Annotated in this window: 53 protein-coding genes (2 of these 53 only partly in view); 28 read left to right on the top strand and 25 right to left on the bottom strand. The window is 64.3% G+C overall.

The features are described 5' to 3' along the window. The 5 genes from clpS to D2V07_RS12260 all read left to right on the top strand — a co-directional run. On the top strand, window positions 1-45 hold the end of the coding sequence (gene clpS / locus D2V07_RS12280) for an ATP-dependent Clp protease adapter ClpS (protein ID WP_233548403.1). Its footprint begins 342 nt before the window's first position; 45 of the gene's 387 nt are visible here — the last part of the coding sequence; its start codon lies off the left edge, out of view; the stop codon is at window positions 43-45. Window positions 46-154: 109 nt separating this feature from the next. Beyond that, the gene (locus tag D2V07_RS12275) at window positions 155-1,432 is read left to right on the top strand and encodes an LptF/LptG family permease (RefSeq protein WP_267899758.1); all 1,278 of its coding nucleotides are present in this window, start codon (window positions 155-157) and stop codon (window positions 1,430-1,432) included. Then, window positions 1,422-2,519, top strand: a complete 1,098-nt coding sequence (gene lptG, locus D2V07_RS12270; RefSeq protein ID WP_119587294.1) for an LPS export ABC transporter permease LptG — start codon at window positions 1,422-1,424, stop codon at window positions 2,517-2,519. Before D2V07_RS12275 ends, lptG begins: the two co-directional genes overlap by 11 nt. After that, window positions 2,516-3,043, top strand: coding sequence for a GNAT family N-acetyltransferase (locus tag D2V07_RS12265; RefSeq protein WP_119587293.1), 528 nt, complete (start codon window positions 2,516-2,518; stop codon window positions 3,041-3,043). The genes lptG and D2V07_RS12265 overlap by 4 nt, the downstream gene beginning before the upstream one ends. Window positions 3,044-3,116: 73 nt before the next feature. Further along, window positions 3,117-3,368, top strand: a complete 252-nt coding sequence (locus D2V07_RS12260; RefSeq protein WP_119587292.1) for a hypothetical protein — start codon at window positions 3,117-3,119, stop codon at window positions 3,366-3,368. A gap of 39 nt (window positions 3,369-3,407) precedes the next feature. Here D2V07_RS12260 and D2V07_RS12255 read toward each other — a convergent pair whose 3' ends face one another. Then, window positions 3,408-4,499 (bottom strand): fatty acid desaturase family protein, encoded by a 1,092-nt coding sequence (locus D2V07_RS12255; protein WP_119587291.1) that lies wholly within the window; start codon window positions 4,497-4,499, stop codon window positions 3,408-3,410. Window positions 4,500-4,619: 120 nt separating this feature from the next. Here D2V07_RS12255 and D2V07_RS12250 point away from each other — a divergent pair, with 120 nt between their 5' ends. The 3 genes from D2V07_RS12250 (at window position 4,620) to D2V07_RS12240 (ending at window position 7,472) form a co-directional block, all read left to right on the top strand. Then, on the top strand, window positions 4,620-5,774 hold the full coding sequence (locus D2V07_RS12250) for an N-acetyltransferase (protein ID WP_119587290.1): 1,155 nt from the start codon (window positions 4,620-4,622) through the stop codon (window positions 5,772-5,774). Between the two features lie 99 nt (window positions 5,775-5,873). Next, the gene (locus tag D2V07_RS12245; protein ID WP_119587289.1) at window positions 5,874-6,317 is read left to right on the top strand and encodes a response regulator; all 444 of its coding nucleotides are present in this window, start codon (window positions 5,874-5,876) and stop codon (window positions 6,315-6,317) included. A gap of 360 nt (window positions 6,318-6,677) precedes the next feature. After that, window positions 6,678-7,472, top strand: coding sequence for a response regulator (locus D2V07_RS12240; protein WP_119587288.1), 795 nt, complete (start codon window positions 6,678-6,680; stop codon window positions 7,470-7,472). A gap of 9 nt (window positions 7,473-7,481) precedes the next feature. Here D2V07_RS12240 and D2V07_RS12235 read toward each other — a convergent pair whose 3' ends face one another. Then, window positions 7,482-8,867: an MATE family efflux transporter gene (locus tag D2V07_RS12235; RefSeq protein ID WP_119587287.1), complete on the bottom strand. Its 1,386-nt coding sequence runs from the start codon at window positions 8,865-8,867 to the stop codon at window positions 7,482-7,484. Between the two features lie 182 nt (window positions 8,868-9,049). Here D2V07_RS12235 and D2V07_RS12230 point away from each other — a divergent pair, with 182 nt between their 5' ends. Further along, the gene (locus tag D2V07_RS12230) at window positions 9,050-9,616 is read left to right on the top strand and encodes a (2Fe-2S)-binding protein (RefSeq protein ID WP_119587286.1); all 567 of its coding nucleotides are present in this window, start codon (window positions 9,050-9,052) and stop codon (window positions 9,614-9,616) included. 7 nt (window positions 9,617-9,623) lie between these two features. On the opposite strand, the gene D2V07_RS12225 is transcribed toward D2V07_RS12230, so the two are convergent. Then, window positions 9,624-11,753 carry a TonB-dependent receptor gene (locus D2V07_RS12225; protein ID WP_233548386.1) on the bottom strand — a complete coding sequence of 710 codons (2,130 nt, stop codon included), beginning with the start codon at window positions 11,751-11,753 and terminating at the stop codon, window positions 9,624-9,626. A 132-nt stretch (window positions 11,754-11,885) separates the two neighbouring features. Here D2V07_RS12225 and arsC point away from each other — a divergent pair, with 132 nt between their 5' ends. Further along, entirely contained in the window at window positions 11,886-12,230 is a 345-nt protein-coding gene (arsC, locus tag D2V07_RS12220) for an arsenate reductase (glutaredoxin) (protein ID WP_119587285.1), read from the top strand. A gap of 33 nt (window positions 12,231-12,263) precedes the next feature. Here the strand turns inward: arsC and D2V07_RS12215 are convergent, their stop codons facing one another. Beyond that, the gene (locus D2V07_RS12215; RefSeq protein WP_119587284.1) at window positions 12,264-13,100 is read right to left on the bottom strand and encodes a hypothetical protein; all 837 of its coding nucleotides are present in this window, start codon (window positions 13,098-13,100) and stop codon (window positions 12,264-12,266) included. 75 nt (window positions 13,101-13,175) lie between these two features. Here D2V07_RS12215 and lipB point away from each other — a divergent pair, with 75 nt between their 5' ends. Genes lipB through D2V07_RS12200 form a run of 3 tightly spaced genes read left to right on the top strand, consistent with a single transcriptional unit; the run spans window position 13,176 to window position 15,004 of the window. After that, window positions 13,176-13,841, top strand: coding sequence for a lipoyl(octanoyl) transferase LipB (gene lipB, locus D2V07_RS12210; protein WP_119587442.1), 666 nt, complete (start codon window positions 13,176-13,178; stop codon window positions 13,839-13,841). Between the two features lie 3 nt (window positions 13,842-13,844). Beyond that, a complete protein-coding gene (locus D2V07_RS12205) occupies window positions 13,845-14,087 on the top strand; it encodes a hypothetical protein (protein WP_119587283.1) in 243 nt (80 codons plus the stop codon). An 8-nt stretch (window positions 14,088-14,095) separates the two neighbouring features. Next, window positions 14,096-15,004: a DMT family transporter gene (locus tag D2V07_RS12200; protein ID WP_119587282.1), complete on the top strand. Its 909-nt coding sequence runs from the start codon at window positions 14,096-14,098 to the stop codon at window positions 15,002-15,004. Here D2V07_RS12200 and D2V07_RS12195 read toward each other — a convergent pair. The 3 genes from D2V07_RS12195 to D2V07_RS12185 all read right to left on the bottom strand — a co-directional run bounded on the left by D2V07_RS12195 (window position 14,991) and on the right by D2V07_RS12185 (window position 18,191). Continuing rightward, on the bottom strand, window positions 14,991-16,316 hold the full coding sequence (locus tag D2V07_RS12195; protein ID WP_119587281.1) for a DUF2254 domain-containing protein: 1,326 nt from the start codon (window positions 16,314-16,316) through the stop codon (window positions 14,991-14,993). The genes D2V07_RS12200 and D2V07_RS12195 overlap by 14 nt on opposite strands. Before the next feature lie 42 nt (window positions 16,317-16,358). Then, complete coding sequence (gene nadA, locus D2V07_RS12190; protein ID WP_119587280.1) at window positions 16,359-17,345, bottom strand: quinolinate synthase NadA; 987 nt, start codon at window positions 17,343-17,345, stop codon at window positions 16,359-16,361. A 72-nt stretch (window positions 17,346-17,417) separates the two neighbouring features. Continuing rightward, window positions 17,418-18,191, bottom strand: coding sequence for a hypothetical protein (locus D2V07_RS12185; protein WP_119587279.1), 774 nt, complete (start codon window positions 18,189-18,191; stop codon window positions 17,418-17,420). 199 nt (window positions 18,192-18,390) lie between these two features. Between D2V07_RS12185 and D2V07_RS12180 the strand changes: the two genes are divergently transcribed. The 3 genes from D2V07_RS12180 (at window position 18,391) to D2V07_RS12170 (ending at window position 25,166) form a co-directional block, all read left to right on the top strand. Beyond that, window positions 18,391-20,100, top strand: a complete 1,710-nt coding sequence (locus D2V07_RS12180) for a BCCT family transporter (protein ID WP_233548385.1) — start codon at window positions 18,391-18,393, stop codon at window positions 20,098-20,100. 369 nt (window positions 20,101-20,469) lie between these two features. Further along, window positions 20,470-23,130 (top strand): TonB-dependent receptor, encoded by a 2,661-nt coding sequence (locus tag D2V07_RS12175; RefSeq protein ID WP_119587441.1) that lies wholly within the window; start codon window positions 20,470-20,472, stop codon window positions 23,128-23,130. An 83-nt stretch (window positions 23,131-23,213) separates the two neighbouring features. After that, window positions 23,214-25,166 carry a tetratricopeptide repeat-containing sulfotransferase family protein gene (locus tag D2V07_RS12170; RefSeq protein ID WP_119587277.1) on the top strand — a complete coding sequence of 651 codons (1,953 nt, stop codon included), beginning with the start codon at window positions 23,214-23,216 and terminating at the stop codon, window positions 25,164-25,166. A gap of 12 nt (window positions 25,167-25,178) precedes the next feature. On the opposite strand, the gene D2V07_RS12165 is transcribed toward D2V07_RS12170, so the two are convergent. Then, window positions 25,179-25,523: a tRNA-binding protein gene (locus tag D2V07_RS12165; RefSeq protein WP_119587276.1), complete on the bottom strand. Its 345-nt coding sequence runs from the start codon at window positions 25,521-25,523 to the stop codon at window positions 25,179-25,181. A gap of 99 nt (window positions 25,524-25,622) precedes the next feature. Between D2V07_RS12165 and D2V07_RS12160 the strand changes: the two genes are divergently transcribed. Then, complete coding sequence (locus tag D2V07_RS12160) at window positions 25,623-26,843, top strand: MFS transporter (protein WP_119587275.1); 1,221 nt, start codon at window positions 25,623-25,625, stop codon at window positions 26,841-26,843. Here the strand turns inward: D2V07_RS12160 and D2V07_RS12155 are convergent. After that, window positions 26,840-27,535, bottom strand: coding sequence for a DUF4230 domain-containing protein (locus D2V07_RS12155; protein ID WP_158586827.1), 696 nt, complete (start codon window positions 27,533-27,535; stop codon window positions 26,840-26,842). The genes D2V07_RS12160 and D2V07_RS12155 overlap by 4 nt on opposite strands. Beyond that, window positions 27,520-28,407 carry an MBL fold metallo-hydrolase gene (locus tag D2V07_RS12150; RefSeq protein WP_199698790.1) on the bottom strand — a complete coding sequence of 296 codons (888 nt, stop codon included), beginning with the start codon at window positions 28,405-28,407 and terminating at the stop codon, window positions 27,520-27,522. Before D2V07_RS12150 ends, D2V07_RS12155 begins: the two co-directional genes overlap by 16 nt. Before the next feature lie 34 nt (window positions 28,408-28,441). On the opposite strand from D2V07_RS12150, the gene glpK reads away from it, so the two are divergent. Then, on the top strand, window positions 28,442-29,917 hold the full coding sequence (gene glpK, locus D2V07_RS12145) for a glycerol kinase GlpK (protein WP_119587272.1): 1,476 nt from the start codon (window positions 28,442-28,444) through the stop codon (window positions 29,915-29,917). On the opposite strand, the gene D2V07_RS12140 is transcribed toward glpK, so the two are convergent. Both D2V07_RS12140 and D2V07_RS12135 read right to left on the bottom strand, forming a co-directional pair. Next, window positions 29,914-30,375, bottom strand: coding sequence for a DUF1465 family protein (locus D2V07_RS12140; protein ID WP_233548384.1), 462 nt, complete (start codon window positions 30,373-30,375; stop codon window positions 29,914-29,916). The genes glpK and D2V07_RS12140 overlap by 4 nt on opposite strands. 244 nt (window positions 30,376-30,619) lie before the next feature. Further along, window positions 30,620-30,817, bottom strand: a complete 198-nt coding sequence (locus D2V07_RS12135) for a YdcH family protein (RefSeq protein ID WP_119587270.1) — start codon at window positions 30,815-30,817, stop codon at window positions 30,620-30,622. 214 nt (window positions 30,818-31,031) lie between these two features. Between D2V07_RS12135 and D2V07_RS12130 the strand changes: the two genes are divergently transcribed. The 5 genes from D2V07_RS12130 to tilS all read left to right on the top strand — a co-directional run bounded on the left by D2V07_RS12130 (window position 31,032) and on the right by tilS (window position 36,879). Continuing rightward, window positions 31,032-31,187 (top strand): YdcH family protein, encoded by a 156-nt coding sequence (locus tag D2V07_RS12130; RefSeq protein WP_119587269.1) that lies wholly within the window; start codon window positions 31,032-31,034, stop codon window positions 31,185-31,187. 109 nt (window positions 31,188-31,296) lie between these two features. After that, complete coding sequence (ptsP, locus tag D2V07_RS12125) at window positions 31,297-33,567, top strand: phosphoenolpyruvate--protein phosphotransferase (RefSeq protein ID WP_119587268.1); 2,271 nt, start codon at window positions 31,297-31,299, stop codon at window positions 33,565-33,567. Window positions 33,568-33,668: 101 nt separating this feature from the next. Then, window positions 33,669-34,814, top strand: a complete 1,146-nt coding sequence (locus D2V07_RS12120; protein ID WP_119587267.1) for a helix-turn-helix domain-containing protein — start codon at window positions 33,669-33,671, stop codon at window positions 34,812-34,814. 156 nt (window positions 34,815-34,970) lie between these two features. Continuing rightward, a complete protein-coding gene (locus tag D2V07_RS12115; RefSeq protein ID WP_119587266.1) occupies window positions 34,971-35,921 on the top strand; it encodes a tetratricopeptide repeat protein in 951 nt (316 codons plus the stop codon). Next, on the top strand, window positions 35,899-36,879 hold the full coding sequence (gene tilS, locus D2V07_RS12110; RefSeq protein ID WP_158586826.1) for a tRNA lysidine(34) synthetase TilS: 981 nt from the start codon (window positions 35,899-35,901) through the stop codon (window positions 36,877-36,879). Before D2V07_RS12115 ends, tilS begins: the two co-directional genes overlap by 23 nt. A 129-nt stretch (window positions 36,880-37,008) precedes the next feature. On the opposite strand, the gene D2V07_RS12105 is transcribed toward tilS, so the two are convergent. The 8 genes from D2V07_RS12105 to D2V07_RS12070 form a co-directional block, all read right to left on the bottom strand. Continuing rightward, on the bottom strand, window positions 37,009-37,677 hold the full coding sequence (locus D2V07_RS12105) for a L,D-transpeptidase family protein (protein WP_119587264.1): 669 nt from the start codon (window positions 37,675-37,677) through the stop codon (window positions 37,009-37,011). A 93-nt stretch (window positions 37,678-37,770) separates the two neighbouring features. Continuing rightward, the gene (locus D2V07_RS12100) at window positions 37,771-40,545 is read right to left on the bottom strand and encodes a phosphoenolpyruvate carboxylase (RefSeq protein WP_119587263.1); all 2,775 of its coding nucleotides are present in this window, start codon (window positions 40,543-40,545) and stop codon (window positions 37,771-37,773) included. Next, window positions 40,542-41,162 (bottom strand): bifunctional 4-hydroxy-2-oxoglutarate aldolase/2-dehydro-3-deoxy-phosphogluconate aldolase, encoded by a 621-nt coding sequence (eda, locus tag D2V07_RS12095; RefSeq protein WP_119587262.1) that lies wholly within the window; start codon window positions 41,160-41,162, stop codon window positions 40,542-40,544. Before eda ends, D2V07_RS12100 begins: the two co-directional genes overlap by 4 nt. Window positions 41,163-41,168: 6 nt before the next feature. After that, a complete protein-coding gene (gene glk / locus D2V07_RS12090) occupies window positions 41,169-42,143 on the bottom strand; it encodes a glucokinase (protein ID WP_119587261.1) in 975 nt (324 codons plus the stop codon). A 36-nt stretch (window positions 42,144-42,179) separates the two neighbouring features. Then, window positions 42,180-43,994 carry a phosphogluconate dehydratase gene (gene edd, locus D2V07_RS12085; RefSeq protein WP_119587260.1) on the bottom strand — a complete coding sequence of 605 codons (1,815 nt, stop codon included), beginning with the start codon at window positions 43,992-43,994 and terminating at the stop codon, window positions 42,180-42,182. Beyond that, window positions 43,987-45,432: a glucose-6-phosphate dehydrogenase gene (gene zwf / locus D2V07_RS12080; protein WP_119587259.1), complete on the bottom strand. Its 1,446-nt coding sequence runs from the start codon at window positions 45,430-45,432 to the stop codon at window positions 43,987-43,989. The genes edd and zwf overlap by 8 nt, the downstream gene beginning before the upstream one ends. A gap of 160 nt (window positions 45,433-45,592) precedes the next feature. Next, window positions 45,593-46,396: a transglutaminase-like domain-containing protein gene (locus D2V07_RS12075; protein ID WP_119587258.1), complete on the bottom strand. Its 804-nt coding sequence runs from the start codon at window positions 46,394-46,396 to the stop codon at window positions 45,593-45,595. A gap of 36 nt (window positions 46,397-46,432) precedes the next feature. Further along, complete coding sequence (locus D2V07_RS12070; RefSeq protein ID WP_119587257.1) at window positions 46,433-46,849, bottom strand: secondary thiamine-phosphate synthase enzyme YjbQ; 417 nt, start codon at window positions 46,847-46,849, stop codon at window positions 46,433-46,435. Window positions 46,850-46,869: 20 nt separating this feature from the next. On the opposite strand from D2V07_RS12070, the gene D2V07_RS12065 reads away from it, so the two are divergent. The 3 genes from D2V07_RS12065 to D2V07_RS12055 all read left to right on the top strand — a co-directional run bounded on the left by D2V07_RS12065 (window position 46,870) and on the right by D2V07_RS12055 (window position 50,076). Next, on the top strand, window positions 46,870-47,463 hold the full coding sequence (locus tag D2V07_RS12065; protein ID WP_119587256.1) for an alpha-ketoglutarate-dependent dioxygenase AlkB: 594 nt from the start codon (window positions 46,870-46,872) through the stop codon (window positions 47,461-47,463). Between the two features lie 61 nt (window positions 47,464-47,524). After that, complete coding sequence (locus tag D2V07_RS12060) at window positions 47,525-48,841, top strand: amidohydrolase family protein (RefSeq protein ID WP_119587255.1); 1,317 nt, start codon at window positions 47,525-47,527, stop codon at window positions 48,839-48,841. Next, entirely contained in the window at window positions 48,838-50,076 is a 1,239-nt protein-coding gene (locus D2V07_RS12055) for an amidohydrolase family protein (RefSeq protein WP_119587254.1), read from the top strand. Before D2V07_RS12060 ends, D2V07_RS12055 begins: the two co-directional genes overlap by 4 nt. A 54-nt stretch (window positions 50,077-50,130) precedes the next feature. On the opposite strand, the gene rimO is transcribed toward D2V07_RS12055, so the two are convergent. Beyond that, a complete protein-coding gene (gene rimO, locus D2V07_RS12050) occupies window positions 50,131-51,495 on the bottom strand; it encodes a 30S ribosomal protein S12 methylthiotransferase RimO (RefSeq protein ID WP_119587253.1) in 1,365 nt (454 codons plus the stop codon). A 59-nt stretch (window positions 51,496-51,554) separates the two neighbouring features. Between rimO and D2V07_RS12045 the strand changes: the two genes are divergently transcribed. After that, on the top strand, window positions 51,555-51,986 hold the full coding sequence (locus D2V07_RS12045; protein ID WP_233548383.1) for a DUF1761 domain-containing protein: 432 nt from the start codon (window positions 51,555-51,557) through the stop codon (window positions 51,984-51,986). A 9-nt stretch (window positions 51,987-51,995) separates the two neighbouring features. Here D2V07_RS12045 and D2V07_RS12040 read toward each other — a convergent pair whose 3' ends face one another. The 3 genes from D2V07_RS12040 to serS are packed head-to-tail and all read right to left on the bottom strand — an operon-like array spanning window position 51,996 to window position 55,121. Next, entirely contained in the window at window positions 51,996-53,081 is a 1,086-nt protein-coding gene (locus D2V07_RS12040; RefSeq protein WP_119587252.1) for a potassium channel family protein, read from the bottom strand. 3 nt (window positions 53,082-53,084) lie between these two features. Continuing rightward, window positions 53,085-53,837 (bottom strand): 5'/3'-nucleotidase SurE, encoded by a 753-nt coding sequence (gene surE, locus D2V07_RS12035; protein ID WP_119587251.1) that lies wholly within the window; start codon window positions 53,835-53,837, stop codon window positions 53,085-53,087. Window positions 53,838-53,840: 3 nt separating this feature from the next. After that, window positions 53,841-55,121 (bottom strand): serine--tRNA ligase, encoded by a 1,281-nt coding sequence (gene serS, locus D2V07_RS12030; protein ID WP_119587250.1) that lies wholly within the window; start codon window positions 55,119-55,121, stop codon window positions 53,841-53,843. 142 nt (window positions 55,122-55,263) lie between these two features. Here serS and D2V07_RS12025 point away from each other — a divergent pair, with 142 nt between their 5' ends. Continuing rightward, window positions 55,264-56,538, top strand: a complete 1,275-nt coding sequence (locus D2V07_RS12025) for a sulfotransferase family protein (protein WP_233548382.1) — start codon at window positions 55,264-55,266, stop codon at window positions 56,536-56,538. A 2-nt stretch (window positions 56,539-56,540) separates the two neighbouring features. On the opposite strand, the gene D2V07_RS12020 is transcribed toward D2V07_RS12025, so the two are convergent. After that, on the bottom strand, window positions 56,541-56,674 hold the 3' portion of the coding sequence (locus D2V07_RS12020; RefSeq protein WP_233548381.1) for an acyl-CoA thioesterase. 772 nt of this gene lie beyond the right edge of the window; only the last 134 of its 906 coding nucleotides appear in the window; the start codon falls outside the window, past its right edge — the gene reads right to left on this strand; it ends in the stop codon at window positions 56,541-56,543.

Below are 56,674 nucleotides of genomic sequence, written 5' to 3'. Positions count from 1 at the left end.
CGCGAGAACCAGCACCCGCTCCAGTGCACGCTGGAAAAGGCCTGAGGCGGGCTTTTGGCCGTAACATCAGGGCATGACCCGGCCCGGTTTTGTCGCTAAGGCCCGGAAACCCTAACCCTTCCGCCCGATCCATCCACAGCGTCAGACTGGCTCCGTGTCCCGCTTCATCACTGCAACAGACCGCTACATCTTCCGGCTCGTGATCGTGCCGATGATCGGCGTGTTCGTGCTGGCGGCCAGCCTTTTGCTGCTGGAAAAGATGCTGCGCCTGTTCGATTTCGTCAGCGTGGAAGGCGGGCCGATCAGCATCGTTTTCGAGATGCTGCTGAACCTCGTTCCCGAATATGCCGGTCTCGCCATTCCGCTGGGGCTGATGCTGGGCATCCTGTTCGCCTTTCGAAAGCTGGCCATCTCCAGCGAGCTGGACGTGATGCGCGCCGTGGGATGGTCCTACACCCGGCTGCTGCGGGTGCCGTTCCTCATCACGCTTGCGCTGGTGGCGCTGAATTTCGCCATCGTCGGGTTCATCCAGCCGCAGGCGCGCTTCGCCTATGAAGAGATGGAATTCGAACTGCGCTCCGGCGCGCTGGGCGCCTCGATCAAGGTCGGCGAATTCAACACGATCGAGGATCGCATGGCGCTGAGGATCGAGGCCAGCGAGGACGAGGGGCGCCAGCTGATGGGCATTTTCGCCCGCGTCGCGGACGATTCCGGACAGGTCCTCTCGATCTCCGCGCGCGAGGGGCGCTTCCTCGCCAACCGCGAGGATCGCAACACCATCATCCTGCGGCTGGTGGATGGCGTGATCGTCCACAATGTCGCCGACGGCAGTCCCCGCGTCCTCAGCTTCAGCCAGCACGACCTTCCGATAGACCTGCCCGCAATCGAGCAGTTCCGCGACCGCGGCGAGGATGAACGCGAATATGTCCTGCCCGAACTGCTGGAGATCGGCTGGAACCCCGAGAGCACGACCGAAGAACGCGTCGGCAGCCAGGCCAATTTCAATTACCGCATGGTCGAGGTGGTGATGATGCTGATGCTGCCGTTCCTGGCGGTGGCGCTGGCCGTGCCGCCCAAACGCAGCACGTCGGCGCTGGGCGTGTTTCTCTCCATTGTCATCGTGGTCGCCTATCACAAGATCAACCAATACGGCTCCGAAGTGGCGGAGATCGGACGGATCGATCCGTTCCTGGCGTTATGGGGGCCGTTTGCGGTGCTGTTCGCCGTGATCGCGTGGATGTATTATCAGGTCGCCTTCGTGCCGGGTGGACAGGCCATCGGCTTCCTCGAAAGCTTCTGGTCGAAGATTGCGCGCCGCCTGAGGAAACTGATCGGGCGTGACAAGCTGCGCGGCCTGGTGCCCGACGAAGACCTGCACACGCACGAGCAAGAGGAATTGCAGCGGCGGGAGGGCCTGCCCGGTGCTGCTTGATTTCTTCCCCTCGCGAACGCTGACGATCTACCTGGCGAAGATGTTCGCCGTGCGCATCGTGGCCGTATTGGCCATGCTTGTTCTGGTGCTGCTGGCGCTGGACATGCTGGGCAAGACAGGAGACATCCTGGCCGTTCCCGGCAACGGCGATGCCGAGGTCTGGCTTTATGCCTCCCTGCGCGCGCCGCAGCTGGTGGCGCGATTCCTGCCCTATTCGGTGTTGTTGGCCACGATCATCACGCTGGCCGGGCTGAACCAGAATTCCGAAGTCATATCGATGAAGGCGGCAGGGCTTTCCGCCCACCAGATTTTGGCTCCTCTGCTGCTGATCGGCCTGGTGGTGGCGGCCATCTCGTTCGCCTTCAACGAACGTATCGTCACGCGTGCCACGGCCACGCTGAAGGTGTGGGAGGACGTGGAATACGCCGCCATCCCGCAGGACCGGGAAGCGCGCAGCAACGTCTATTTCAACGATGGCAACGACGTGCTGATGGGGGCGACCCTGTCCGGCCGCGGCGCGGAAACGACGCTGACCGACGTGATGTTCTACGAACGCGACGACGGCGGTATGATAACCCGCCAGATCAGCGCGGAGCGGGCAACCTTCGCCTCTCCCGGCTGGCGGATGGAGGACGCATCGGCTTTCAACGTCGCCAGCGCGCAGACCCAGCAACTTGGCAGCGTGGTTGTCGCGCCCGGTGTCGAGATCGCCCAGATTGAACTGCGCCGCGTCGATCCCGACGCGCAGGGGCTGGCCGAACTTTCCGAAAGTATCGAGGCGCTGCAGGGCGCTGGTCGCCGCACCGGCGAGCTGGAAGCCAAGTGGTGGCACAAGATTTCCGGCCCCCTGTCCGCCGTGCTGATGCCGCTGCTGGGCGCGGTGGCAGGTTTCGGGCTTGCCAGATCCGGCCAGCTGTTCGCCCGCGCGGTGATTGGCATGGCGCTGGGCTTCGCCTATTTCGTGGTCGATAACGCTGCGCTCGCCATGGGCAGTTTTGGCGGATACCCGCCGCTGCTGGCGGCCTGGGCACCGTTTTTCCTGTTCATGCTGGTGGGCGAAACGGTGCTGGTGCGTACGGAAGAGTGACCGCGCCCGAATGGTCCCTTCGCCTGGCACGCCCCGGAGATGCCGAGCAGTTCTCCGAGGTGGAAGAAGACGCTGCCCGGCTGCTTGCCGAAGAGCCCTCGCTGGCGGGCATCGCCATGCCGCCGTCACGCTCTGCGGCGGAATATCGCGCTATCATCGCCCAACGCCAGAGCCTGTCGGCCACTTTTGACGAGAATGTGATCGGCTTTGCCGCCGCCCGTCCGGCTGGGCGTGAACTGCATCTTCACGAACTCAGCGTTGCCCGCGCGTTTCAGCGGCGCCGCATCGGCTCCACGCTATTGCGAGCGTTGAAGATCGACGCTGCCAATGCCGGCTTTGCCGCGATTACGCTGCACACCTTTCGCGACATCGCCTGGAATGCGCCGTTTTACGCGGGCCATGGCTTCACCGTGGTAGAGGATGTGGCAGATCACGCGCGCCTTTCCGCCGGACTGGAAGCAGCAATTGAGGCCGGGCTTCCGGGGGAGCGCCGCTGTGCCATGATCTGCCCGCTGAACAGATAGCGAGGGAAAGGCGTGTGGAACCGCTGCGATTTACGCTGCGTTGATGGCAGGAACGCACCAAGGAGCATCCCTCATGAAAGCTATCAAGTTTGCCGCCCTTCCGCTCGCCGCTGCCATGGCTTTGGCAGCCTGCGCCGATGCCGAGCCCGAAGTGTCCGAAGATCCCACCGCCGAGACCGTGCTCGACGTGACATCCGATACGCCGGAATCGGTTCAGGAATACAATGCCGAGGCGGCCGACAGTGAAGCGGGCATGACGGACGATACGATGGACGAGACCGGCACCATGGAAGATACCGAAGAGACGCCTGACACGATGGAATAGGCAAAGTTCGCCGGTTTCGACCGGCGCACCTGCCGCCGGTCAGGCCCCGCGCCGTCCCATGGTGCTGCGGGCGATCCGGTTCACCAGCGGGATCATGCCGGGATGGCTGGCCTCGGCAAAGGTCGAGGTGTCGCCAAGCTTGGCCGAGATGCGCTTATGCGCCTCGTGCAGCGAGTGATAGGGCATGGACGGGATGAGGTGGTGCAGCGCGTGATAGCGCAGCCCCACTGGCGCCCACACGCCCGCCACGAAGCTGGGCACGTTCACGCTGTCGAGATACTGCGCGGTCACGGTCATGGCCTCTCCGTCGTTCTCCCACAGATGGGCGACCAGTGTGCGCAGCTGGTTGAACACGGCCACGGCGGCGGTGACGGCAGCGGCAATCAGCAGCGGACGCCAGCCCAGCCAGAACGGCGTGGTGATGAGGAACATGGCCCACGCGCTTGCGCCTACCTGCTGGAACAGGAACCAGCCGCGCTCCTTCGCTTCCGGCGGACGGCGGCGGAATGCGGGGTTGATCGAAAGCGAGGACAGCCGTTCCCACGCGAAGCGGCGCAGCGGCGGCACGATCAGTCCGAGCGGCGCGAGAATGCCCCAGCGTACGATGAGCGCAATGGGGGCAAGCGCCGCGATCAGGACGAACAGCGGCAGGCTCCACGGTTTCATCAGTGCAAGCGGCATGTATTCGGGATCTTCGACGGTGCCGTACTTCGTGCGCGCGTGATGCAGCGTGTGAACGCTTTCGTACATCAGGCTGGGCGTAAGCAGCGGAATGCCCACCAGCAGGTTCCAGCCTGTGCGAAAACCCGGCAGGGCATCGCGATGCAGGTGGCTGATCTCGTGAATGAACAGCAAGGCGCGGTAGAGCGCGAAAACCGAGACGATTCCCAGCGCCACGGCAAGCCAGGTGCTTTCCACCAGGATCGCCCCCGCCAGCGTCGCGTAGCCGAGCAGGGCGGACACAATCATGTCGGGCCAGTAGATTTCCGGGCGTGCGGTGTTGAGGTCGCGCGTCAGTTCTGCCGCGGCACGCAGCATCGTCTTGTCATCGGGAATCTGGGCGTGAACGCGTCTGCGCTGCGCGGGGCCAGCGGCGCTTTCGTGCTCGGGAATGTTACTCGTCGCGTCCATGGGGCGGCTCTATAATGCAATCTGTCGAAAAGTGCGATGCGCGGGCCAATATGTCGGCGCGCTTGACATGGCCTTGATGCATATCAAGAGCGAACACGATATGAACGAAAGGCCAAGTGTGTGAGCCAGCAGATAGATATTGCCCCGGTTTCCGGCAAGGGCGACCTCGACGCATTCATAGAAATTGCCTTCGAGCTGAACAAGGACGATCCTAACTGGGTTCCGCCGCTGCGCATGGAAGTGCGCGAACTGCTGAACGAAAAGAAGAACCCTTTTTTCGAGCACGCCAAGGTACAACTGTTCCTCGCACGCCGCGCGGGCAAGGTGGTGGGCCGGATTTCCTCCCACTACGATGAGCTCGCGCTGGCCCAGCCGCCCGAGCAGGGCAGCGGGCCGGGAACCGGCAACTGGGGCCTGATGGAGGCTGCGGACGAACAGGTGATGGCCGCGCTGATCGCGCGCGCGGAAGACTGGCTGCGCGAACAGGGCATGACCCGCGTTCTCGCGCCGTTTAGCCTCTCCGTGTGGGACGAGCCGGGTCTGCTGGTGGAAGGTCACGATCATCAGCCGATGATCATGATGGGCCATCACAATGCCGCCTATCAGGGCTGGGTGGAGGCGCAGGGCTATACCGTGGCGAAGCGCCTGCTGACTTACGATCTGCAAATCCACGCCGGTTTCCCGCCGCTGATCGATCGCATCGTGGCATCGGGAGAGAAATCCAGCCGCATCCACGTGCGCATGGTCGACACCAAGAACTTCGAGGCGGACGCGGCCATCTGCATGGATATCCTGAACGCCGCGTGGTCCAACAACTGGGGCTATGTTCCGTTTACGGAGAAAGAAAAGGTCTACGCCTCCAACAAGCTGAAGCCGCTGACCAAGCAGGGCGCGAACATGATCGCCTTCGTGGATGGAGAGCCGGCCGCCTTCATGCTCGCGTGGCCGGACATCAACCAGAAGCTTGTCGATTACGACGGCAAGCTGCTGCCGTTCAACTGGCTGAAGCTGCTGTGGTGGCTGCGCAATCCGGATTCGCTCAACTGGCGTGTGCCGCTTATGGGCGTGATCCCCAAGTATCAGAACAGCCGCATGGCCAGCCAGCTGGCTTTCATGATGATCGAATATATCCGCCGCTATTCCGTCGGCCGCTTCGATGCAGAACGTGGCGAGATCGGCTGGATCCTGGAGGACAACCAGGGGATGAAGGCAATTGCCGATGCCATCGGGGCGAAGGTGAACCGGGTTTACAATCTCTACAGCAAGACCCTCTGACCATTTAGGTTTGTTGGCGGGGAACTTGGTGGCGCGCACCGGCGTTGGCTTGGCAGGCTAACACCTTCCAATGCCCACACTGTCCCCCTTCGGAGTCCGATGAGCAAGACTGCTGTTTCCAAGGCCGGCTCCGGCAAGAATGGCAAGCTGCCAAAGCTTGGCCGTGTTTTGCTGGTGGAGGACGATGCCGTGCTGGCCATGTCGCTGGAAGACGCCCTGCTTTCCGGCGGCGCCGAAGAGGTGATCATCTGTCACACCATGCAATCCACCATGGAGCAGCTGGAGGACGGGGACAGGCTCGATGCGATTGTGCTCGACGTCCATCTTGCCGACCGTGACGACGGATGGGCGCTGGCGGAACTGGTCGACATGCTCGGCCCGAAGCGGCCCTGGATTGCATTCTCTACCGGTTCGCCCGGCGACATTCCGAAGGAAATCGCCCAGATGGGACCGATCTTCGAGAAGCCCTACGATCCCGAACAACTGGTTCAGGTCATGGCCGCCGGGCGCAAGCGTGGCCTCTTTTCACGCCTGCTCCGCTAGGCAATCCCACGTTTTGGCTACGTAACGCGCCGCGCAACCGCGCGCACTGGATACGTGAGTGTCGCATTCCCTTTCGCGAAATGCCCAAAAAAAAGGCCCCCGATCTGTGATCGGAGGCCTCTTGGGATCGTATCACCAGCCGCTTGGACGGGAGGGGGGTCTCGGCGGTGATACAGACTAAATGACCGTCTCGAAAACCGGTTCCCCGGCCCGTAAAAAAAATTGAAAAAATTTTCGCGGGCTTGGCTGGGCCGTTCCGGTGACGCGCAATCGGAGGTGGACATCGGCGCGGAAAAAGCCATCTGGAACCCAAGCGCACCGCGCGCGTTCACGTGACACCTACAATCGGGAAGGGTTTATATGAGTATTGGTGCCGAAGTTGCTGCACACCTGCCGTTTCTCCGCCGCTACGCGCGCGCTCTCACGGGCTCGCAGTCGACCGGCGATGCATTTGTCCAGGCCACGCTGGAAGCTGCTCTCGCCGACGAAGGCGTCGCGGACAGCCTGCGCGGTGGCCGGGTTCCGCTGTACAAGGCGTTCAACAAGGTCTGGTCGAGCGCGTACATGGAAGTTGAAAGCGCCGAGTCGATGGGCAGCACCCATGAGATCGCTGCGCAGGACCAGTTGAAGCGTATCACACCGGTCAACCGCCAGGCGCTGCTGCTGACGACGGTGGAGGATTTCTCCGCCGAGGAAGCTGCCGAGATCATGGACATGAGCGAATCCGACGTGGAAGAACTCGTCCGTGAAGCCGTCGCAGAGATCGAGCGCGAAAGCGCGACCAGCGTCCTCATCATCGAGGACGAGCCGCTTATCTCCATGCAGCTTGAAGACCTGGTGAAATCGCTGGGCCACGAAATCTGCGGGACTGCTGCCACGCGCACGCAGGCGCAGGATGTGGTGGCGGACAAGACGCCGGGTCTCGTGCTTGCCGACATCCAGCTGGCCGACGGTTCCTCGGGCCTCGACGCGGTGGACGATATCCTCGCCATCCAGTCGGTGCCGGTGATCTTCATCACTGCCTATCCCGAACGCCTGCTGACGGGTGATCGGCCCGAGCCGACCTACCTCATCACCAAGCCGTTCCAGGAAGACACGGTGCGCGCGGCGATCAGCCAGGCGCTGTTCTTCGGCTCCAGCCGCCCGCTGGACTGAGACTGTTTCTCAAGCGTCCCCGGCGGTTTTCTCGTCGGGGCGCTTCCACAACACCCACCAGGCGATGGCTGCGGCGGCAAGGCCGCCCAGCAGGTTCGCCGCCAGTTCGGCCAGATAGACAGCCTGCGTGCCAAGCGCACTGCGCAGCAGCCAGGCAAACGGCACCATCACCAGAAGCACGCGGCTGATGGACAGGGCAAGCGCATTGCTGGCCCTGTCGATGGCGTTGAGCGCGCCGTTCACCACGATCAGCACGCCGTACCCGGCATAACCCCAGACCGAGATCGCGAGATAGGCGCTGGTGGCTTCCAGCGTTTTCGCCTCGTCGCTGAACAGCCCGGCGAACCAGCCACGCAGCGAATAAAGCACCAGCGCCGCAGCCAGCCCGTAACCGAGGCAGAACAGACCCGCCTGGACAAGCGCGCGGCGCGCCCTGTCGTACTGCCGTGCGCCCCAATTCTGCCCGACGATAGCGCCGATGGAGCCCGACAGTGCCAGCAGGGGCACCACGGCGAAACTCTGCAGGCGTCCGCCCGCGCCAAAACCGGCAACGGCCGCCGATCCCTCCGCCGCCAGCAGCGAGGTCAGGATGGCAAGGCCCGCCGGGTTGATCGAATTGGTGAAAGCGGCAGGCCCGGCCACGCGGGTCAGCGCTTTCAACTGCACGCCCACGCGGCACTTGGTTACCGCCGATGGGCGGAAGGGAAGGTCGTGCCGCTCCAGCAGCCAGAATGCCGCGATGATGGCGACCAGCCAGCCGCCTATGGTAGCATATGCCGCGCCAGCTACCCCGAAGCCCTCGATCCCGAAAGCTCCGGTGATCAGCAAGGGATCGAGGACCCAGTTCACGATGGAATAGATCACCAGCACGGCGGTGTTGCTCTTCGCCGCGCCCTGACCGCGCAGAACGCCGTTGGCGCCCATCATGGTCATCATCAGCACGAAGCCCAGCGAATAGGGCAGCATGTACTGGTCGATCAGTGGCAGGATCGCCGCGTCGGCCTGCATCAAGGCGAACAGCGGCTGGCGCAGCGCGAACAGCGAGAGGCCCAGAACGATCCCGGCGGCAAGGCCCAGCATCAGGCCCAGGTTCGCGCGGGCGAGGGCACGTTCGTCGTCCCCTTCGCCCAGCGCCCGGCTGACAACGGAGTTGATCCCCACCATCACGCCCACGCCAAGGCTTTGCAGTGCGGTTATGACGGGAAAGATGAAACTGATCGCGGCCAGTTCGTTCGCGCCAAGCTGGCCGACGAAATAGGCATCGATCACACCGACGGACATGATCGCGGCCACGCCCACTACGGCGGGCGAGGTCTGGCGTACCAGGTGCCCGGCGATCGATCCGCGCACCAGCTTTGCGCGCGGATTGTCCGGTGTTTCTGCCTCTGTTGCCATGCGCCTCCAGATGGGTGTCAGCCGTCCAGCGGCAACATGGCCCTAAGCGGGAGTGCCGGTGCGATCAACCTTGGCGACAAACGGGTGACTTGGCAGCGTGGAAGGCTGGACATCGCGCTTCGAAGGCGCAAGATCAGCGCGGCCATCCATTCCATCGCGCAACTGACAGGCAAAGCTATCCCATGACAGCCATGACGGTGAACGAGCGTCCGGTCGATTTCGACATGGACCCCGACACCCCGCTGCTCCACGCCTTGCGCGATGCGGCGAACCTTACCGGTACGAAGTACGGCTGCGGCGTGGGGGACTGCGGTGCCTGCATGGTGCTGGTGGACGGAGAGGCGCTGCGCAGTTGCCTTGTTACCATCGGCGAGGCGGAAGGGCGTTTCATCACCACGATCGAGGGGCTGAGCCGCGACCGCTCGCACCCGGTGCAGCAGGCCCTCGTGGCGGAGCAGGCCATTCAGTGCGGGTTCTGCACCCCGGGCATTGCCATAGCCGCAGCCAGCCTGCTGCGCGGCAACCCCGACCCGATCGAAGCACAGATCCGCGAAGCCATTCCCAATCTGTGCCGTTGCGGAGTCTACCCCCGGTTGGTCCGCGCGGTGCAACGCGCCGCGCGTGTTGGCAGCAGGCGGGAAAGGATCAGCGCCGCGCCTGCACCGGGTATCGATCCGCAAGACGCCGCGCGGGCCGTTCCGGGAATGCGGGCCGAAGGTGCCGATCCCCAGGGCGGCACCTCCGACTAGTCAGGCTTCAGAACCGCAGGCGTGCGCCCAGCGAAGCATTGAGAGGGGCGCCCGGCTGGATGTTGTTGTCGCCATGCGCGCTGGGATAATAGTCCTCGTCGAACAGGTTCTCGACATTGAGCTGTAGCGAAAGACTGTCGGTCGCTTCGAAGAACACCGCTGCATCCACGCGGGTGTAACCGGGCAATTCCACGTTGTTGCTCATGCTGGCGAACTGGTCGGACTGGTGGATAACCCCCGCGCCAAGGCCGAGGCGATCCGTCAGGTCATAGCGCGCCCAGGCGGTAACCTGGTGGCTGGGCACCTGCTGCAGCACGGTGCCGATATCCGCCATGTCGGCGCTGTCGGTGATCTCGCCATCGAGGTAGGTATAGCCCAGACTCAGTGAAAGGCTGTCCAGCGGCTTGCCCACCATCGCCAGTTCGAAACCCTCGACCTGGCTCTCGCCCACTAGCGTCGTCAGGCTGGTGACAGGATCGACAGATGGCGTGTTGGAGCGGGTGAGGCGGAAAACGGCCGCGGTCAGCAGCAGTTCGGTATGCGGCGCCCACTTTACGCCCAGTTCGATGTTCTCGAACGTTTCCGGTTCGATCCCCTCGTCCTGCTGGCTGAGCACGGTGAACTGGTCGCCGGCGGACGGCAGGAAGCTTTCGGCATAGCTTGCGTAGACGGAAAGGTTATCCTGCGGCTTGATGATCGCGCCGAAGCGCGGGCTCCACCGTTCGTCCACGCGCGCTCCGTCAAAGCCGGTGCGAAGGTCCGTGCTTTCGAGGTCGAAGCGGTCGTAGCGCACCCCTGCCACCAGTTGCAGGATGCCGATGGCCAGCTGCTCCTGCGCGTAGAACGACAGGGTGGAAAGATCGCTGGTGCTGGCGCGCTGCGGCGTCAGCGTGAACGCGGGCACGGCGATGGTATCCTGCAAGGCGACGGTCACGCTGGTATCAGCGCCGTTGTTGAAACGGGCCTGGTTGCGCACGGAATCGGTATCCTGCGAGCCCGCTTCGGCACCGATCAGGATCGTGTGACCCAGCGATCCGGTGTCGAACTGCCCGACGAGGTTCACCTGGCCGATCAGGTTCTGCCGGTCGGTTCCGCTTTCGTAGCCTGCAAGGGTAACCGTGGTCGGCGTGGTGCCGCCGCCCGTTCCGACGCCGCTGGGCACGATGTTGGAATAGAACTTGTCATAGTCCGCGAACATCACGCTGGCATTCAGGCTCCACGCGCCACTGAAATCATGCTCCAGCCGGGTACGCGCCACGTGCACGGCGACATCGCTGAAGTTGTAGTCGGGATCGCCGAAGAACGTCTCGTCGAAGCCGCGCAGCGGGCCGCCGTCGACACTGGGCAGGCCGCGATCGACCACCCGCTCGTCATCGTCGTATGTGTAGTAGGCGTAAAGCCGGGTGTCGGGGCCGATGTTGGCGGTGACCGTGGGCGAGATGCCGAAGAAGCGACCTTCGTACACGTCACGGTGGTTGTCGAATTCCTCGTAAGTGCCGGTCAGGCGCAGAGCGATAGCCTCGCCCGCGGGTAGGTTGGCATCGCCGGTCAGGGCAAACGCGCCGAAGGTATCGACCTGGGCACCCATATTGTATTCGGCAGCGCCGAATTCGGCCACTTTCGACACCCGGTTGATCGCGCCGCCGCCCGCACCGCGGCCGAAGATCAGCGCATTGGCGCCTTTCAGCACTTCGACCCGTTCCACGTTGTAGAGCGGGCGATAGTACTGCGCATCGTCGCGCAGCCCGTCGATGTAGAAATCGGCGGTGGTCTCCTGGCCGCGGATAAACACCTCGTCACGGTGGCCCTCACCGGTTTCCATGCTGACCCCGGGGACGAAGCGCAGCGCGTCGTTCAGAGTGGTAACGCCCTGGTCTTCCAGCTGGTCTGCCGTGATGACGGTGACGGCCTGCGGCACGTCGATGATCGGGGTCGGCGTTTTGGTGCCGGTGCTGCCGTCCTCGTTCACATAGGTTTCGCGCTCCCCGGTCACGATGATGTTGCCGGGCAGGTAATCCCGCTGCGTATCGTCGCCCAAATTGGCATGGGCCGGTGCGGACACAGCCGTCAGGGTGGTTGCCACACTGGCAAGCAGGGCAAAGCGGGTAGCGGTGGTACGGATAATGAATTCCCTCACGAATCTTAATGCGATTGATTTGCAAGAGCAGCCTCTATTGAGAATGATTATCAGTGACAATACTAAATCTCTCGATTGCAGAATTATTTTGCCGGGTTAGGGCGTGGCTGCACCAGTTCCCGGAGAAACCCCATGAAAGCGACCATCTGGCACAACCCGAAATGCAGCAAATCGCGCAACACGCTGGCAATCCTGCACGAGCGCGATGACGTGGACGTGGAGGTGATCGAGTACCTCAAGAACCCGCCGACCAAGGCGAAGCTAGCGCAGCTCTACTTCGATGCGGGAATCTCGCCTGCAGAAGGGCTGCGTCTTTCCGGAACAGACGCCAAGGAGCGTGGCCTGCCCGATGCCGATGACGACACCGTGCTTGACGCGATGGCCGCCGACCCGAAGCTGATCGAGCGGCCCCTGGTGGAGACCGAAAAGGGCGTGCGGCTGTGTCGCCCGGTGGAACGGGTCGAGGAAATTCTCTGATCCTGGCGCCGCGAGGGCGGCAGCCGGGTCAGTCTATTCGAAAGTCTTCCCTACCGGTTCACCACCGGCTCCGGACAGCTGCCGGTGAACTGCGGCCAGCACCACCAGCATGACCGTGGTGAACGCCATGCTCATCAACCCGCTGCCGATGGCCATGGCGAACAGTCCGATCTCTTCACCAAACACGCCGAACAGCGTCAGCACCAGGCTGACCACCAGCCACAGGACCGCAGCACAGATTACCAGCAGCACGAAGAAGGCGAACAGGCGCAGGGAGTTGCCCTTGGTCAGCTTCCACGACCTGGCGAGCGCCGTTACCGGATTCATCACCTTCTCGATGGCGATGACCGGAGAAATCAGCGAGAACTTGACCCAGATATAGACCGCCACGATCAGACCGACGAAGGCCATCAGCGACGCCAGTGCAATGCTGATCAGGGCACCGATGCCTGTCAGCAGAATCGGTACGGCCACCATCAGAATCCCGAACAGGATCTGTGCCACGAGGTAGGGGATGAGGGCTTTCAGTCCGAACCCCAGCGCTTCGCCCACCGTGGGGCGGGAGCTGTCGGTTAGCAGCGCCAGCAGGCCCATGACGCCCGCCGCCTGCACCAGACCGAAGACGAGGTATATCCACCAGCTCTGGCCGAAAAAGTCGGCGAACACGCCCATCATTTCTTCGGGATCAGGCTGGTCTCCCAGTGCCTCCAGCTGCGCTGTCAGAACATCCTGCGCGGGCAGCAGCAGCGTGGCGATGACATTGGGCAGGAAGAAGAAAACCGCCGCGACGATCAGGATAACGTCGCGGTTCGCCGACAGCAGTGCCATCGCCTCGTTCCATGCACGCCCAAGGTCCAGTTTTGTCGCCATATTGTCCTCTGTTTCGCGAATGCCCTCTTGATAAGCGCCTTCGCACCCGCCACGCAATCGCCAACCATGAATGACATGCAGCTTTCCCCCGATCCGGCGATAGAATGGCGGCGCTCGCTGGGGCAGGTGCCCTATCGTGAGGCGCTGGCCGAGCAGGAGGCGCGCAACGTGGCGCTTGCCGCGGGCGAGGGGCAGGAACTGGTGTGGATGCTGGAGCACCCGCCGGTTTACACGGCAGGCACCAGCGCCGACGCGGCCGAATTGGTCGATCCCCGGTTCGACGTGGTCGATACCGGGCGGGGCGGGCGTTATACCTATCACGGCCCCGGCCAGCGGGTCACCTACGTACTGCTAGACCTCAAAAAGCGGACGAAGGACGTGCGCCAGTTCGTCCACGCGTTGGAGGGCTGGGCGATCGCCACGCTTGCCGATTTCGGGGTGGAGGCCTTTGCCGTTCCCGAACGCGTCGGCATATGGACACACGACGCCAGCGGCGCGGAAGCCAAGATCGGCGCCATCGGCGTGCGCGTGCGGCGCTGGGTGACGATGCACGGTTTCGCCGTGAACCTGTCACCCGACCTTTCCCATTTTACCGGCATCGTGCCCTGCGGTATTTCGGAATACGGTGTCACCAGCATGGCAGCGCTGGGAAAGACGGTTGCACCCGGGGACTGGGATGAGGCATTGCTGGCGCGCGCCGGGGATTTCCTCGCTGCCATCTCGCAAACGGAGCCTGCCTGACCCATGTCCATCATCCGCACCATGGCTGTTGCCGCGCCGCTGCTGCTCGCGCTTTCGGCCTGCAATGACGAACCGGAGGTCGACACCCAGGACGACGGGCGCGAGGCGTCGGGCGAAGTGCTGGAAGGCACGATCAGCGACGCAATGCTGCCGCTTGACCAGGTGCGCTCGCAGGCGCCGCTGATGGAAGAAGCCGAAGACGGGGAAAACGCGGAAAACGCCTCCGCCAGCGAAGAGACTGAATAGCGAAAATCATGAGCGGGGGCGAGCAGCCACTTGGCGCAAGGGTCTTTGCCCTTGCCGCGCTGCTGCTGGGCAACATGGCGCTTGCCTGCGGGCCGTGGCTGGTTCGGCTGGCCGATACCGGCCCTGTCAGCGCGGGCTTCTGGCGCGTTGCGCTGGCCTTGCCGTTCCTGTTCCTGATCGCTGCCGTCAGGGGAGAGCGCGTGGGCGGCATCCCGCGAAAGGCGGTATTGCTGGTGCTGGCAGGCGGCGTGTTCTTCGGCCTCGACATTGCCAGCTGGCACGTCGGCATCGGCGATACCCGGCTCGCCAACGCGGTGCTGTTTGGCAATTCGGGCAGCGTGATCCTGATGGTCTGGGGCTTCGTGATGCTGCACCGCCTGCCGAAGGGGCGCGAATGGCAGGCGATCACCGCCGCTTTCGCGGGGGCGGCCATACTGCTGGGCCGCTCGCTGGAGCTATCGGCAACCAACTTCGTGGGCGACCTGTTCTGCCTGCTGGCGGGACTGCTTTACGCCGGATACCTGCTGCTGTTGCAGGATGCCCGGCGCAGCTTCGGTAGCTGGAGCCTGCTCGCGGTATCCAGCAGCGCCAGCGTGGCGGTGCTGTTCGTCGTGGCGCAACTTTCCGGAGAACCCTTCTGGCCTACGGACTGGACGCCGGTGCTGGTGCTTGCCCTCTCCAGCCAGCTGGTGGGGCAGGGGCTGCTGGTCTATTCGCTGAAAGCCTTTCCGCCACTGGTGATCGGCATCGCCCTGCTCACCCAGCCTGCCGTTGCCGCCGTGATCGGGTGGCTGGCGTTCGACGAACTGCTGGTGCCGCTGGATCTGCTGGGCATCGTGCTGGTGGGCAGCGCGCTGGTGCTGGCGCGGGTGACGGGGCCAAAGGCTCCGCCAGAACCGCGCGCTAACGCCGCTTGAAATCCTTCATCACCGAATCGAACCTATCCTCCACTTCGCGCAGGTCCGGCCCTTGCAGCGCCAGGCGGGCCTGTTCACGCAACTGTGCGGCTTCCCCCAGCAGCAGTTCGCGGCGCTTCTCGCCCTCGATGGTGAGTGCTGCATTGCGCAGGGTGTCGAGCATGATTTTCGCCGCAATCGGGCTGGTCGCCACCGCGCTGCGGATCGCCCCGAAACCGCGCTGGACGAAGTGCTTGAAATCGTCCGTTATCGGATGCACCGGACAGTCTTCCGCATCGCCGTCGCAGATATCTTTCACGAGGCGTCGTCGCCCTAGATCAGCCGTGGCCGCTCCCAGCCAGTGCAGGGAAGTGACCGCGGTGAAGGGATCGTTGATGCCGGGCGACAGTGCGCGCAGGCCGATTTCCACCAGTTCGTCGATCAAAAACTCCGGGTCCTGCTCCGGCGTGCGGCTGGAGCCTTGCGTGAAACACTGGCGCAGTTCCGTCATGCACCCGTCGTCGCACGACCCCTTGGCGACCTCCAGGATCGAGATACCCTCGTGGACGAAGTCGCCGGTGCGCACCATCAGGGTGATCTCGCAGTCACACCGGCGGGCAAGCTTGTCGAGATCGCCGAAATCGATCAATTGGATGTAACCGGCCTTGGCCGCGCGCAGCGGGTGGCCGCGCGGGCGATGGACCGGCACGTCCTCATTGCCGTTGTCGGGATAGGTCTTCGCAACCGCGCCCAGCAGGCGCTCCCCGATATCCTTGATCACGTTGTTGATGCGGATGCTGGACGGCACGTGGTTCAGGAAGAACACCAGCACCGCTACCGATATGATCATCAGGATGAAGGCGATCAGCAGCGAGACCTGCGGCACGAACCCGGGAAGGGCGGTGGCCGCGGCATCGGCGGCTGTCGCGGCCTCCTCGTCCTCCGCCCGCACGGTGCGCAGGATCGTGAGCGCGAAGACGAATGTGCCGATGAAAGTGGCCAGCGAAAGCTGGTTGCCCTTGTCTTCCATGAAATTGGTGAGCAGGCGCGGACCGTAGGTGCCGCTGGCATAGCTGACCGCGACGATGGTGATGGAGAACACGGTGGAGGCGACCGCGATCATGCTGCCGGCGATCACCTGCAGCATTGTGGATGCACCCTCGGGCCGGGCGGGCGCGAGCCAGGTAACGTCGTTGATCCATTCGAACCAGCCGCTGCGGTCCACGGCGATGCAGATGAAGGCCAGCACCAGCGAGGTGAAGGCAAAAAGCGCGGGATAGAACCAGTAATTGGCGTTCAGCCGCCGCCACACCCAGAGGATTTCGGCTTTCATGAAAAGGGTAACGCGCGAAGCATGACGCGGTGCCCTGACGCGTCAGACCCGCCCAAGGTCACCCTTGCCGATGGTGCCGCTGGCCATCTCCAGCATCTTGTCGAGGCTGGCCTTGGCTTTCAGGCGCAGGCCTTCCTCGATCTCGATACGCGGTTCGAGGTCGCGCAGGCACAGGTACAGCTTTTCCATGGTGTTGAGCGCCATGTAGGGGCAGATGTTGCAGTTGCAGTTGCCGTCCGCTCCCGGTGCGCCGAGGAAAGTCTTCTCCGGCAGCGCCTTTTCCATCTGGTGAATGATATGCGGCTCCGTCGCCACGATTAGGGTGTCGCCGGGGAAGGTCTTGGCGAACTGCAGGATCGAACTGGTGGAGCCGACATGATCGGCATGGTCGATGATGTGCGGCGGGCATTCGGGGTGCGCGGCGATGGGCGCTTCGGGATGCTGCGCCTTCAGCTTCAGCAGTTCCCGCTCACTGAATGCCTCGTGCACGATGCAAACGCCGGGCCACAGCAGCATCTCGCGGTCGAACTTGCGGTTGAGATATCCGCCAAGGTGCCGGTCCGGGCCGAAGATGATCGGCTGATCTTCGGGGATCTGCTCCAGGATGGTCTCGGCGCTGGACGAGGTGACGATCACGTCCGACAGGGCTTTCACCTCGGTCGAGCAGTTGATGTAAGTGAGCGCGATGTGATCTGGGTGCTTGGCACGGAAGGCTGCAAACTTTTCCGGCGGGCAGGAATCCTCGAGGCTGCAACCCGCCTCCATGTCGGGCAGGACCACGATCTTCTCGGGCGAAAGGATCTTGGCGGTATCGGCCATGAACTTCACGCCGCAAAAAGCGATCACGTCGGCATCGGTCTCCGCCGCCTTCTTCGACAGCTCCAGCGAATCCCCCACGAAATCGGCCAGGTCCTGCAGTTCGGGCTTCTGGTAATAGTGCGCCAGGATCACCGCGTTGCGCTCCTTGCGCAGGCGGTCGATCTCTTCGCGCAGGTCGATACCGGCGGGGATGGAAGTCTGGTCGTTCATGCAAGTCGTCCCGTCAAATAGCGTTCGGTCGCTCTTATAATGCCAACGGGCCGGCTGGCGAGGGGGTTCCGCCTACATTGCGAAACCCGGCGGCAGGAATGCTTCCATCGGACGTTCCGCCCCCGGCGTGCCCGCGATCACCCACTCTGTTATGGCGTAGCCAAGCGGTGAATTGGCAAGCAGCATCGAGGCGAGGAAAGTGCCCGCATAGATCGCCGTGCCCCATATATATGCCGGATGCACGTGCCCGTCCCGTCGCTTGTCCGCGATCATGCCGATGACCGGCCAGATGAATGTAAGCGCCACGGTGATCGTCCATGCGTTGGGGATCATCAAGGGCAGGGGCAGCAAACGGCCAAGGCCCGGCCCCGTAAGGATAGCCATCGCCACCAGCATCAGGCGGCGGTGCCAGCCGGTGTAGCGGCGGCGCGATAGCGACCAGAGCGCCAGGCCCGCGAAACACCACAGGGTGGCCACGTTGCTGATGAGGAATTCGTTGACGTCGAAGAAGAACGGCCCGCCCGTTCGCCGCGCGACGACCACCATCACTACGCTGCCCGCAACGACCATCGCGGGCACGAGCAGGTAGGCGAGCCTGCCAAGCGAGCGGTGAAGGCCGATCGCGCCTCTTGCCATGGTCATGTGCTGGGCGAGGTAAAGCCCGATCCAGCTCATGAAGATCACGGCATGGATATGGTAGGCCGCGGGCACGGCAAAGGTGGACCGCCCCATGGCGAGGTTGAGCGAAAACCCGGCCACGATCACGAGCGACATGATCCACGCCATGACCGTGTAGAAACGCGTTGTGCCGTATCGCGCCTGAAGAGGCGGTGCCTGTGTTGCCATCGTCAATCCCCCATTGAGTCGGCGTCCTGATCCGAAATCTGGCTGCGCGGCGGTTTCCGGTCAAGGCCCCATGGGGGGCGGGCGCGTTTGCAATGCACGGGCAAAACCCTATGCTCACGCGCAACACCCCCTACGACCTGCCCGGCATGCGCATTTCAGCGCCGGGCAATGCGTTGTTTTTCAAGCAGTGAGGTTACGCGTGACACAGCAGGTTCCGACAGTTCCGGTGGACCCCGGTGAAGACGCACCGATTTCCCCGCCACTGGTGGACCTTCCAATCAACACGCACGATCGCGGCTTCTACGACGGTTTCAGCCGCGCCGTGACGATCCCTTCCAAGATCATCGTCTCGCTCATCATCATGTGGGCGATCTTCTTCCCCGTCAGCGCCAACGAAACGCTGACTGCGGCCAACAGCACGATCATCTCGACCTTTGCGGGTTGGTACGTCTATCTCGTGGCAGCCGTGATGGTCACGGCCCTGGGGTTGGCGGTGCTGCCGCAAACGGGAAACCTTCTCATCGGCAATCCGGGTGAAAAGCCTGAATTCGGCCGGTTCAGCTGGTTCGCGATGCTGTTCGGTGCCGGCATCGGCATTGGCATGCTCACCTATTCCGTGGGCGAGCCGCTGGCGCATTTCCAGAACAACCCTGACATCATCCGTGGCACGATAGAGCCGATGAGCGCCGAAGCCATCCGGCCTGCCTACATCTACACCTTCCTGCACTGGGGGCTGGCCGCCTGGGCAACCTATGGCCTGGTCGGCCTTGCCATCGGCTATGTCGCCTATCGCCGCAACCTGCCGCTGACGATCCGTTCGGCCCTAGCGCCGCTCTTCGGCGCACGGATGTCCGGCGGGGTCGGGCACGTGGTGGATATTGTCGCCGTGGTCGCCACGATCCTGGGCGTGGCGGTGACGATGGGGCTTGGTGTGGAGCAATTCGTGGCCGGGCTGGACAGGCTGGGTTTGGGAGACTGGCTGCTGAATGCCGATGGCAGTTCCACACCAACCGCGATCATCGTTTCACTGGTGGTGCTGGTGGGCGCCGCAACCCTCAGCGCGCTGTCTGGTGTGGGCAAGGGGATCAAATGGCTTTCCAACATCAACCTTGGCCTGTCGTTCGCGCTGCTGGCGCTGTTCGCCTTCGTGGGTGCCGGGCTTTACGGGCTCGAACTGCTGGGCGTGGGCATCTACGATTATATCCGCACGCTACCCTACACCGCACTGACGCTGTTTTCGGGCGGCACCGAGACCGGTGATGCGCTGGTGCAGTGGCAACTGGACTGGAGCGTGTTCTACTGGGCCTGGTGGATCGCCTTTGCACCATTCGTGGGCATGTTCATCGCGCGCATTTCGCGAGGGCGGACAGTCCGCGAATATGTGCTGGGCGTGCTGCTGGCACCCTCTGTGATGTGCTTCGTCTGGATGACACTGGTGGGCGGCACGGCAATCGACCTGGAACTCAGCGGCGTTGCCGATGGCGCCATTATCGGAACCGGTATTTCGGATCAGCTCTATGCGACGCTGGCGGTCATGCTCGATCCTGCCATGGCATGGGCCTTCTCGGCTCTCGTCGTGGTTTTGCTGATGACTTACCTCATTACCAGCGCCGACAGCGCGATCCTGATCGTGAACACCATCAACGGCGCAGGCGAGACCGAGGGCCAGCGCCGCCGCCACATCCTCTTCTGGGGTGCGGCCCTGGCGTTCATGGTCGGCTCAATGCTGATCATCGGCGGGATCGACGCGATCCGCATTACCATGATCATCGGCGCGCTGCCGTTCTCGATCGTGGTCGCGCTTATGGCTGCGTCGATCGTGAAGGCGATCGTCTTCGACATCATCCGCAAGCATTACGGCGTTCCCACTACTGCAGATGCCTGCGAGGAATGGGAAGCCAACAAATAGAACATTTGTTAAAAACGAAATAGAAATTACGAAACATATATACTCTTAGGGCATCGTTCAAATCTATAGGTGTGGATACCTATGATAAGCACGTGCGTAAGATGAGAATAAAATTCCAATGATTTGAATTACGAAATAGAACAGATTTTCTATTTGATTTATTCTTAAGCCGTTTCTTGATTGTTGTCGTTATGCAACAACTATTTTTCGTAACCCCCGAATATGCCGCACTGCGGTAGAAACTCCGGACCTTCCCCGCTATTCGTGCACCGCACGCGCGCATTTCTTTGAATGCTGCGCTGCATGCATTTCCAGATCACGCTGCGCAATCCTGCTGCGGCGTGTTCACCGAAACAAGGGGAACCCCTAATGTCCAAATATATTACTGGCGCGTCTGTCGGCGCGCTTGCCATCGCTCTTGCGGTGCCCGCGGCGGCACAGGACGCGAGCGGCGAAACCACCCAGCCCACCCGTCAGGCCCGCCAGGGCGGCGTGCAGACCATCGTGGTGACCGCCACCAAGCGCTCGGAAGACCTGCAGGACGTGCCGGTTTCCGTGCAGGCCCTGGGGCAGGAAGGGCTCGAGGAACTCAACATCGATACCTTCGAGGATTACCTCGAGCAGTTGCCCACCGTTACGGCGGGCGGCAGCGGGCCGGGCCAGTCGACGATCTATATCCGCGGCCTTGCTTCCACCACGCCCAACCTCACCACCGCCGGCGTTGCCGGGCTGGCTCCCAACGTCGCCATGTACCTGGACGAGCAGCCGCTTGCCCAGCCGGGCCGCAACCTCGATGTCTACGCAGCCGATCTCGAGCGTATCGAGGTGCTTTCGGGGCCGCAGGGCACGCTGTTCGGCGCCAGCTCGCAAGCGGGTGTCGTGCGGCTGATCACCAACAAGCCCAGCCTTGCAGGTTTCGATGCCGGGGCGAAGGCAGGCGTATCCTTCACCGATAGCGGAGACACGTCTTACAAGACCGAGCTCATGCTCAACATTCCGGTGTCGGCCAATGTCGCACTGCGCGGCGTGGCCTATCTCGATCACCAGGGCGGCTATATCGACAACGTGCAGGGCACGCGTAATCTCAGCGAAAGCGCGCGCTTCCGTCCTGCGGGCACCGTCCGGTCGAACGGGGTACCGGTCAGTGATCTGCGCGCGGGTTTCCAGTCCACCGCCGACCTGTCCGACGTGACGTTCCTCGATGCCGACAACTCGGGCCTCGTCGAAGAAAATTTCAACGACACCACCTATGCGGGTTTCCGCGTCACCGGCCTGTGGGAAGTGACCCCCGACTGGACGGTCACGGTCGCGCATTCGCGGCAGAGCCTGGAAAGTGACGGCGTGTTCTTCGCCGATCCGGAACTTGGCGGTCTCGACGACCTGGAAATCCAGCGTTTCGAGGACGACCGCCTGGAAGACGATTTCAGCAACACCAGCTGGACCGTCGAGGGGCGTCTCGCAATGCTGGATGTCGTTTACACCGGTGCCTACACCGACCGTGAAACGCAGCAGCGCATCGATTACACCGATTACCTGTTCGTCGGTCAGTACCTGCCCTATTACATCTGCGACGGTTCGGTCAGCTACCCCGGTTCGAATGATCCCAGCGGTACCTGCCAGGCCCCGAACCTCTACGTGACGTCCGACAGCGACACGACCGTGTTCACCCAGGAACTGCGCTTCAGCACGCCCCAAGACTGGCGCATCCGCGCCACCGCCGGCGGCTTCTATTCCGACCTGGAATTGAAGGAGCGCAACGACTTCAACTATCCGGGCAATATCGCTGCCGCACCGTTCGGGGGCTTCGCACCGAACTTCCCGCAGGATGGCTTCTTCACCGATCCGGGCCCGTTCCCGGCGGCGACGATCTTCCGCAACGACATCCGCCGCACGGACGAGCAGATCGGTATCTTCGGCGAAGCCAGCTTCGACATCGTGCCCGACCTGCTCACCATCACGCTGGGTGCGCGCTACTACGATATCGAGGTGGACTTCGAAGGCAGCGCCAACGGTTCGTTCTGCAACGCTGGCGCGGCAGAGGATGCCAACGCCTTCGGCACCGACCTGAACGACCTGTACGACGGGGACGGAGAATACACCTTCATCGGCAGCTGTAACGCCGACCTGCGCCAGACCTTCACGCTGGCAGACAGCCTGCAGGATATCCAGGACGCGGGTCTCTCCGCCGCGCAGGCGCAGCAGGTGTTCAACGCGGTGCGCGCACCCGATGTCGCGGCGACGGACGGGTTCATCTACAAGGGCTCCCTCCAGGTCACGCCCAGCGAAGACACGCTGATCTACGCGACCTACTCGGAAGGTTTCCGTCCCGGCCTGCTGAACCGTCCCGGCGGTGCCACCAACGGGCAGGGCTTCACGGTCCCGTTCGAACTGGAAACCGACGAGGTGCAGAACTACGAACTGGGCTGGAAGCTCGACCTGGTCGACGGCCAGGTGCGTTTCAACGGTTCGGCCTTCTATGTCGACATCAGCAACCTGCAGACGACCATCTTCGATCCCAGCATCACCAACCTGTTCTTCTCGGACAACGCGGCCAATGCAGAGATCTACGGGGTGGAAGGTGACTTCACAGTCGCGCCCTATTCGCTGCCGGGCTTCACCTTTGCCGGTGCCTTCTCGATCCTCGATACCGAGATCACAGAAGTGCTGACGCCGACCGACGACGTGGTGGCAGGAGAGCCGCTGGCCTTCGCGCCGGAGTTCCAGGGCAACGCCCGCATTCGCTACGAGTGGGACCTGTCGCGCACGCTGGAAGCCTACGTCCAGCCGCAGATCACCTATTCGGCATCGAAGTTCACCGACATCATCGAGATCAACAGGCTGAAGCTCGACCCCTACACGGTGGTCGACTTCGCCGCGGGCGTGGTTGCCGACCAGTGGCGCTTCGAGACCTACGTGGAGAACCTGTTCGACAAACGGGCGCAGATCTCGGGCAATTTCGTGAACGACCGTGCGCGGATCACCACGAACCGCCCGTTCACGGTCGGCTTCCGGGTCTCCTACGACTACTGATCCGGACTGACTGTCTGGCGTAAAGGCGGCGGGGGCGGACGACGGGTTCGCTTCCGCCGCTTTGCTTTGTTAAGGGCAGGCGCATGGAAAACCGCGACGAACAACTGGCGCTGGCGCAAAAGGCGATGCAGTCGGGCGATTTCCCGCAGGGTCTGGCGCTGGCCGAAGGTGTGCTGGCAGCCGAACCCGGCGATGGAGAAGCGCTGTACATGGCCGCCGTGGCGCTGCGCTACCTGAAACGCCATGGCGAGGCGTCGGACATGCTTGCGCGTCTGCACGCGGTGATGCCCGAATACGGCCGCGCGTGGCAGGAGGCGGGGCACCTTGCGCGGGCAGAAGGAAACAGCGCGCAGGCCGTCGCCGCATTCCAGCGGGCCGTGCGCTTCAATCCCGCGCTCGATGCAAGCTGGCGCGCGCTTGCCGAGTTGCAAAGCGGTCCGGAAGCCCGCGCCGCACAGGCGCAGGCGCAGCGGATCGCCAGCCTGCCGCGAGAGCTGGTGGCGGTGACCCACCACCTGCACGAGGGCCGCGTGCTGAGGGCCGAGGAAATCTGCCGCCATTACCTCCGTGCCAATCCCAAAAGCGTCGAGGGGATGCGCCTGCTGGCGCAGATCGGCATCAAGCTGGGCGTTCTGGACGATGCCGAGTTCCTGCTGGAAAGCGCCCGCGTTTTCGAGCCGGAGAACATGCAGGTACGCCTTGATTACATCGACGCGCTGCGCCGCCGCCAAAAGTTCGACCGCGCGCGCGAAGAGGCCGAGAGCCTTTACGAGAGCGACCCCGGCAACCCGCTGTTCCAGTCACACCTCGCCATAGAATCGATGCAGACGGGCGATTACGAACGTGCCTTCAGCCTGTTCGAGCAGGTGCTGGCAAAAGTGCCCGGCGATCCCGCTACGCTGACCAGTCGCGGGCACGCCCTGAAAACCACCGGCGAGACCGAGCGCGCCATCGAAAGTTACCGCGCCGCCTTTTCCGCAAAGCCCGATCACGGGGACGCGTGGTATGCGCTGGCGAACCTCAAGACCTATCGCTTTTCCGACGACGAAATGGCGCGGATGGAAGAGCAGGCCGCGCGGCCGGACCTTGCTTTCATGGACCGCGTCCACCTGTCGTTCGCCTTGGGCAAGGCGCACGAAGACCGCGAGAATTACGCTGACAGCTTCCAGCATTACGAGCGTGGCAACGCGCTAAAACGGGCGCAGACGCGCTACGATGCCGATACGATGAGCGCCGAACTGGCAAAACAGCGCGAGGTTTGCACGGCCGAGCTGTTCGCCAGCCACGAAGGCGCAGGTCACGACGCGCCGGACCCGATTTTCATCCTTGGCCTGCCGCGGGCCGGCTCTACCCTGCTGGAGCAGATCCTCGCCAGCCATAGCCAGGTCGACGGAACGCTGGAACTGCCCGACATTCTTGCGCTGGCCCACCGGCTGCGGGGTCGAAAGGCGGGGCAGTCGCTCTATCCGCAAGTTCTGCATGACCTCACGAGCGAACAGCTCGAAAAATTCGGCCAGCAATATATCGAAAATACCGCGATCCACCGGCAGGGCGCGCCGTTCTTCATCGACAAGATGCCGAACAATTTCCGCCACATCGGCCTGATCCATCTGATCCTGCCCAATGCGAAGATCATCGATGCCCGCCGCGCGCCGATGGATTGCTGTTTTTCGGGTTTCAAGCAACTGTTCGCCGAAGGGCAGGAATTCACCTACGGCCTGACCGAGATTGGCCGCTATTTCGCCGACTACGTCGACCTGATGCAGCACTGGGACGAGGTGCTGCCGGGCAAGGTGCTGCGCGTGCAGCACGAGGATGTGCTGGACGACCCCGAGGGGCAGATCCGCAGGATGCTGGACTATTGCGGCCTGCCGTTCGAGGAGGGCTGCCTCAACTTCCACCAGACGGCGCGGGCCGTGCGCACCGCCAGCAGCGAGCAGGTGCGCCAGCCAATCAACCGCAGCGGGCAGGGGGCGTGGGTGCCCTACGATCCGTGGCTGGGCGACCTGCGCGCCGCCCTCGGTTTTCCGGGCTAGGCCAAGAGAATCCTACGCCAGCCGGGCCCCGTTGGGCAATTCGATCCCACTATCGGGACCAGCCAGCACGATCGCGCCATCGGCGTCCGGAAAGCCCAGCACCAGTATCTCCGACATGAATGGCCCGATCTGGCGCGGGGGGAAGTTCACCACGGCCATGACCTTGCGACCGATCAGCGCATCGGGCGTGTAATGATCGGTGATCTGGGCCGATGATTTCTTCACCCCGATGTCGCCCCCGAAATCGACCCAGAGCTTGATCGCGGGCTTGCGCGCCTCGGGAAAGGGCTGGGCATCCACCACGCTGCCGCAGCGGATGTCGACCGCCATGAATTGCTCGAAATCGATCTGTGCCATCGGGCGTTCTTATGAAGTGCTTCCTGGCATGTCCACCACGCCGCAAAGGTAATTGAACAGGGGGTGGAACTGGCGCACTATCGGGCCTAGGGGCGAAAAATGATCGGCTCGCTCAACTCGGTCCGCACGCTGCTGCTGGCGATCTTCGTCCTCATGGCGGGGAGCGGCTTCCTAAGCACGCTGATTGCCATCCGGCTGGAGCAGGCAGGCCAGGGCGCGCTGCTGATCGGCCTTGTCGCCACCAGCTATTTCGGCGGGCTGACGCTGGGCGCGCTGCGCGTGTCGCCGCTGATCGCGCGGGTGGGCCATATCCGCGCCTTTGCCGCTTTCGTCTCGTTTTACTCAGCCAGTTCGCTGACCTACGCCATCATCGATACGCCCGCCCTGTGGGTGGTGCTGCGCTTTGCCGATGGCTTCGCGATGAGCGGGGTGTTCGTGTGCCTGGAAAGCTGGCTCAACCGCACGGCTCGGCCCGACAATCGCAGCGCCATCCTGGCCGCCTACATGATCGCGCTCTACGCCGGGCAGGCCGTGGGGCAGTTCCTGCTGAACCTGGGGGACCAGTCACCCGCCTTGCCGTTCATGGCCTCTGCCGTGCTGCTCTCCCTCTCCGTCCTGCCCGTGGTGCTGACCAAGATCGCCCAGCCGGTACTGGAAGAGGTCGCCCCCTTCAGCCTGAAACGGCTTTACGATGCATCGCCGCTGGGCGTGGTGGGTACCCTGTCCAACGGCGTCATGCTGGGCGCTTTCTATGCGCTTGGCGCGGTATTCGTGCAGCGCATGGGACTGCCGCTGTCGCAGGTTGCGCTGTTCACGTCCTGCGTCATCAGCGGCGGCGTGGTCCTGCAATATCCGCTCGGCCGCCTGTCCGACCGGTTCGACCGCCGCCGCGTCATCATCGTGTGCATGGGCGTGACAGCAGCGCTATGCGGCGCGCTGGCCTTCGTGCAGGAACCTGCGGCAATCTTCCTGGTCGGCGCGCTGTTCGGGGGCTTCTCTTTCGCGCTCTACCCGCTGTGCGTGGCGCATTCGAACGACCACCTTGACGAAAGCGAGCGAGTAGGCGCAAGCAGCGGGCTGGTGCTGCTCTATTCGGTCGGCGCGGCGGGCGGGCCGATGCTGGGATCGGTGGCCATGGCCACCCTGGGGCCACCGGGACTGTTCGGTTCGATCGGCGTCGTCGCGCTTGGCGGCGCGCTGTTCGGCATCTGGCGCATGGCTGTCAGCCAGCCCGTGCCGGAGGCGGAGCAGCAGGATTTCCAGTCCCTGCCGCGCACCACACCGATGGCTGCCGTGCTGGAGGATGAGGGCGAGGGCTAGCCTTCGTCGGGGAAGCGCACCCGCACTTCCACTTCGCCGAAACCGGCAACCTGCAATGGAATGGCAAGGTTCTGGCGCACCGCTTCGCGCGCGGCGCTGCGGGCAAGGCCCATAACCTCGGGATTGCGCGCGAAATCGTTCGCCCGCTCCGCCGCCTGCCGCGAGTTATTGCGGCTGAGCGAGACGGACGCATCGCGGCTGACATAGAGCCCGTCGGTAAAATAGCGCGCTTCGGCTTCGTTGAGATTGGGTTGCGAGACTTCGAGAGGGGGCAGCATAACGGACAGGCTCTGGCCTGCCTCATCCCAAGAAAAGTCGCCGCGGTCCATCTCCGACAGGTCGAGCCGGTATTCCACCGTGGCGGGCACGATCATCGCCTGTCGCGATTGCAATGCATCCACGTCGAACGGGCCCACGCTTGGCGTGCTGACACTTTCGGCCACCACATCGAACCGACTGGAAAAGACGGTAAGCGCGTTCTGCTTTTCAAAGGCGAGCATGGACGTTGCAACGATATCGCCGCGTTCTTCCGGTCCCCATTTCTCGTAAGCGAGCCAGGCCAAAGCCACCACCAGCAGCAGGACCACGATCCACGGAGCGCCTCTTGCCACGGTTCGTGCAGGCGGCGGGCCCGCGGGTGGGGGTGCCGCGCCGATGCGCGTACTTTCGTCCTGTTTCAGTTCGCCTGCCATACATCCCCCGAACGCTGGACTTCGCCCCGTCGTTCCAGATCGAGGAGATGGGCGAACACGCTTTGCCCGGCGGCGGGCCACAGTTTCTCGTGCACGCCCTTGTACATCACCGGCACCAGCGCGGCGATGGAACGCGCTTCCTCGCCCAGCAGGCGCAGGATCTGCCGCTCGCGCTGGCGGCGGTGGCCGATCATGCCGCGCACGAGCTGGCGCGGCTTCTCCACTGCCGGGCCGTGGGCGGGGTAATAGATGCGGTCCTGCTCGCGCTCGTAGAGGAGGTGCAGGCTGGCCATGTAATCCGCCATGTCGCCATCAGGCGGCACGACGACGCTGGTCGACCAGCCCATCACGTGATCGCCGGTGAAAACCGCGCCCGTTTCCTCCAACGCGAAGCACAGGTGGTTGGAGGTGTGACCGGGGGTGGCGACCGCGCGCAATGTCCAGCCCGGCCCCGTCATCGCTTCGCCATGCTCCATCACGCGGTCGGGGGCGTAATCCTGATCGAACGGAGCGTCCACACGCGGGGCATCGGAATGGAGGTGCAGCGGCGCGCAGCCGACGATCGGTGCGCCGGTCGCCTTGGCCAGCGGCGCGGCGGCAGGCGAATGGTCGCGGTGGGTGTGGGTGCACATGATCGCGCAAACCGTTGCCTCGCCGATGGCGGACTGGAGCGCGGCCAGGTGGTCGTCGTCCGCCGGGCCGGGATCGATCACCGCCAGCCCCTCGTCACCGCCGACAATGTATGTCTGCGTGCCGGTGTAGGTGAAGGGCGAGGCATTGGGCGCCAGCACGCGGCGCACCAGCGGCTCCAACTGTTCGGCGCTGCCTGTCGGCCAGCTTGCGGGGTCTTGGGGTTGCGGGGAAATCGCCATGGGGTGCATATGGCGATAAAGGAGAGGAAATCCAATGATCGACCAGTCCATCCTCGTATTGGATGAAGGCACAACCAGCACCCGGGCCATGCTGTTCGCGCAGGATGGCACGCTGCGCGGGATGGAGCAGGCGGACCTCACGCAGCACTATCCGCGCTCGGGCTGGGTGGAGCACGATGCGGCAGAAATCTGGGACAGGACGCTCGCCTGCGCGCAGGCGATGGTAAAGCAGGCGGGCGGCGCGGACCGGATTGCCGCCATCGGTATCGCAAACCAGCGCGAGACGGTGGTGGCATGGGACAAGACGACCGGCGAGCCGCTCAGCCGCGCCATTGTCTGGCAGGACCGGCGCACGACCGATTTTTGCGCACAGTTGAAGGATGCCGGGCACGAGGGGATGGTGCGGGAGCGCACCGGGCTGCTGCTCGACCCCTATTTCTCCGGCACCAAGATGCGCTGGCTGCTCGACAGCGAGGAGGCGGTGGCGAAAGCGGTCAAGGGCGCCAGGCTGGCGCTGGGCACGGTGGAAAGCTGGTTGGTGTGGAAGCTGACGCGCGGCAACACGCATATCACCGACGCCAGCAATGCCAGCCGCACGCTGCTGATGGCGCTCGATGCCTCGGGCTGGGATGCGGACCTGTGCGATCTGTTCGGTGTGCCCATCGCCGCGCTGCCGCAGATCACCGATAGCGCGGGCGAACTGGCGCATACCCACGCGGACCTGTTCGGCGGGCGCATCCCCATCTGCGGCATGGCGGGGGACCAGCAGGCCGCCACCATCGGGCAGGGGTGCCTTTCACCCGGCCAGACCAAGGCGACCTATGGCACCGGTGCCTTCGTGCTAGCCAACACGGGCAGCACGCTGCCGTGGTCGGATCACCGGTTGCTGGGCACGGTGCTTTACCAGCTGGATGGCGAGCGCCACTATGCCATCGAGGGCGCGGTCTTCGTGGCGGGAAGCCTGATAAAGTATCTGCGCGATACACTGGGCCTGATCGGCAGCGCTGCCGAGACCGAGGAACTGGCGCGTTCCATCTCCGACAACGGCGGCGTCGTGGTCGTCCCCGCGCTGTCGGGCCTGGGCGCGCCGCACTGGCGGCCGGAGGCGCGCGGTATCATCTCCGGCCTCGGTTTCGACACGGGCCGCGCGCACATTGCCCGCGCCGCGCTGGAGGCAATGGCGCACCAGACATATGATCTTGCGAGCGCTTTCGCCGCCGATGGCGCGCGGTGCACCGGCCTGCGCATCGACGGCGGTATGGCGGTGAACGACTGGATGGCGCAGGACATTGCCGACCTGCTGGATCTGCCGGTCACCCGGCCCGATTTCGTGGAGACGACCGCGCTGGGCGCAGCGATGCTGGCCGCCGTGGGGTGCGGGATGAAGGAAAGCCTGCCGGACGCGGCGGAGACGATGATCGGCGCGACGCGAACATTCGAACCGGCCATGGACGATGCCGTGCGACGCCTGCGGCTGAAACGCTGGGACGAGGCCCTGGCGAAGGTCTAGCGCGCGAAGGCGTAGCCCAGACGTTGGCGCAGGCGGTGGACGGCGGTGGGCTGCAGCTCGAACTGATGGCGCCAGGCGCGATCCAGCCGCTCGACACGGGCGTAGAACTGGACGGAACGCTCCACGAGGTCGGCGACGTAGGGCGGCAACAGACCGATCTGCTCCCGGTCCGGCTGCGGCTGGGCAGGCGGCAGGCGGCCGTGGCGACGCAACTGGAACTCGCTCATCTCGCCAGCGAAGAAGGCGCGCTGGTTCAGCAGCCAGGCCATGGCGTGCATCATGCGCGTCGTGGTGCGCAATGCCTCGCAGCTCATGGCCACGCGGGACGCGCTGGCAGAGCGGTTTAGGCCGCCAGGGCTATCGTCGAGGTCGAACGTGACGCGAGCCTCCTCGGCGAGAGACAGCGCCTCTTCGTAGAGATTGTCGACGATCATCGGGTTGAGGCTGGCTGGCGTCACGCGATCTCCATTTCCGGTACCTGTCCGGGCCCATGATGGCCCATTCTCTTCGCACCTGCACAATAAGCTTTGCGAGTTATTGTGCAGGTGCAAATACGTGTTACCACCTAGTCGTCACGCTATGCGAAATTTTGCCGTGGTATTTAAGCCTTGCTCGGGCGTTTTTCCCCGCCTGTCCCCGCGTAGTACGCTTTGCGGGCTTTCTGGCCTCGGCACGGCCCTCTGCGAGCGCTCAAAAAAGGAATCAGGCGATGATATCGGGCGTCAGGTAATCCTCGATCTGCCCGATCTGATCGCGCAGGCGCAGCTTGCGTTTCTTCAGCCGGGCGACCTGCAACTGGTCGGGCCCGCCAGCCTGCACCAGCGCCTCTATGGCGATGTCCAGGTCGCGGTGTTCCACCTTGAGCGAGGCAAGGCGCTTGCGCATTTCGTCTTCGGTCATGCCTGTCTTCTCTTGCCACCCGCGTGAGAGCCATTTGCGGGCCATCGGCTCTACAAGTCAATTCGTCGCCGCGCCATTTGGAGAATTAGGATTATTATGGTTTCATGACAATCGCGCGGTGACTGCTGTCTCGCGAGTCGAATGGCAGTCTGCCGTGCTGGGTCACCACACGGGCCGGGCTTTTTCCGGCCCACACTGTCAAGGAGACTGCCTCATGGAAACTTCGCACGTCCAAGCCCTCCAGCAAAAGCACGAAGGGCTCGACCGTTTGCTGCGCGATGAAATGAACCGGCCCGCGCCCGACAGTGCGAGAATCCAGGCACTCAAGAAGCAGAAACTTGCCCTCAAGGAAGAGATCGCGCTTCATTGATGCCCCTGACTATCGGCTGATTGGCCGGCCCTTGCTTCGAGAAACCGACGAACGCGGGGCAGGGCCGGCAATTTGCAATTTTCCCAATCTGCTATAGGCGGTTTGAAAGATGACCGCCGCCCATTCCGCCAGACAGATTCTTACCAGCCTGCACGAGGTCATGGCATCGCGCACCCATGCGCAGGCCAAGCTGAACCAGGTCGTGGAAACGATCGGCGAGGCGCTCGATAGCGAAGTTTGCTCGATCTACCTCCTGCGCGAGGGGATGCTGGAACTGTTCGCGACGCGCGGCCTGAACCAGGCCGCCGTCCATGTCACCCGGCTGGGCGTCGGCGAAGGTCTGACCGGCACCATCGCCCAGAACATCGAAACGCTGAACCTTGCAGAGGCAGCGTCGCACCCCGAATTCCAGTACCGCCCGGAAACGGGCGAGGAAAGCTTCCACTCCTTTGCCGGGGTGCCCATCGTGCGGCGCGAACGGGCAATTGGCGTACTGACCGTTCAGCATGCCGACCCGCGCAAGTACGAAGAGGTGGAGATCGAGGCGCTGCAGACCGTCGCCATGGTGCTGGCGGAACTGATCAACAATGCGGCGCTGGTCGATCCCGAGGAACTGGATCGCCTGCCGGAGGCCCACGCGGGACAGGAACAGCTCACGGGCCTGAAGCTGGTGAAAGGCCTCGCCATCGGGCAGGCCGTGTTTCACCAGCCGCGCATCACCATCGAGCAGACCGTCGCCGAAGATACCGAGGCCGAACGCGAGCGCGTCTATCTCGCCTTCGATCGCATGCGCGAGCAGATCGACAATATGGCCAGCCAGGCCGATTTCGGCGTGGGCGGAGAGCACGAGCAGGTGCTCGAGACCTACAAGATGTTCGCCTACGACGAAGGCTGGAGCCGGCGCATCAACGAGGCGATCGATTCCGGCCTGACGGCAGAGGCGGCCATCGAACGCGTGCAGCAGCGCACCCGCATGCGCATGCGCGAGATTTCCGACCCCCTGTTGCAGGACCGGATGCACGACCTGGAAGATCTGGCCAATCGCCTGATCCGCATCGTGTCCGGCCAGCTTGGCACCGCCGCGCAGAAGGGGCTGGCAGCGGATTCCATCCTGGTCGCCAAGAACCTGGGACCGGCAGAACTGCTGGAATACGACAAGCGCCGCCTGAAAGGCGTCGTGCTGGAACAGGGCTCGCTCACCGCGCACGTGGTAATCGTGGCGCGCGCCATGGGCATTCCCGTGATCGGCCGCGTGTCCAACATTCGCGGCAAGGTGCGCGAGGGCGACGAAATGCTGGTGGACGGCGATGCCGGCATCGTGTCCGTGCGCCCTTCCTTCGGCGTGCGGGAGGCGTTCGAGGCGCGCTTCACCCGCAGCAAGGAAAAGAAGGCATCCTACGCCAAGCTGCGCGACGTGGAGCCGTTCACGCGCGATGGCGAACGCATCCAGGTGATGATGAACGCCGGGCTCCGCGACGATGTGGGCATGCTGGCGATGACCGGCGCGGACGGCATCGGGCTTTACCGCACGGAGTTCCAGTTCCTCGTCTCTGCCGCCCTGCCGCAGCGCGAACGGCAGGCGCGGCTTTACCGCGATGTGCTGGAAGCGGCGAAGGGCAAGAAGGTCATCTTCCGCACGGTGGATATCGGCGGCGACAAGTCACTGCCTTACATCTCCAGCGAGATCGCCAAGGAAGACGAGAACCCGGCCATGGGCTGGCGCGCGCTACGCTTGGCGCTGGAACGCGAAGGACTGATGAAGGCGCAGGCCCGTGCCCTGCTGGAAGGGGCCGCGGGGCGAGAGTTGAACGTGATGTTCCCTATGGTGTCCGAACCGTGGGAGTTCGACGCCGCGAAAGAGGTGTTCGAGCAACAGCTGGCTTTCCTGAAGTCGCGCAAGCACAAGCTGCCCAGCGTCATCAATTACGGTGTGATGCTGGAAGTGCCCTCGCTGGCGGAAACGCTCGATCTGCTGCTGCCCAAGCTGTCGTTCATCTCGATTGGCACCAATGACCTGACCCAGTTCCTGTTCGCTGCCGACCGGGCGAACCCGATGCTGGCCGAACGGTACGACTGGGTCAGCCCCGCGATCCTGCGGTTCCTTCGGCGGGTGGTGCAGAATTGCGTGGGCTATCCGGTGGACCTTGGCGTATGCGGTGAAATGGGCGGGCGACGGCTGGAAGCGCTGGCGCTGCTGGGCATCGGCATTCGCCGCCTGTCGATTACTCCCGCTGGAGTGGGCCCGATCAAGGAACTGGTGCGCAAGGTCGATACCCGCGAAATAGGCGATGCCATGATGGGCTGGCTCGCCAGCCCGCCGGAAAACATGCGCGCCGCGTTGCAGGCCTGGGCCAAGGAACGCGAAATAGAGGTTGATTAGCCTTTTTGCACTGCACAATCGCTTGACTTCACTGGTCCGGGTCGATTGTGGTGAGCGCAAAGGGTTCGCTAACAACCCAGCACCTTTATGCTGGAGCGGTCATGACCGATTCTGAAGAAGAGACATTGCAGGAAAATACCAACGAAGCCGCAGCCACGGCTGGCGCGAAGCTGCGTGCCGCGCGTGAACGCAAGGGCCTGACGCTGGAGCAGGTTGCTTCGGAAACGCGCATCTCGCGGCGCCATCTGGAAAGCCTGGAGACCGGCAATCTCGAAGACATGCCGGGACGCACCTACGTGGTGGGCTTTGCCCGCACCTATGCCAAGACCGTGGGGCTGAACCAGGAAGAGATTGTCGGCCTGGTGCGCGAGGAGCTGGACGAGACCGAGGCGAACGAACGGTACGACCAGCAGACGCGGCGCACCTTCGAACCGGGCGACCCGTCGCGCGCGCCGGGCGGACGGCTGCTGTATTTCTCGCTGTTTGCCGTGGTCATCCTGCTCGTGGGCATTTTCTTCGCTGCCCGTGCGCTGTTCGCACCGGCTGCCGAAATTCCTTCGCTGGTGGAACAGCAGCGGGAGGAAGAAGCCCAGGCTGCCGCCGAACGCCAGGCAGAGCAGCAGGTGGATCAACCGCAGGAGGCCGCAGCCGCAGAGCCCAGTGGCCCGGTGGTATTCACCGCCGAGGGAGAGACCTGGGTCCGCTTCTACGATGAAGAGGGCCGCGTGCTGCAGGAAGGCACAATGCGGGAAGGCGATACCTTCACCGTGCCCGCCGATGCGGTCAATCCGCAGATCATCACCGGACGGCCCGACCGGCTGGCGATAACCATCGGCGACCGGCCGGTGCGCAAGCTTTCCACCGAGGTCGAAACGCTGACGGACGTGCCGATTTCGGCCGATGCGCTGCTGGCACGAACTGGCGGGGTGACGACCATCGGTTTCGGCCTCGGCTCGCCCGCCGCGCAGGAACCTGAAACCGCAGAGTCGACTGTCACTTCCATACAGCCGCGGGCCGCGCCTGCACCCGCACCCGCACCGGCATCGCGACCGACGGCGACCACCGCACCGTCGCCTACGCCGCAACGCTCCGCAACGCCGACTGCCACGCAGGCCACGCGTACGCCGGCGGCAACTGCCAGCCGGGCACCCACGGCAACGCCGACCCCGTCTCCCGCCGCAACTGCGCCGCCGCGTGCAGAACCCGCGGAACCGCAGGACGGCGGGGTATCGCCCGAACCGCAGTAAGCGGCGGCACGTGGCCGTGCGCCGGTGCCCGATCGTATTCATGGGGGAAAGCCGTCCAGTTCCGGCTTTCACGCGGACGTTAATCGTCTATCTTGGTAGGAACTGGCATGGAGCCGCGGTTCCGCGCCGAATATGGATTTGAGGAGATCGCCGGTAATGCTTGCTAGGTCGAAACAGTCATTCGCGATAACGCGCGCCGCCATCGTCGCGGTGATCGTGGCCGTGGCCATGCCGGTGCCCGCCTCGGCCCAGAGCGATGACCGGCTGCGGCGGATCGAAAGCCAGATCAACGCGCTGCAGCGCGCCGTATTTCCCGGCGGCGACGACCGGTTTTTCGAACCAGAGATCACGCCGGAACGATCGGCCACACCCAATACCACTCCGCAGGTGACCACATCCGCGCTGACCGACGTGCTGGCGCGGCTTGATGCGATCGAGGGTCAGCTGGCGCGGCTTACCGCGACAGCCGAGGTGAACGAGAATGCGCTGGCGGCGATGGAGATGCGCCTTGCCGAGATGGAAGCGCGCGGCACCGCCAGCGCTTCGGGAATGGGCAGCGCTGCTACGGCACCAAGGCCCAGCGGCGTCGTCCCTGTGCCCGGCGAGGCCGAAGGCACTGCCGAACTGGCCGCCGTGGAAGAAACTGCCGCCCAGGCCACCGCTCCCACGCCGGAACGGGTGGCAGCGGTGCAGGCCATCGCCAAGCCCGCCACGGGCGACCAGGGCGACGATGAATACGTCTATGGCTTCCGCCTGTGGGATGCTGGCTTCTATCCCGAAGCGCAGCAGCAACTCGCGATGTTCGTGGAACGCTATCCCGACCACTGGCGCACGACCTACGGGCGTAACCTGCTGGGGCGTGCCTTCCTGGATGCAGGCGAACCGCGCGCGGCTGCCACGCATTTCTTCGAGAACTACCAGACCGACGCCGAAGGTGCCCGCGCACCCGACAGCCTGCTGTACCTGGCGGAATCGATGATCACCCTGGGCGATACCCGCCGGGCGTGCATCGCGCTCGCCGAATTCGGCGAGACCTATGCCGCGCTGGCCGTGGGGCGGTTGCAGAACCAGTACGATAACCTCGGTGGCCGCGTCGACTGCAATTAATCCCGCACTGGTCGAGCGTTTCAAAAGTGCGCTCGACCGGCTGAACCCCGATGGCGGAAAGATCGGCCTCGCCGTAAGCGGCGGGCCGGACTCCATGGCCATGCTGCTGCTGGCGCACGAGGCTATTCCGAGCGGTTTCGAAGTAGGGACTGTCGACCACGGCCTGCGTCCCGAAGCGAAGGACGAATGCGCGCTGGTGGTCGCAGCCTGCGAGGAGCGCGGGGTGCCTTGCGAGGTGCTGACCGTGACCATCGCGGAGGGTAACGTGCAGGCGAAGGCGCGGGAGGCGCGGTATTTCGCTCTTGATCTATGGGCGCAAAGGCGCGGTCTTGCTGTGGTTGCCACCGCCCATCATGCCGACGACCAAGCCGAAACTCTGCTGATGCGCCTGAACCGTGGCAGCGGCGTCTCCGGACTGGCCGGGGTGCGGGAATACGTCTGGCCGCTCGGGCACGAGTTGCCGGTGATCCGTCCACTGCTTCGCTTCCGCCGGGCAGAATTGGACGGTGTGATAAAGACTGCAGGGCTCACGGTTGCTCAAGATCCCAGTAATCACGATGACCGGTTCGACCGGGTGAGAATGCGCCAAGCTCTGTCCGAAGCAGACTGGCTGGATCCGCTCGCGCTGTCTCGCTCTGCCAGCCATCTGGCCGAAGCGGACGAGGCTCTGGATAGTCAGACGAATGCTGCGGTCCGCGATCACGTAACACGCTATTCCGACAGGGTGGAATGCTCGTCCCCGCCCAACCGGGCAATCGCCCTGCGCGTTATCGACCGTATCATCGGGTGGCTCGGCGGGACAGCAAGGGGGTCACAGGTTGCCGATCTGCTGGACAAGCTCGAGCGTTGCGAAGGCGGAAATGTTGGCGGCGTGCTGGTAACAGTCGAGGGGAAATGGGGCCAAGCGCAACCGCCGCGCTGGGTCTTTCGCCCCGAACCACCTCGAAGAACCGGGTGATCCCCGAAAAGCCGCTTACCCTGAGCTTGTCGAAGGGTTGCCTTTCTTGAAGATCCGGGCGTGAAGAACAAAGCAGTCCTTCGACAGGCTCAGGACGAGCGGGAATAGGAAATTCTGCCCTGCTGGTCTTCAGCCCTCGGTCGACAAGCTCCCGCCAACGCCCGTCATCACCCCGTCAGTGATGATCACCACGTCACCCACCTTCGCAGTGTCGAACAGGCGCGACGCGAATTCGTCCGGCACGCCGATACAGCCGTGGCTGGCATAGCCCAGTTCGACATTGGAGCCGCCGTGCACGGCCACGCCGTCCCAGGTCAGGCGCAGGGTCCAGGGCATGGGCGCGTTGCCGTATTTTTCGGAGACATTGTGCCGTTCCTTGGTCAGGATCGGGAATGTGCCGGTGGGCGTGGGGTGCTCCGGCGTGCCCAGCAGTGCCGCGGCCGCGCCGATTTCGTATCCGCCCTGAAAGACGCTGATCACACGCGCCTGCAGGTCCACCGTCATGACCAGAGGACCGTCGGGAACGCCCTCGTCGTCCCAGTGCCATTCGCCATACTTGATCGGCCCTTCGATGGGCAGGACGCGCTTGATGACGAAGGGATCGTCCGGATCGTAGGCAGGGGTTTCCTGCACCACCTCGCTCGCGACGAACTCTATCGCCTGATCGACGGCAGCAGAGCCATCGGCAACGATATCGCTTTCCTGCGCATCACTGCCGTGGGTGAACAACATGGCTCCGCCGATCATCGCGGCAATAGCCAGCGTCAGCGCGCCGATCCATTTGAAGCTCGTGCTCATGTGCGGCATCCTGCGCCGGTTTGCGCCCAAAATCCAGTCGGACGCAGCCTGCGTCCCTGATTGGAACGCTGCCAGCGGGCGATTTAGCCGCGCTTAACCATGCGCCCCGAACACGTTGGCGATAGCCGTCGTGATGCGGAGGCTGAGGTTATGCGCGCGCTCAATCGGATCGATGAAGTCGCGGTGGATCGCCTCGTAACCCTCGTCGCTGCCATCGGGCCAGTCGGTCGGCTCGGTCAGGTCGAAGCGGTCGATGCGCGGGAAATGCGTGGGGTAGGCCCGCCGCAACTGCGCCAGCGCATCGTCCACGCGCAGGGTGAAGACCATTTCCAGCACGTCGTCGCGGGAGACGTCGTTCGCACGGCTGAACACCGGCACGCTGATGGCGCGGATGAACATGGCTTGGAGTAGTGCCAGGCGCAGCGACTGGAGCACGCCGATCATGCGACGCTTGTCCTCGCGGTTTTCGGTCGGAGCCTCGTCCGGAATATGGTCGAGCAGGCGGTGCAGCTTCATCGCGTCCACCCGCAGGCGGCTGGCGAGGCGGCGGAACACGCCGACGCGGTCGTCCTTCACCAGGTATTCGCTCAGGGCCTCGCAGGCGGCAGTTAGATGCCCCTCCGTGCCGCGATAGGGACGGCTTGCCCAGTAGGCCGAATTGAACAGTTCGCCGTGCGCGGCAACGGTCTTCACGCTGGCCAGCGCATTGGCGGCGCGCACCAGGCGCACAAGTTCGCGCCCGCGCGGGCTTTCCGCCAGCAGCGCGCCGATTTCCTCGTAATTGCCTTCCGCCGCCTCGCCAATGCCGGCGATCACGTTCACCGGATAGCCCAGCTGTTGCAGAATAGCATTGTGCGGAATGGCGCGGATCTGCCGCAGAGACATCTCGCGGTCTGCCGAAAGGTCGCTCTGGCGGCGCGAGACGCGGCTGCCGGTGGAATTGAGCAGCCCCAGCCCGAAGGCGGTGATGGCACGGCTGTAGGTCCGGCTTTCCAGGTGGTCGCGCTGGTGTTCCTTCACCGCGCGGTAGAAGTCGAGCGAGAGATCGGTGCGCTGATAGAACACGTCCTTGGGCACATCGACGTCGGTCTGCGCGGGCCGCAGCACGGCGATGCGCGTCAGGATGGCGCGGGCAAGCTCGGGGGTGGAAAACCACAGGTAGCCATCGCCGCCCTGAAAGCTGACCTCCGGCTCCAGCGGGATCCCGGCGCGGGCAAAGCGGCGCCGTGCCCAGGGCGAAAGGGCCCATTCCATCCGGTCCGCCATCTTGGTGGGGTGCGCACCGCGGCCCATGCTCTCGCCGTGGGTGTTGAAGATCAGCGCCGCGACGTCGTTGAGCCCGTTCGCATCGAGGGCATCTGCCAGCCGGCCCTGCAAACGCTCGATCGCGAGGCTGGCAGGGATCTGGCCCACGAACCGGCCCGCGTCGGAAAAGCCCGTCTGGATCGCCACCCGGCCACGCTTTTTCGCATATTCCTGGTAGATCGGTTCTGCCAGCAGCTCGTCCAGCAGGCGGCCGCCATGTTCCAGCGCAGTCTCGGTCTCGAACAGCGGCGAGACATCGACCTTGTCCTCGATGCCGAACAGCTTGGCGAAGTAGAGCGCGGCAAGGACCGTTGCCGGCTCCTCGCACTCGGCAATCAGCATGCGGATCGGCGCGTCGGCGTCGACGTGTTCCAGGATTTGCGCCATGGCAAGGAACTGGCGGATGGCGGTGCTCGCCTCTATCGCCAGCGCGCCGAAGTTGCTGCGGCGCGGCTGGATCTTTTCGATGGCGCGGTTGAGGTGGACCACTGCCCCCTTGCTGGCGAGGTCGAGATTGCCGTCGGGGTCGATCCGGCGGCGGATGGCGTTGTGCAACTGCTTGGCATTCACGCGGAAGTGGATCCAGCCCATGCCCAGCCCGTCGGCGCGCATCGCGGCCACCAGGGTCTTCAACGCAACGGCACGCTTGCCATCATCGGTAGCCTTTGCCTCTTCCTCCAGCGCATCGATATAGCGCGACAGGCTCAGCAGCTTGCGCGGATCGCTGGCGGTAAGACGATTGGCCGCGACGGAGAGCGCTGCGGGATCGGACAGGTCGGCGGTGAAATCCTCGGCGCGTTCGGCGGCGTAGTCCGCAGCCGGGCGAAGTTCGGACAGCAGCGCGTGATCGGCATCGATGGCTTCGAGCGAGGCGACATAGCGCGCCAGGCGCTCCGCCTTTTCGGACAGGCGAAAGCCGATGGAATTCGACCAGGTGATGTCGGTTCGCCCGTCCATGTCGTAGCCGACCCAGGTGGCGAAGCGGAAGGGCAGCGGGGAAAGCGCGTGCCACTCGTCCGGCCATTGCTCCTGCGCATGGGCAAGGAGCTGCGAGACGATGGCGTCGCGCGCATCCTGTGCGTGGGCGATGGCGCGCATGGCGCGTTCGTGTTCGTAAGGCAGGGTAACCTGCGGGCGTTCGCCGCCCACGCAGTCGGCGGTGATGGCCGTGCCCTTGCTGGCGGCGGAGGCGACCGCCTCGGACTGCTGCGGCGTCAGCAGGAAGGTGGGGTGGGCCGTGAATACGGCGTGCAGCTGGGGGCGTTCCCATTGCTCGCGGAAAGTGGCGAAATCGCTGCGTTCCAGCGTCCCTGCCAATTCGGACCGGTTGGCATCGGCACCGATGGGGGCGACCATGCATTCCAGCCGGTCCGCGCGTTCTTCCAGCGAAGCGACTTCCAGTTCGGCAATCAGCGCCTCGAAATCGTCGAGCGACATCTCGCCCGCTTCCAGCTTGCGCGAAAGCTCGTGCGCCAGCTGGAAAACCGGATTGAACTGCGGCATCTCGACGGTGCGCTGGTGCAGGTCCTGCAGGCGGCGGGTAAGGTCTTCGACGCCGCTCATTGCCCCATCTCCGCGGCCTCTTCTGCAAGCTTGCGGATTTCCTCGCGCGAGGCTCCCTTGGGGGCCACCCAGCTGCCGCCGACGCACAGCACGTTGTCCAGGGCCAGCCAGTCGGGCGCGGTTTCGGGCGTGATGCCGCCGGTGGGGCAGAACTTGCACTGCCCGAACGGCGCGATCAGCGCTTTCAATGCCGGAATGCCGCCGTTGGCCATGGCGGGAAAGAACTTGAAGTGCTTGAGGCCCATGTCGAGGCCCGCCATCAGCTCACCCGCAGTGGCGATGCCGGGCAGGAAAGGCACGCCGCTCTTGATCGCGGCACGGCCCAGCGGCTCTGTCAGTCCGGGGGAGACGATGAATTCCGCCCCGGCGGAAAGGGCCGCGTCGAGGTCTTTCTGATTCGTCACCGTACCGGCACCGACGATGGCACCGGGCACAAGGTTCATGCGCTTGATCACCTCGATCGCGGCATCGGTGCGCAAGGTCACTTCAAGGACTCTCAGGCCCCCTGCCACCAGCGCTTCTGCCATTGGGCGGGCCTCTGCGGGATCGTCCACCACCAGCACCGGAATGACCGGGGCCGTGAGCATGATCTCCTCGATATTGTCGGGTGCGCTCATGGGTAGTCAGTCTCCGTGGCTTTGAAGGAATGCGGCAGCCGCGCCGAAGAGGCCGGGCTGGGGATGGGTGATAAGCTTGACGGGGATGCCCGCCATCAGGTTTTCGAAACGGCCCTTGGCGCGGAAGCGTTCCGCGAAGCCGGAGTTGGGCAAGTGGTCGCGCAGGCGGTAGCCAAGGCCGCCGGCGATCACCACGCCGGAAAAGCCGCCTTGCGCCAGTGCGATGTCGCCAGCCACCGCGCCCAGCGAGAGGCAGAACCGGTCTATGGCGGCAGCGGCCAGGCTGTCCGAACCGTCCATCCCGGCTTTCCAGATCGCGATGTCGTCCTGCTCCACCACCGCGCGGCCTTCCAGCGCGGCGAGGGTGGCGTAGATGTCCACGATGGCGGGGCCCGATACCACGCGCTCTGCCGACACACGATTGTGGCGCTTGCGCAGGCGGGCGAGGATCGCGTCTTCGATGGGGTCGAGCGGAGCGAAATCGATATGGCCGCCCTCGGTCGCCGAGACGCGGTAAGTGCCATCGGCCTCGCGGTAGAGATGCGCGACGCCAAGCCCGGTGCCCGGGCCGAGCACAGATAATCGACCGGTGGGCTTCAGCGGCCCCTCCGGACCGGTAAGGTGGAGCAGTTCGTCTTCGCCAGCGCGAGCGACGGCATGGGCGACCGCCTCGAAATCGTTGACGATCGTGTGGCGCGAAACGCCGAGTTTCGATTCCACCAGCGCGGGCCTGATGATCCACGGGTTGTTGGTGAAACGGATCACTTCGCCGCCGACGGGACCGGCGATAGCCATGGCCACAGCATCGGGAAGGGTGCCGCCCTTCTGCGCGCGGTAATCCTCCCACGCGGTCTGGAAGCTGGCATGGTCTTCGGTGTGCAGCGTGATCGGCTCGTCCATCGTCAGGGTGCCGTCTGCGGCCCGCGTGGCGATGGCGAAGCGCGCGTGCGTGCCGCCGATGTCTACGGTTACGAGTTCCATTGTCCTATCCCCTCCACCTTGCGGATGCGGCCGCTATCAAAGCCCTGCCACGGCTAGCATTGCGCTGCCGCCTTTCTCTGCCTCGTCGGCAGAGCTGCGCATCATGGCGAACAGTTCGCGGCCCGTGCCCATGTCCGGCACCGGATCGGGCGCGGGCGTGCGGGCGGTCAGGTCTGCCGTGGTCGAAAGCTCTCCGGTTTCGGCGCAGACTTTCACGATGTCGCCGTCTTCCAGCAGCGACAGCGGGCCACCGCCCAGCGCCTCGGGCGAGCAGTGGATCGCGCTTGGCACCTTGCCGCTCGCGCCGCTCATCCGGCCATCGGTGACGAGCGCCACGCGGTAGCCGCGATCCTGCAGCACGCCCAGCGCGGGCGTCAGCTTGTGAAGTTCGGGCATGCCATTGGCGCGCGGCCCCTGGAAGCGCACGACAACGACCACGTCCTTGTCCAATTCGCCCGCCGTGAAGGCATCGGCGACCTGCTTCTGCGTCGAGAACACCCGGCAGGGCGCCTCGATAGTCCAGCGTTCCTTTTCGACCGCGGAGCTTTTGAAACAGGCGCGGCCCAGGTTGCCTTCGACCAGTCGCATACCGCCATCGGGCTGGAACGGGTTCGCGGCAGGGCGCAGCATTTCATCGTTACCGCTGGGGCCGGTATCGCGCCATTTCAGCGTATCCTCATCCAGCCACGGTTCCTGTGCGTACTGCCCCATGCCGCGCTCTTCACCCACACCGATCACGTCGGCGTGCGCAAGACCAGCGCCCAGCAGCTCGCTGATGACGAAGCCCATGCCGCCCGCTTCGTGGAAGTGGTTGGTGTCGCCGGACCCGTTGGGATAGACGCGCGCCAGCAGCGGGACGGATTTCGACAGTTCGGAAAGGTCCGTCCAGTCGATCTGCACACCGGCGGCGCGGGCGAAAGCGGGAATATGGATGGCGTGGTTGGTGGAGCCGCCGGTTGCCAGCAGGCCGACCGCGGCGTTCACGATGGCTTTCTCGTCTACGCAATGGCCCAACGGGCGGAAGTCGTTGCCGTCCTTGCCCATTGCCGCCACGCGGTGCACGGCGGCGCGGTCCAGCGCCTGCCGGATCTTCGTGCCGGGCTGGAAAAAGGCCGCGCCGGGTACGTGAAGGCCCATCATTTCCATCATCATCTGGTTGGAGTTGGCGGTGCCAAAGAACGTGCAGGTGCCGGGCGAGTGGTAGGAGCCAAGCTCGCTTTCCAGCAGCTCGGCCCGCGTTGCCTTGTCCTCTGCATAGAGCTGGCGAACGCGCTGCTTTTCCTTGTTGGAAACGCCCGAAGGCATCGGCCCGCTGGGCACGAACACGGCGGGCAGGTGGCCAAAGCGCAGCGCACCGATCAGCAGGCCGGGCACGATCTTGTCGCAGATACCCAGCAGCAGCATGCCATCGTACATGGCGTGGGAGAGGGCAACGCCGGTGGAAAGCGCGATCACGTCGCGGCTGAACAGGCTGAGTTCCATGCCCGTCTCGCCCTGCGTCACCCCGTCGCACATGGCGGGCGTGCCGCCGGCAACCTGCGCTGTGGCTCCCACTTCGCGGGCGTAGATCTTCAGCCGCTCGGGATAGCGTCCGTAGGGCTGGTGGGCGGAAAGCATGTCATTATAGGCCGAGACGATACCGATGTTGGGACCGGTATTGGTCTTCAGCGCCTCCTGGTCCTCCAGCGCCCCGGCATAGGCATGGGCGAGATTCGAACAGCTGACCTGGCTGCGCTCCGGCTGGTTGTCGGCCTCGCGGTCGATCAGGTCCAGATAGGCGCGGCGGCTATCCTTCGATTTCTCGATAATCCGCTGGGTCACGCGTTCGATGGTGGGGTGCAACTTACTCATGCCAGCTTACTCCGTCGCGTTCGGCCAGGGCGATGGCAGCGCTGGGGCCCCAGCTTCCGGCGTTATAGGTCTTGGGCGTCTTGCCCTCGGCTTCCCAGCCTGCGCGGATCGCGTCGATCCATTTCCACTGCGCTTCCACCTCGTCGCGGCGCACGAACAGCGTCTGGTCGCCATTGATGAGGTCCAGCAGCAGGCGCTCGTAGGCGATACGCTTGTGCTTGCCGGTAAAGGCGTCGGGCATGCGGATGTCCAACGGCACTTCGCGCAGCGTCATGCCCTCGTGCTCGATACCGGGCACCTTGGCCATCAGCGACAGGGTGATGTTTTCCTCCGGCTGGATGCCAATCACCAGCCTGTTCGGCTTCAGTCGCGCATCGGGGAAGATCGAGTGCGGCACGCAGCGGAAATTGACGATGATCTCGGTCACCCTTTCGGGCAGCCGCTTGCCGGTGCGCAGGTAGAAGGGCACGCCCTGCCAGCGCCAGTTGTCGATGTGGGCCTTCAGCGCCACGAAAGTCTCGGTGTCGCTGTCCTTGCCGAGTTCCTCGTCATAGCCAGGCACGATTTCGCCGTTCGACGCGCCGCCACGGTACTGGCCGGTGACGCTTTCGTCGCTTTTCAGCTTGCGCAGCGCGCGCAGCACTTTCACCTTCTCGTCGCGCACCGCCCCTGCATCGAAGCTGCTGGGCGGCTCCATCGCGACGAGGGCGAGCAGTTGCAGCATGTGGTTCTGCACCATGTCGCGCAGCGCGCCTGCACCGTCGTAGAAGTCCACCCGGCTTTCCAGCCCCACGGTCTCCCCCACGGTGATCTGCACATGGTCGATATGCTGGGCGTTCCACAGCGGCTCGAACAGGATATTGGCAAAGCGCAGCGCGATCAGGTTCTGCACCGTCTCCTTGCCAAGGTAATGATCGATGCGGAAAATCCGCTCTTCGGAGAAAGCCGCCGCGACGGCATCGTTGATGGCGCAGCTGCTTTCCAGGTCTGTGCCAAGCGGCTTTTCCAGGCAGATGCGTGAATGAGCATCGGCCAGTCCGTGCGAGGCGAGCCCCTCGATCGTGGGTTTGAACAGGCTGGGCGCGGTCGACAGGAAGATCGCGATGTCGCGGTCGTCGCCCACCTTTTCCGCCAGTTCGGCGTAGCCTTCGGGGGTGGTGACATCCAGCTGAGTGTAGCGCAGCCGGTTCAGGAACTCGGCCATGCCGCCGACGCGGTCCGCCGGCAGGAACTGCTCGATCGCCTCGCGCGCGAAATCGCGGAACTCGCCGTCGCTCAGTTCGGATCGCGCGGTACCGATGATTTCCAGGTCGGGCGGCAGCAGGTCATCGGCATCGAGAGCGCAGAGCGAAGGCAGCAACATCCGACGCGACAGGTCTCCCGTGGCGCCGAACAGGATCAGCGTTTGTGCCTTTCGGATCAATTCAGGCCCCCGCATTGCAGTGAGTTCGTGTGATGCATTCCTATCCCTTCCCCATGTTGCAGCGCAACACCAATGTCCCTGTTCGATCCCGCGCCGACGTTGCTCGTGCAGTTATGGCCGGTATCCGCATTCAAACGCCGCAATAGCGCGGGTTGTGAACGTTAACAAGGATACCCTAGCCGTCGCTCTCGGTCACTGTCACCTCAGAATTCCTGAAGTCGGACAAACCGAAAGTAGTCAGGAATGAAACGTCCGCCGCGTCTCGCCCGATGCCGATCTTGGCCGTCTGGTCGGCCCGGGCCATGTCGGTCGGATCGACGATATACCACGCACCGCCGCCCGGCGTCGTCGGGTCTTTCAGGAACACCTCTGCAACCGCATGGAAATCGGGCGGATTCACGCCCGGCGCATAGCAGCTGACATAGCGTGCCGGAATGGTGGCGGCGCGGGCGAAGCAGATCATCACGTGGGCATAGTCGCGGCAGATACCGCGCCGTTCCACGAATGTGTCGAGCGCCGTCGTCGTCGCGTTCGATGCGCCTGCCTCGTAAGTGAAATTGTCGCCGATCCAGTCTGCCATGGCGAGAATTTTCTCTCCGCCTTCGAGTTTGCCGAACCGGTCCATAACGAAGCTGTGCATACGGTCGGCCTGGCAATAGCGCGAATCGAATACGTATTCGACCGCCTCGCCCGGCAGGTCGTGCGGGTCCATCGTGTGCAGCTTCGAAAGGTCCGGCACCAGGCGGTTCACCTCGACCCGGGCATTGTATTCGACGTTGTAGTCGCCTTCTGCCCTGACCCAGATCCGCTCCCCCACGCTGTCCTGCGCGGGCACGCGGGCAGTGTGCATCGCGGGGGACAGCTTCGTTTCGGAAGACAGGATCTTCTGTTCGGGGATGACAGCAGCCTCGAACTGCAGCAGCAGGTCGGTAGGCTGGTTCAGGTGGAACGCGAACTTGGCGGAAATGTCGATGGGCATATGAGGTGCGAACGCGCGGGACTGCCGCCGGTTTCGCTATTCTCCGATTATATGAGCAATGATCTCGCGCGCATGGGCGGCGCGGCGGTGTTCGGCAAGATAAAGGCCCTGCCATGTCCCCAGCATCATCTGCCCGCCGCTCACCGGCACGCTGAGCGAGGCGCTCGTCAGCATCGTGCGGATGTGCGCGGGCATATCGTCCGGCCCCTCGCTGTCATGCTCGTAGCGGCCGTCTTCAGGGGCGGCGCTTTCCAGCCAGCGCAGCAGGTCGCGCTGGACGGCGCTGGCGGCGTTTTCGTTGATCAGCAGGCTGGCAGACGTGTGGCGGCAGAAGAGGGTGAGCAGGCCGGTCTCGATACCGGTGCCCGCCAGCCACTGCGCCACCTCGGGCGTGAATTCGTGCAGCGCCTTGCCCTGCGTGTGGATGGTGAAGCGGTGCTGATCCTGTCGCATGACATCCTATATAGGCGCTGATGGCGCAGCAGATAGACCTCTTCTCCGACACTCCGGCTCCGGCCCCGATGCCGGTGGCTGGCCTGCGCGTGGTGCCCGATGCCATCGATGCGGAAATGGAACAGGCGCTGGCGGCGCGCATCGACGCAGCTCCGCTGGAGCCGTTCCGGTTTGGCCAGTGGACCGGCAAGCGGCTGACTGCCAATTACGGCTCTGCCTACGACTACGCACGGGGAAAGATGACGCCCGCGCCCCCGCTGCCGGACTGGCTGGTGTCGTTGCGGGACAGGCTGGCACCCGCGTTCGGCCTGTCGCCCACTGTGCTGCAACAGGCCCTGCTGATCCGTTACGATCCGGGCGCCGGCATCGGCTGGCACCGCGACCGGCCGCAGTACGGCGAGGTGATCGGCCTTTCTCTCGGTGCGCCCGCCGTGCTGCGATTGCGCCAGCGGCAGGCAGGGGGCGGCTTCGTCCGTCACGCCGTGCCGCTAGAACCGCGCGCTGCCTACATGCTGTCGGGCGCGGTGCGCGAGGCGTGGGAGCATTCGATCGCACCCATTGCCGACACCCGCCGCTCGATTACCTTTCGAACCCTGCGCGAGCCTTTGGAATAGGCTTGCGCGCTGCCGCATCGGCGTTAGTCTCACGCGCAACGAATACAGAGAGGGACTTTCGATGCGAACGATCAAGCGGGCGGCTCTTGCTGCCGCCTCGGCCAGCGCGCTGCTGGCAGGACCCGCCGCGCTGGCGCAGGAAACACCCGTCGCCTTTACCGGCGCCACCATTCACACGATGACCGGGCCCAGCGGCACCGGCACGGTGGAGAATGGCACGCTGGTGATCCACAACGGCGAAATCGTCGCCGTGGGCGCGAATGTCGCCATTCCTGCAGGGGCTGAGGTACGCGATGCCACCGGCATGGTGATCATGCCCGGCATCGTCGATACCCACTCGCATATCGGCCAGGTCTCCGGCGCGGACAGTTCCGCCGCGATCCAGCCCGACGTGCGCGCGCTCGATTCGATCAACGTGCGTGACAGTTCCATCGCCCGCGCCCGCTCCGGCGGGGTCACCACCGCCAACATCATGCCCGGCAGCGGCTTCCTGATGAGCGGGCAGACCTTCTACATGCACCTGACCGACGGCACGACTATCGAGGACTATGCCTGGATGGACGACGACGGCGACATCATGGGCGGCATGAAAATGGCCAACGGCACCAACCCGCTGCGCGAAAACCCGGCCTTTCCCTCCACCCGCGCACGCAGCGCCGCGATGGTGCGCCAGCATTTCGTCGCCGCGCAGGAATACTGCGGGGGCGACCGCTCCCCGCGCGATATCGGCATGGATGCCATGTGCGAGGTGCTGGACGGCAGCCGCCTCGTCCACTTCCACACCCACCGTGCGGACGACATCATGACCGCGCTGCGCCTGCGCCGCGAGTTCGGATTCAACATGCTGATCCAGCACGGCATGGAAAGCGACCGCGTGGCGCGCGAGATCGCGGCAGAGGGCGTGCCCGTCTCCGCCATCCTTGTCGACAGCCCCGGCGGCAAGCTCGAAGCTGCCAACGCCAATATCGAAAGCGTTGGCCGGCTGGAGGATGCGGGCGTGTTCGTCTCGCTGCATTCCGACGACAACATCGTCGATTCGCGCCTGATGTTCCGCCAGGCCGGCATTGCCGTGCGCGGCGGGATGAGCCGCGAGGGGGCGCTGCGCGCGCTCACCATCAACGGCGCGGTGCAACTGGGACTGGACGAGCACGTGGGCAGCCTGGAAGCGGGCAAGATGGCCGACTTCATCGTGATGACCGGCGATCCGCTGTCGGTCTACACCGATGTCACCCAGACCTGGGTGATGGGCGAACTGCTGTTCGATGCCGACGATCCCGAAGACCTGCTGATGGCGACCGGCGGCTATGGCGCGGGCAATCCGCAACTGAACACCCACGTCCTCGAACGAGAGGCGCTCATGCTGGAGGGCGGACAATGACAAACCTTGGCACTTTCGTCGCGGGCGCTTTCACCGCAGCCCTGCTCTCCACCAGTGCCCTTGCACAGGATATCGCCGTGCGCGGCGGGCAGGTGTGGACCATGGGGCCGCAGGGCGTGATCGAGAACGGCGTGGTCGTGATCGAGGATGGCCAGATCACCGCGGTCGGCCCGGCAACCAGCACCGCCATTCCCGCAGGGATGCAGGTGCTGGAGGCACCCGTCGTCACGCCGGGGCTGGTGGATGCCCATTCCACCGTTGGCCTGACCGGCTATCTCAACCAGCCCGACGATCAGGACCAGCTAGACACGACCGCCCCGGTGCAGCCGCACCTGCGCGCTATCGACGCCTACAACCCGCATGACCGGCTGGTGGAATGGGTGCGCGAACTGGGCACCACCACGCTGCACACCGGGCACGGCCCGGGCGCGCTGGTGTCCGGGCAGACCATGGTGGTGAAGACCGTGGGCAACACCGTGGATGCCGCCCTGGTAGAGGATGGCACGATGGTGGTCGCAAACCTCGGCGCATGGGCGCTGGACCGCGAAAGCTCGCCCGGCACCCGTGCCAAACAGATCGCCATGCTGCGCCAGGCGCTGGTGGATGCGCGCACCGGGACGGACCGCGATGAGAACGACGCGGACGACGAAGACGATAACGCGTTCGATCCCAGCCGCGACCTGATCAACGAGGCTTTTGCCTCTGTCGTGCGGGGAGAGCGTCCGCTGCTCGTCACCGCCAACCGCGCGCAGGACATCATGTCTGCCCTGCGCCTGGCCGACGAGTTCGGTATCGAGGTGGTGATCGACGGCGCGGCCGACGCGCACCTGCTGCTGGACGAACTGCGCGAGGCGGGCGTCTCCGTGATGCTGCACCCCACGATGGCGCGTAACGAGGGCGAACTGGAAAACGCATCCTTCACCACCGCCGCCGTGCTGGCAGAGGCAGGGATCCCGTTCGCGCTGCAATCGGGGTACGAGGCCTATGTGCCCAAGACCCGCGTTGTGCTGTGGGAAGCAGGCTTCGCCGCGGGCAACGGCCTGGCGCCCGAAGATGCCCTTGCCAGCATCACCATCGATGCCGCACGCATCATCGGCATGGACGAACGCGTGGGCAGCCTGGAAGTCGGCAAGGACGGCGACGTCGCCATGTTCGACGGCGACCCCTTCGAATACGTGACCCACGTCACCGGCGTGGTGATCGAGGGCGAGGTGGTATCGACGGCTAGCAGGTAGGGCCGGTACGAGAAGCCGTGGCAAAGCTGCCCGCAACCCGTTGCGGGTACGAGGCTACGCGATGACCCCGAACAGGTCGTGCGCGTCGGCATCCTCGACTTCCACGTTCACGAAATCCCCGGCCTTCAGGGTCTCGGCCACGTTGCGCAGGTACACCGCGCCGTCGATCTCCGGTGCGTCGGCCTGTGACCGGCCCGTCGCGCCGATGTCGCCATCCTCGTCGGGCTCGCCCACCTCGTCGATGATGACGGAGATGGTCTTGCCCACCTTGGCGGCGAGCTTTGCGGCGCTGATGCGCTCGGTGACTTCCATCACGCGGGCGTAGCGTTCTTCCTTCAGCGCCTCGGGCACCGGATCGGGCAGGGCGTTGGCCGCCGCGCCTTCCACCGGCTCGAACCGGAACGCGCCCACGCGGTCCAGCTGGGCTTCCTCCAGCCATTCCAGCAGGTAGCGGAAGTCTTCCTCGGTCTCTCCGGGAAAGCCGACCACGAAGCTGCTGCGCACCGCGATCTCGGGACAGATTTCGCGCCACGATTTAAGGCGCTCGAGCACCTTGGCCTCGTTCGCCGGGCGCTTCATGGCCTTCAGCACGTTGCGGCTGGCATGCTGGAAGGGAATGTCGAGATAGGGCGTCAGCAGTCCTTCGGCCATCAGCGGGATGACCTGGTCGACGTGCGGGTAGGGATAGACGTAGTGCAGGCGCACCCACGGCACGTCGCCTTCGGGCGTGCGCATCTGGCCCAGTTCACGGGCAAGGTCGGTCATGTGGGCGCGGACCTCGCGGCCCTTCCACATCCGCTCTTCATGCCGGGTGTCGACGCCGTAGGCGCTGGTATCCTGGCTGATGACCAGCAGTTCCTTGGTGCCCGCAGCCAGCAGTTTTTCCGCCTCGCGCAGCACGGCATCGATGCGGCGGCTGGCCAGCTTCCCGCGTAGCGTGGGGATGATGCAGAACGCGCAGGAATGGTTACACCCCTCGCTGATCTTGAGGTAGCTGTAGTGGCGCGGCGTCAGCTTGATATCGGGCTGCGGCACCAGGTCGATATAGGGTCCTTGGCCGGGCGGAGCCGCCTCGTGCACGGCTTCCACCACGTCCTCGTACTGGTGCGCGCCGGTGATGGCGAGAACCTGCGGAAAACGCTTGCGGATCAGGTCCGCCTCGTCGCCCATGCAGCCGGTCACGATGACGCGGCCATTCTCGCTGATCGCCTCGCCGATGGCTTCGAGGCTTTCCTCCTTGGCGGAGTCGAGGAAGCCGCAGGTGTTCACCAGCACCACGTCGGCGCCTTCGTAGTCAGGGCTCATGGCATAGCCATCGGCGCGCAGGCGGGTGAGGATGCGTTCGGAATCGACCAGCGCCTTGGGACAGCCGAGGCTGACCATGCCGACACGTTTCTGATCTGGGATCTGGGTTGCCATGATGCGCGGCCCCCTACACCCGATTGCGCCTTTGGGCTAGTCTGCGCGCGGGTCATGGTATGGGAGACAAGACGATGGGCGATGTGAACCTGCTGGCGGTGCTGCTTGGCACGCTGGCTTTTTTCCTGATCGGGGCGCTGTGGTACGGCCCGCTGTTCGGCAAGCCGTGGCGCGAGATGAACGGTATTACCGATGACATGGTGCAGGCCGGCCCGCGCGCGGGGCAGAACCCGACGTGGCTGATCATGCTGCTGGCATTCCTGTTCGAGATGGTGGTGGTGCTGATGCTGGGCCACAACATCGCCCGCACCAATCCGGCACCGCACGTGGTGATGATGATGGCCGTGGGCTTTGCTGCCATGATCATGACGCCCGCGCTCGGCATCAATTACCTGTTCCAGATGCGCCCGGGCAAACTGTTCGCGATCGATGCCAGCTATTTCGTGGTCGGAATGGCTGCGGCAGGCGGAGTGTTCATCCTGCTGGGATAGCCCTGCGGACTAGTTGTTCGGCTTTGCGTCGTTGCCGTCCGGCCCATCGATATCGGCGGGCTGGATTTCGACGATGATGTCGCCGGCCTGCAGGCATTCGGCCTCCTGCTCCCAGAAACCACAGGCGTTGCCATTGCGGTAGATGCGCAGACCCCTGCCGCCCGAGCACGCCTCGCTCAGCGACTTGCCGATTTCTTCCTGCCGCACTTCGCGTTCCACCAGTTGCACCCGTCCGGTGACGGAGGCGAGGTCGCCCAGATAGTCGGCAATGTGCGCGCCGCGCGCACTGCCCGCCAGCAGCAGGCCGGTAAAGCGCACGGGGTTGATCACGTTGTCCGCGCCCGCCTGCCGCGCCAGCAGTTCGTTGTCCGCCGCGCGCACCACCACGCTGATGGGAACCTTGGGCGCGAGATGGCGCACGGTCAGCACGATCAGGATCGAGGCGTCGTCGCGTCCGGCGGAAACCAGCACGGTCTGCGCCTTGCTGATACGCACGGCCTCCAGGTTTTCGTCGCGCGAGGCATCGGCCTCGATCACGTTGCAGCCCAGCGATTCTGCCTGTTCGAGCCGTTCCTCGTTCATGTCCATCACGACGATGCAGGCGGGATCGGTGCCGCGTTCGATCAGTTCGCCCACGGCTTCAGCGCCGGAGACACCGAACCCGAGGACTACGACATGGTCGGAAAGCTGGTCCTGGATACGGGCCATGCGGAATTTCTCCCAGCTGCGCTTGATAAGGAAATTGTAGGCGGTGCCCACGAAGATGAACAGGACGGCAAAGCGGACCGGCGTCACGATCAGCGCCTCGACCAGGCGGGCCTTGTCGCTGATGGGCGCAATATCGCCGAAGCCGGTGGTGGTGATCGAGATCATCGTGAAGTAGATCACGTCGAGGAAACTGACGTGGCCGTCGAGGTTGTCGACCAGACCCTCCCTGTCCCACCAATGGATCATCACCACGATGAAGATCAGGAAAATAGCCAGCCCCAGGCGGATGAACAGGTCGCCCCATACGGGGATGTTCACGGCGCGGCGGATAGGGGCAAAGCGGCGCTTGCCGACTGTGCGCAGTTCCCTGTTGTGCGCGCGCGCCATCTATCAGGCGAACCTGTCCGCAAGATCGGAAATGGCGGAATGGTGGGTCAGGTCGAGCTGGAGCGGCGTAACCGCGACGTAGCCATCTTCGATAGCTTCCAGATCGGTCCCGTGGTCCAGCGTGTGTTCCGCATCCTGCAGGCCGAACCAGTAGTACTTGCGGCCGCGCGGATCGGTCCCTTCCGCCAGCGAACCGCGTTCGTAATCGTGAAAGCCCTGTCGCACCACGCGGATGCCCTTCACCTCGTCTGCGGGCAGCGCGGGGAAGTTGACGTTGACCAGAGTGCGCTTGGCCATCTGCACATCGATCAGCGGGGCAAGGACCTTGGCTCCCCACTTGCGGGCCGCATCGAAGCCGAAGCGGGTTTCGCGGTAGGCTTGGCTTAGGCCGATGGCTGGTATGCCCGCCAGCGCCGCTTCCATCGCGGCGGAAATGGTGCCGGAATAGGTTATGTCGTCGCCCAGGTTCTCGCCCGCGTTCACGCCGGAAAGGACGAGGTCGGGCTTGCCATCGGCAAACAGCTTGCGCAGCGCAAGGTTCACCGAATCCGTGGGCGTGCCGGTGACGCTGAAGCGCCGCTCGCCATGCTCGCGAAGCCTGACGGGGTGGTGCAGCGTGAGCGAATGACCCGCGCCCGACTGCTCCTCTGCAGGGGCACAGACCCACACCTCGTCGGAGAGTTCGCGGGCGATTTCTTCCAGCACGGCAAGGCCGGGGGCGTGGATGCCGTCATCGTTGGTAAGCAGGATACGCATGAATCAGGCGGGTACCAGTTTTTCGAGCCCGCCCATATAGGGCTTGAGAACTTCCGGCACGGCAATCGAGCCGTCTTCCTGCTGATAGTTCTCCAGAACGGCCACCAGCGTGCGGCCTACGGCCAGGCCAGAGCCGTTGAGCGTGTGCACGAACTCGGTCTTCTTCGCGCCGTCTTCGGGCCGGTAACGCGTGTTCATGCGGCGCGCCTGGAAATCGCCGCACCAGCTGATGGAGCTTATCTCGCGGTAGGCGTCCTGCCCCGGCAGCCACACCTCCAGGTCGAAGGTCTTGCGTGCTCCGAAACCCATGTCGCCGGTGCACAGCAGAACCTTGCGGTACGGCAGGTCCAGCGCGCGCAGAACGCTCTCGGCGCTTTCGACCATGTGCTCGTGCTCGGCGTGCGCGTCCTGCGGGCGGCAGATAGAGACCAGTTCCACCTTGTCGAACTGGTGCTGGCGGATGAAGCCGCGCGTATCCTTGCCCGCGGCGCCCGCCTCGCTGCGGAAACACGGGGTGAGGGCGGTAAGGCGAATGGGCGAGGTCAGATCCTCGATGATTTCCTCACGCACCGAATTGGTAAGGGAAACCTCGGCGGTGGGGATGAGCCAGCGCCCGTCCGTCGTCTTGAACAGATCGTCCGCAAATTTGGGCAACTGCCCGGTGCCGAACACGGCCTCGTCGCGCACCAGCAGGGGCGGGGCGCATTCGGTGTAGCCGTTCTCGCCGGTCTGGTGATCCAGCATGAATTGGCCCAGCGCACGGTTCAGGCGGGCCATCTGGGCGCGGAGGAAGGTGAAGCGTGCGCCGCTCATCTTCACCGCGGTTTCGAATTCCATGCCAAGGGCGGGGCCCATGTCGGCATGTTCGCGGGGGCTGAACGGGAAAGTGCGCGGCACAGTCCAGCGGCTGACTTCCACGTTTTCGCTTTCGTCCTTGCCAAGGGGAACGCCGTCTGCGGGCAGGTTCGGAATGGCCGCCAGCGCGTGGTTCAGCGCTTCGCCCTTCGCCCGTTCCTCTTCCTCGATCGCGGGCATCGCTTGCTTGATCTCGGCCACTTCGGCCTTGAGCGCCTCCGCCTTGTCCTTGTCGCCCTGGCCCATGGCCTGGCCGATCGCCTTCGATGCCTCGTTGCGGCGGCTCTGCATCTCCTGCAGGCGGGTGGTGAGGGCGCGGCGTTCCTCGTCCAGTTTCAGCAGGTCGGCGGCCATGGGCTCCACGCCGCGCCTTGCCAGCGCAGCGTCGAAGCCTTCCGGATTCTCTCGGATCGAACGAAGGTCATGCATGGCGGCGGGCTATGCCTCGGCACCTTGCCGCTTGTCCAGCATTGACACGCCTGCCCGCGCGCAGGTTTGTATCGGGAGGGAACCTTTGCCAGCCTGCACCGCTGAAACAGTCGCATCGCGCGGCGGAAAACGAGGGCCTGATTTGCTGGATAAGACGATCGAAGAGCCCCCGCAGCGCACCCGTTTCGTCGATCTGGTGCAGGGCGCAACCCGCCTGGCCATGAAAACGGGGCTGATGCAGCCCGCGACCTTCGACAAGCAGACCATCATGGACCGCGCCGTTGAGGCCGCCGGATCCGACGATTTCGGCGATCCCTGGTTCGAGAAGCCGCTGTCGGTTCTCCTCACGGCGCTGGAGGAAGAGGCCCGGCTGCACGAATCCGGCGCGTGGGTGGCGATGAAGCAATGCGAAAAGGTGCTGGTGGACCGGCTCCGCGCGCAGCGGTGGTTTGCCCGGCATCCCGAAATCCTCGCCCGGCCATTGCGCAACCCGGTCTTCATCGTCGGCCCGATGCGTTCGGGCACCACGCGGCTTCACCGGCTGCTGTCGGCAGACCGGCGGTTCGATCACATGCGCAGTTTCGAAACGATCACCCCGGTGCCCTATCCCGGCTTCACGCACGGGGAGTACGATCGCCGCATCACGCTGGCAAAGCGCGCGCGCAAGGTTGCCGATCTCGCCAATCCGCACACGCTCGCCATCCACCCTACCGGCCCCATGCAGCCGGAGGAGGAGCTGGGCCTGTTCGTCAATTCCTTCTGGGGCATGAAGCACGAGGCGCAGTGGCACGTGCCCGCCTATGGCCGCTGGTGCGAGGCGCAGGATGCCACGCCTGCCTACGAACAGATGGCGCGCCTGTTGCGGCTGATCGGCTGGTCGCAGCAGGCCAGTTCACTGAAGCCCTGGGTGCTCAAGACGCCGCAGCACATGCTGGATCTGGATGCGCTGCTGAACGTGTTTCCCGATGCCCGCTTCATCTTTACCCACCGCGATCCGTTGCGGGTGGTCGCCAGTTCTGCCTCGCTGGCCTGGAACCAGACCTGCATCTATTCCGACCATGCCGATCCGCACGAGGTTGGCCGGGAATGGCTGCGCAAGACGCGCCTGCAGGTGGAACGGATGCAGGAAGGCCGCAAGGGCATCGCGCCCGATCGCATGATCGACGTACATTACGAATCGGTGGATGCCGACTGGCGGGCGGCAATGAAGCGCATCTACGCTTTCCTCGGCCTCGACATAGAACGCGCCTGGCCGGCGATGGAAGCTTACCGGGACAGCGTCGACGCGATGAAGCGCCAGCCCCACCGCTACAGCCTGGCCGAGTTCGGCCTGTCAGAGGGGCAGGTGATGGAACAGTTGGGCGGCTATATGCGCGCCTTCGGCGTTACGCGGGAACCGCGTGTGGCATCGCGCTGAGCCTATCCGGCTGACGAGGGGCTCTCGCTGTTCTGCGCGTCGAGCCGCTGTTTGGCCTCGCCACCTATCACACGCATCAGGTTCTCCTGAACGACCGTGGCGACCAGCGTCCCGTCTTCGGCGAAAAAGTGCCCGC

Origin of the sequence: Aurantiacibacter zhengii, assembly GCF_003584125.1 — a bacterium.
GTDB classification, from domain to species: Bacteria; Pseudomonadota; Alphaproteobacteria; order Sphingomonadales; family Sphingomonadaceae; genus Alteraurantiacibacter; species Alteraurantiacibacter zhengii.
Note: the sequence above shows the minus strand (reverse complement) of the source record. Positions and strands in the feature narration are given on the sequence as shown.

Coding starts and splice junctions, on each gene's coding strand:
- D2V07_RS12170 (WP_119587277.1), top strand. CDS start 23,214: ATGGAAAACCGCGACGAACAACTGGCGCTGGCGCAAAAGGCGATGCAG.
- glpK (WP_119587272.1), top strand. CDS start 28,442: ATGATCGACCAGTCCATCCTCGTATTGGATGAAGGCACAACCAGCACC.
- D2V07_RS12040 (WP_119587252.1), bottom strand. CDS start 53,081: ATGGCGCGCGCGCACAACAGGGAACTGCGCACAGTCGGCAAGCGCCGC.
- serS (WP_119587250.1), bottom strand. CDS start 55,121: ATGCATGACCTTCGTTCGATCCGAGAGAATCCGGAAGGCTTCGACGCT.
- D2V07_RS12215 (WP_119587284.1), bottom strand. CDS start 13,100: ATGGCGACAAAACTGGACCTTGGGCGTGCATGGAACGAGGCGATGGCA.
- D2V07_RS12235 (WP_119587287.1), bottom strand. CDS start 8,867: ATGGCAACAGAGGCAGAAACACCGGACAATCCGCGCGCAAAGCTGGTG.
- D2V07_RS12155 (WP_158586827.1), bottom strand. CDS start 27,535: ATGGCAGGCGAACTGAAACAGGACGAAAGTACGCGCATCGGCGCGGCA.
- D2V07_RS12160 (WP_119587275.1), top strand. CDS start 25,623: ATGATCGGCTCGCTCAACTCGGTCCGCACGCTGCTGCTGGCGATCTTC.
- D2V07_RS12240 (WP_119587288.1), top strand. CDS start 6,678: ATGAGTATTGGTGCCGAAGTTGCTGCACACCTGCCGTTTCTCCGCCGC.
- D2V07_RS12165 (WP_119587276.1), bottom strand. CDS start 25,523: ATGGCACAGATCGATTTCGAGCAATTCATGGCGGTCGACATCCGCTGC.
- surE (WP_119587251.1), bottom strand. CDS start 53,837: ATGCGTATCCTGCTTACCAACGATGACGGCATCCACGCCCCCGGCCTT.
- D2V07_RS12175 (WP_119587441.1), top strand. CDS start 20,470: ATGTCCAAATATATTACTGGCGCGTCTGTCGGCGCGCTTGCCATCGCT.
- D2V07_RS12075 (WP_119587258.1), bottom strand. CDS start 46,396: ATGCCCATCGACATTTCCGCCAAGTTCGCGTTCCACCTGAACCAGCCT.
- D2V07_RS12055 (WP_119587254.1), top strand. CDS start 48,838: ATGACAAACCTTGGCACTTTCGTCGCGGGCGCTTTCACCGCAGCCCTG.
- D2V07_RS12135 (WP_119587270.1), bottom strand. CDS start 30,817: ATGACCGAAGACGAAATGCGCAAGCGCCTTGCCTCGCTCAAGGTGGAA.
- D2V07_RS12060 (WP_119587255.1), top strand. CDS start 47,525: ATGCGAACGATCAAGCGGGCGGCTCTTGCTGCCGCCTCGGCCAGCGCG.
- D2V07_RS12205 (WP_119587283.1), top strand. CDS start 13,845: ATGTCCATCATCCGCACCATGGCTGTTGCCGCGCCGCTGCTGCTCGCG.
- glk (WP_119587261.1), bottom strand. CDS start 42,143: ATGGAACTCGTAACCGTAGACATCGGCGGCACGCACGCGCGCTTCGCC.
- zwf (WP_119587259.1), bottom strand. CDS start 45,432: ATGCGGGGGCCTGAATTGATCCGAAAGGCACAAACGCTGATCCTGTTC.
- D2V07_RS12045 (WP_233548383.1), top strand. CDS start 51,555: ATGGGAGACAAGACGATGGGCGATGTGAACCTGCTGGCGGTGCTGCTT.
- D2V07_RS12150 (WP_199698790.1), bottom strand. CDS start 28,407: ATGGCGATTTCCCCGCAACCCCAAGACCCCGCAAGCTGGCCGACAGGC.
- D2V07_RS12185 (WP_119587279.1), bottom strand. CDS start 18,191: ATGGCAACACAGGCACCGCCTCTTCAGGCGCGATACGGCACAACGCGT.
- D2V07_RS12115 (WP_119587266.1), top strand. CDS start 34,971: ATGCTTGCTAGGTCGAAACAGTCATTCGCGATAACGCGCGCCGCCATC.
- D2V07_RS12230 (WP_119587286.1), top strand. CDS start 9,050: ATGACAGCCATGACGGTGAACGAGCGTCCGGTCGATTTCGACATGGAC.
- lipB (WP_119587442.1), top strand. CDS start 13,176: ATGCAGCTTTCCCCCGATCCGGCGATAGAATGGCGGCGCTCGCTGGGG.
- D2V07_RS12245 (WP_119587289.1), top strand. CDS start 5,874: ATGAGCAAGACTGCTGTTTCCAAGGCCGGCTCCGGCAAGAATGGCAAG.
- D2V07_RS12070 (WP_119587257.1), bottom strand. CDS start 46,849: ATGCGACAGGATCAGCACCGCTTCACCATCCACACGCAGGGCAAGGCG.
- D2V07_RS12130 (WP_119587269.1), top strand. CDS start 31,032: ATGGAAACTTCGCACGTCCAAGCCCTCCAGCAAAAGCACGAAGGGCTC.
- D2V07_RS12105 (WP_119587264.1), bottom strand. CDS start 37,677: ATGAGCACGAGCTTCAAATGGATCGGCGCGCTGACGCTGGCTATTGCC.
- nadA (WP_119587280.1), bottom strand. CDS start 17,345: ATGAACGACCAGACTTCCATCCCCGCCGGTATCGACCTGCGCGAAGAG.
- D2V07_RS12065 (WP_119587256.1), top strand. CDS start 46,870: ATGGCGCAGCAGATAGACCTCTTCTCCGACACTCCGGCTCCGGCCCCG.
- D2V07_RS12195 (WP_119587281.1), bottom strand. CDS start 16,316: ATGAAAGCCGAAATCCTCTGGGTGTGGCGGCGGCTGAACGCCAATTAC.
- D2V07_RS12255 (WP_119587291.1), bottom strand. CDS start 4,499: ATGGACGCGACGAGTAACATTCCCGAGCACGAAAGCGCCGCTGGCCCC.
- ptsP (WP_119587268.1), top strand. CDS start 31,297: ATGACCGCCGCCCATTCCGCCAGACAGATTCTTACCAGCCTGCACGAG.
- eda (WP_119587262.1), bottom strand. CDS start 41,162: ATGAGCGCACCCGACAATATCGAGGAGATCATGCTCACGGCCCCGGTC.
- D2V07_RS12200 (WP_119587282.1), top strand. CDS start 14,096: ATGAGCGGGGGCGAGCAGCCACTTGGCGCAAGGGTCTTTGCCCTTGCC.
- arsC (WP_119587285.1), top strand. CDS start 11,886: ATGAAAGCGACCATCTGGCACAACCCGAAATGCAGCAAATCGCGCAAC.
- D2V07_RS12100 (WP_119587263.1), bottom strand. CDS start 40,545: ATGAGCGGCGTCGAAGACCTTACCCGCCGCCTGCAGGACCTGCACCAG.
- D2V07_RS12120 (WP_119587267.1), top strand. CDS start 33,669: ATGACCGATTCTGAAGAAGAGACATTGCAGGAAAATACCAACGAAGCC.
- edd (WP_119587260.1), bottom strand. CDS start 43,994: ATGAGTAAGTTGCACCCCACCATCGAACGCGTGACCCAGCGGATTATC.
- D2V07_RS12260 (WP_119587292.1), top strand. CDS start 3,117: ATGAAAGCTATCAAGTTTGCCGCCCTTCCGCTCGCCGCTGCCATGGCT.
- rimO (WP_119587253.1), bottom strand. CDS start 51,495: ATGGCAACCCAGATCCCAGATCAGAAACGTGTCGGCATGGTCAGCCTC.